Origin of the sequence: uncultured Lacinutrix sp. (assembly GCF_947500605.1) — a bacterium.
In the GTDB taxonomy this organism is placed as follows: domain Bacteria; phylum Bacteroidota; class Bacteroidia; order Flavobacteriales; family Flavobacteriaceae; genus Lacinutrix.
The window spans coordinates 115,343-173,013 of sequence record NZ_CANMSJ010000004.1 but is presented as its reverse complement, the minus strand read 5'-3'; the positions used below and the strand labels follow the sequence as shown (position 1 = coordinate 173,013).

The window sequence follows — 57,671 nt, the reverse complement described above, 5'->3', positions numbered from 1 at the left end:
CAGGAAACAACAGCTTCGCCATATTCTTTTTATGGTATAGGAACTTTAAAATTTAAAGGTTCTGTTGAGAATGTAAGCATGGGAGGATTGAGTATTTATAAAGATAGTATTCATATAAATTTTAGGAACCCTGCAACTTATGGAGGTTCTAACATTACTACCTACAATAACGAAAGCCGTCCTGTAAAATTTACAGTAGGAGGAAGCCACACATCTACAGAGTTAAAAACAGATTCTAGTACAGATCGTGTTACGTCTACTACTTTCGATTATTTAGCATTATCAGTTCCACTTGGAAAACTAGGTTTTGGTTTTGGATTACTTCCATATACATCTGTAGGTTATAGATTAGAATCAAGAAACGATGCAGGAGATATAGATACACGCTTTAGAGGAGAAGGTGGTTTAAATAAAGCCTTTTTGTCTGTAGGTTACCAAATTACAGAAGGATTAAGTGCAGGTGTAGATGCTAATTATAATTTTGGGAACATTCAAAACAGTACAATACAGTATACCTATAATAGTGATGGAGATCCTTTGCAAACAAAATCTAGAGAAACTAATAGGTCAGACTTAAGCGGTCTTAGTTTTAATATTGGATTACATTATAAAGCAATGATTACAGATAAGCTAGAATTACAGTCGGCCGTAACTTATGCGCCATCAAGTGATCTTAGTTCTGCTAATGAGCGATCTTTTTCTACAATTACTATAAATAACTCTACTGGAGAAGAATTTGAATTAGATACAATTGAAGCAGATTTAGCTGCAAACGGGTTAGATGACACAAGTTTAACACTTCCATCTAGATTATCTTTTGGAGGAGGAATTGGAGCGCCAAGAAAATGGTTTGCAGGAATAGAATATACAACACAAAATACGAGTAAGTTTTCTAATGTATTATATCAAAACACAGCTACTACCTTCGAAGATGCTTCAACTTTATCTTTAGGTGGTTTTTTTATTCCAAAGTATAATTCTTTTACAAGTTACTGGAGCCGTGTTGTTTACAGAGGAGGTTTGCGTTTTGAAAATACGGGATTACAAATAGAAAACCAATCGATTAAAGAGTTTGGCATATCTTTTGGAGTAGGATTACCAGCGGGAACAAATAGAGAGCCGTTCTCGAATGCTAATTTTGGTTTTGAAATAGGTAAACGTGGTACAACTAACGCTAATTTAATACAAGAGAATTTTGTGAAATTTAAAATTAGTTTATCGTTAAACGATAGGTGGTTCGAAAAAAGAAAATTCAACTAATAACACAAACATTAAGATTATGAAAATTAACATTACACTAATAATTGCTATACTATTTTTGGGATTAAACTCAGGTTTAGCTCAAACAAGTAATGAAGACTGTACGGTAAACCTGTCTTTATTTGTTGAGACAGTTAAAGCAGATAAGTTTACAGAAGCATTACCATATTATAAAAAAGCAATAAATGATTGCCCTAAATTTAACCAATCTGCTATTTATAAGTATGGTGAGGATATGTTTGAAGGTCTTTTTGACGCTGCTACTACAGATGCAAAGAAGGTTGAATACATAAATGAGTTATCTGCATTATGGGATTCTAGAATGGAAAATTACGCTAGAAAATCTGCAGTAGGTAAGTATGAAACTAAAAAAGTAATGCTTAGATACGATAATAGAGAATTATTAGGTTTAACAGATGAGCAAATTTATAATGAGTTTGATGCTGTTTACAAATCAGATTTAAAAAACTTTGAAAGCCCAAAAGGATTATACGTTTATTTCAAAATGATGGTAAGCTTATATGACAAAGGACAAAAAACACCTCAAGAGTTGTTTAATAAGTATGATGATGTAGTTGATAAAATTGAAACTGAAGTTGAAGAAAATTCAATTAAATTAAACGAATTTATTGCTAAAGGAGAGAACTTATCTAGTAAAGAAGAGTCTCATAAAAGATTTTATACTCAAACTTTAGCCGCTTTCGATAAGATATCAGGTAGTGTAGAGCAAGAATTAGGAGATAGAGCAAATTGCGAAGTTTTAATTCCAATTTACCAAAGAGATTACGAGGCTAACAAAAACGATGGTGTTTGGTTACAAAGAGCAATGAACAAGTTATATGCTAAGGGTTGTAAAACAGATCCAATGTTTGTAAAAGTTGTTAAGCAAAAGTATTCTTTAGAGCCTACAGCAGATGTTGCTAAGTACTTATACGGAATAACTGGAGAGCAAAAATATTTAGATGAAATCTTTAGATTAGAAACAGATCCATTAAAATTAGCTAAACTTAACTATAATTTAGCATTAGAGTTTAAAAGCAAAGGAAGTTATGGTCAAGCTAGAACTTACTTTAACAAGGCTGCTCAACAAAACCCAGCAGATACAAAACCATACCAGCAAATAGCTGCTATGTATGCTGCAAGTGTTAAAAGTTGTGGAACTACTAACTTCGAAAAAAGAGCAATCTTTTGGTTAGCTGCAAACGAAGCTGCAAAATCAAGTAGTTCTCTTGCTGATAAATACAGAGCATTAGCACCATCTAAACAAGATATTTTTTCAGCAGGTATGTCTGGAAAAACAATTAAAATTGGATGTTGGATTGGAAGAAGTATAACAGTGCCTTCTATTTAATGGAACTAGGTAAAATATATAATATTAAAAACGGAGTCATAGCAATAGCTATGACTTTGTTTTTTTCTTGTACAAACAACTTTAAAGAAGTTAATAAAATTGGTGTTAGCGATAACGAACCACAAGGTGTAGGTGTAAACGTAAATGCTAAACGTACAGATTCTGGGCGTGTGGTTGCTAACTTAATAAGTCCAAAATTATTAGATTATGAAAATAGAAAGTTTGGCTATTCTGAATTTCCAGAAGGTGTTAAACTACATATATTCGATGAGTTAAACCAACGTACAACAATAGTAGCAGACTATGCAATTATATACAGTGATACAGATGTAATAGATTTGCAAGATAATGTTATAGTCTCTACTCATGAAGGTGATAGTTTATACGCAGATCAATTATTTTTCGATCAAAAAAAAGAATGGCTATTTACTAATTTGCCAGTAGAATATAAGTCTAAAGACTACCTTACAAAAGGTAAAGGTTTCGATTCTGATCGCGATTTCACTAAAGCCGAAGTTCTTGAAATAAGTGGACTTTTTGCCGTTAGTGAATAATACAAGATTGTATTAATTATAGTACACTTCAAAATTTTACATATCTTTACTACTACAAATTAATTATATTTATAAGCAGCGGTGTTAATACATGTGTTGTTTAATAAAAGGATTTATATAAACAATGAAATACTTAAAATTCTCACAGTACATCTATATTATTGCAGGTGTGTTTTTTTTATACGATTGCATAATGACTTGGAATGAAGATAGAAGTCAAGCTTACTTGTCTTTATTTTTATTTGCATTAGCCATATTTATGTTTTTCTTTAGAAGGCGTTTTCATAAAAAATATGAAGACAGAAATAATAAACAATAAATGTCCACAACACTAATTATCGTTATTATTATAGTGTCGTTATTATTGTCGGCATTTTTCTCTGGAATGGAGATAGCTTATGTTTCTGCCAATAAAATTCATATTGAAATAGAAAAAAAGCAAGACGATTTTTTAGCTAATATTCTTTCAAAGTTAACAGCAAAACCATCTAAGTTTATAGCAACAATGCTTATTGGTAACAATATAGCACTGGTTATTTATGGTTTTTTTATGGGAGACTTACTAGTAAAGTGGTTTGCTTCATTAGTTAGTAATTACGCATTTTTAAGTTATTTACTAACAGATTTAAGTCTGTTTTCTCAAACTATAATATCAACATTGGTAATTTTGTTTACAGCAGAATTCCTTCCTAAGGTTTTTTTTCAAATTTATAGTAATACGTTAATCAAGGTCTTAGCTTTTCCTGCATATTTGTTTTATTTGTTATTCACTTTTATATCAGACTTTGTACTTTGGATCTCAGATTTTGTGCTTAAAAAATTCTTCAAAACCGAAGGAGATCAAGTACAATTGGCATTTACAAAGTTAGAATTAGGAAATTATATAAGTGAGCAAATGGAATCTATAGATGCTCACGACGATGTGGATTCAGAGATTCAAATCTTTCAAAATGCTTTAGAGTTTGCAGAGGTTAAAGCGCGTGAAGTTATGATACCTCGTACAGAGATTATAGCTTTAGAAATCAATGACACTGTTGTAAATTTAAGCGCCCTGTTTATAGAAACAGGAATGTCTAAAATATTAATTTATAAAGAGACTATAGACGATATTGTTGGTTATGCACATGCTTTCGAGTTGTTTAAAAAACCAAAAACTATTAAAGCAATGGTTTTACCTGTTGAGTTTGTTCCAGAAACAATGTTAGCAAACGATATTTTAAATGTGCTTATAAAAAAACGTAAGAGTATTGCAGTCGTTTTAGACGAGTACGGTGGAACTTCTGGTATAATGACGGTTGAAGATATTGTTGAAGAACTTTTAGGTGAAATAGAAGACGAACACGATACAGTAGTATTAAGAGAAGAGAAAATAGACGATTTAAACTTTATATTTTCGGCACGATTAGAAGTCGATTATTTAAACGAAACACATAAGTTAAACCTACCAGAAGGCGAAAACTACGAAACGCTTGGAGGATTAATTGTGGATCACACTGAGAAAATACCACAACAAAACGATATTGTGACTACAGAGAATTTTCAGTTTAAAATCTTAGAAGTCTCAAATACTAAAATAGATTTGGTGTCTTTAAAAGTTAAAACAGACGATTAGTAAGGAAATCGCTATAATACTGCAGGATTTTTCATAAATAAACACTTCATTTCAATAATTCTAAAATTATTGCCAATTTCTGCTTTTATTATTAAATAGAAAATGGTATTTTCGCCCACTATATTTTAACAATAACAGAATACAATCTATTTCAACAGATGGCAATTTTAAATAAGATAAGACAGAAAACAGTTGTACTAATTTTAGTAATCGCATTAGCGCTATTCGCGTTTATATTATCGAGCCTTTTTGATAATAAAGATGCATTATTTAACAAATCTCCAGATGTAGTTGCTACTATTAATGGAAAAGACATTTCTCGTCAAGCATTTATGGCTCAAGTAGAGGCACGTAACAATCCTAATGCTACGCAATCTCAAATCATGAATCAAGTTTTCGATGCAGAAGTAAGACAATCTGTAATGGAATCTCAATTTAACGAGTTAGGTTTAACTGTTGGTAGAGAGCAAATGCGTGATTTGTTAAAGACAACATACGCTAGTAGTCCTCAGTTTTTAAATGCTGATGGTATTTTCGATGAGTCTTTACTTAATCAGTATATTTTAGATTTAAAGAATTCTCCTAATAATGATTTCTATAACAGATGGGTGCTTGGAGAAGAAAGTATTGCTTCAGGTGCATTACAGCAAAATTATATTAATATGATTAAAGCAGCATCTAATGCTACTTTGGCTGAAGGTGAATTAGAGCACAAATTGCAAAATGACTTAGTAGATATTAAATATGTATCTATTCCTTATGCAACTATTCCAGATAGTACTATTTCTGTTTCTAAATCTGAAATAACTACATATATTAATAATAATAAGAATAAATATGAAGCTGAAGCATCAAGAAATTTACAATATGTAAAATTTGAAAATGTTGCTTCTTTAGAAGATGAAACTACTCTTGAAAATGAATTAATTTCATTTATAAAAGGAGGAGATGTTTACAATGAAACAACAAAGCAAACAGAAAAAAATCCTGGCTTTTTAGAAATGAACGAAGAGCAAGCGATTACTTTAGTAAATGCTGAAACTGATGGAGCTGTAAAATTTGAAGATAAATTTGTTTATGCATCTAGCTTTCCAAACGGAGTAAAAGATAGTATTTCTAAATTAACTGTAGGTTCGGTTTACGGTCCTTATAAAGATGGTAAGACTTTTAAAATCACTAAACTTTTAGATAGAAAAGTATTAGCAGATTCTATTCAGTCTAGCCACATACTTATTCCTTTTGTTGGTTCTCAAGCAGCAAATGCTGAAACAACAAAAACTAAAGCGCAAGCAAAAGTATCTGCAGATAGTATTTTTAACTTAGTTAAAAATAATAAAACGAAATACGCAGAAATAGCAAACGAAATTAATACAGACGGTTCTAAAGGAAAAGACGGAAGTATTGGATGGTTCCGTTTATCTAACTATAATCCAGCAGGATTCGATCCTGATTTCGCAAACTTCTTATTCTTTAACAAAGCAGGAAGTATAGATGTTGTTGAAACTAAATTTGGATACCATGTTATTAGAATAGACGATAAGAAAAACGAAGATACAGCATACAAAGTAGCAACTATAGAGAGAGTTATTGAGCCTTCTGTAGATACAGAGAATGCAGTATTTAGAACAGCAACTAACTTTGAAGTTTCATTAGGGAATCAAGATTTTCAAGAAGCTGCAAAAGCAAGTAACTTAAGTGTTAGCCCAGTTAATACTATTAAAGAGTTAGATGAAAACATTCCTGGTGTTGGGCCATTAAGAGAATTAGTACGTTGGACTTTTGAAGATAATACTGAAGTTGGTGATACAAAACGTTTTGAAACAACTACAGGTTATATTGTTGCTCAAGTAACAGGTAAAAACGAGGCAGGTTTAATGAATATTGAAGATGCATCTGTAACAGCTTTACCAGAAATTAGAAAAGAAAAGAAAGCTAAATTAATTAAAGAAAGAGTAAACGCTAATTCACTTACAGATCTTGCAGCAGCAGAGAATCAAACAGTAAAAACAGCATTAGCTATTAATATGAAAAATCCAACAATTGCAGGAGCAGGTTTAGAGCCACTTGTAGTTGGAACTGCTTTTGGTCTTGAAGAAGGACAATCTTCTAAATTAATTACAGGAACAAAAGGTGTTTATATGGTTGAGTTAACAAAAAAGACTCCAGCTGTTAAGTTAGAAAACTACCAGTCTTCTGCTAACCAAGTAGCACTTGCAAAATCAACGGCAATTAATACTAGATTATATAATGCTTTAAAAGAAGCTTCAGAGATTGAAGATTATAGAGCTAAAACAGTACAATAGTATTAAACTGAATATAAAATTAAAAAGCCTCGCATTGCGAGGCTTTTTTTTATGGATTAAAGTTAGAAACTTATATATGTATTGGTTAAGTAGATTTTTGTTTTGTTAGTGAGTTATTACTGTTTTTAAGTAGCTACAGAATCATATCCTTAAAGCTAACTATGGTAGTGTAACCTTTTGATGCAAAATAAGAGTCAATATATTCTTTTTCGCCTGTAGCTAGAACAAAGTCACCATTCCATCCTCCAAGGCTCTTAATTTGATTTTTAAAATCATTAAACAAGCGTTTCTTAATTGGTGTTTGGTTAGTTATTTCTCCTATTAAACGCTCATGTTCTTCAATTAAAGCGTTAAAAGTAATTATAGAATCTGAAGCAATTAATTTAGAAGTTATACTGTTTATTTTTTGAATAATAACTTTAGTATTAGTTTTGTTATCTCTATACATGTTTATAGAATCTCTGCTATTTTGTTTTCTATTTAAATGAACAAAAAATAATCGATCTTGAAATTCTTTATTAAAAGAGATGCTTTTAATTAAAGGCTTAGAGTTTTCTATTTGATAAACAATTGCCGAGTCGTTTTGTGCACAAGCAATATCGTAACCACTACCACCAAAAGTAGCATTAGACAATGCAAAAGCATCAATATTTGCCCATTGTGCAATATTGTTTAGAAGGGTAGAAGAAGAGCCTAATCCCCAATCATTTGGAAATTCTAATTTTGAACTTACTGTATAACCTTTTTCACCTTTAAGAAAATCAGGATTAAGTGTTTTTGCAGCGTTTAATATTTCTATAAGCCTTTTACTAACGTCATTACAAATAGTGTGCGGTATTGTAATCTCTCCATTTAAAAATGTAAATTCGTCCTCAAACCAAATTCGTCCTTCACTATCAATACTTTGCCAAGCCAACTTTGCCTCATCAATAATTTCAACAGTTAGTGTTTGTCCAAATTTTGTAGGTAAAGCTAAGGCTGTTGCGCCATCAAGTACAACATATTCAGCAGTAAGTAGTAATTTCCCGTGACTATAGAAGGTTTGCATTATTGCCTTAGTTTTTCAATTTCAGTAACAACAGCACTATGTGTAACTGTATTGGTCTTAAAATGATTTACTATCACTTCCTTTTCATCATTAGTTGCATTGAATTGGTTTAATATATTCATTAAATGCATTTTCATATGGCCTTCTTGAATTCCGGTTGTAGTTAAAGAACGTAAAGCAGCAAAATTTTGTGCAAGTCCAGCAACGGCTACAATTTGCATGAGTTCTTTAGCGGATGGTTTTCCTAAAATGTCTAAAGCCACTTTTACTAAAGGATGTAATCCTGTTAGCCCACCAACGGTTCCTAATGCTAATGGTATCTCCATCCAAAAGGTGAAAACATCATTTTGAATCTTGGCATGTGTTAAACTAGTGTATTTGCCGTTTTTTATAGCAAAAGCATGTACTCCAGCTTCAACTGCTCTAAAATCGTTTCCTGTAGCTAATACAACAGCGTCAATGCCGTTCATAATGCCTTTATTATGTGTTACTGCTCTATGCGGTTCTACTTCTGCAATATTAACTGCACGAACAAATTTTTCGGCGAAAGCTTTACCACTAATGCCTTTGTCTTTTAAATCTTCTACTTTACAAGAGACTTCTACACGAACAAGACAATCTGGAACGTAATTAGAAAGGATACTCATTACAATCTCTATTGGAGTACTCAGGTGTTTTTCAGCTTCAGCTTTAAACGTTTTTGCAAACTGTTCTAAGCACGAGTTTATAAAATTGGCTCCCATAGCATCCAATGTTTCAAAGGTTGCGTGAAGCTGATAATAGTTGTCTAAATCCTCAGTTTTGTTTCGTAACTCAATATCTAAAATACCACCACCACGCTTTTCCATATTGGCAGTAATAGCTTTAGTGTCTGCTATTAGTTTTGGTTTAATAGTGTCGAAATATTGTTTTAAATCGTCAAAATTACCATCGAACATAAAATGAACTTGTCCAATTTTTGTGGTAGATAATACTTCGGCTTTAAAGCCACCGCGTTTCATCCAAAATTTAGCAGCATTACTAGCAGCAGCAACAACCGAGCTTTCTTCAATTGCCATTGGAATAGCATAAGTTTTACCGTTAATTTCAAAATTAGGTGCAACACCAAGTGGTAAGTAATAATTTGAAATAGTATTTTCTATAAACTCATCGTGAAGCTGTTGTAGCTTACCATCGGCATTAAAATATTGTGTGATAGTTTGTTTTGCTGCCTCAGAATTTGAAAGGTAGTTGTTAACTATCCAATCTATTTTTTCGGATTTTGATAGTTTTGAGAAACCAGAAATTGTTGCGCTCATTAAGTGTTATTTATAGGTGCGAAGATACTAAACGTTCGTTATTTTGTTGCAGAGTTAGATTGATGAAATTATAATCTAAATCTTTTTGCTTTTTTGAAACATGAATTAACTGTTAATAATTAGGGTTTTTTGCTTAATTTTTAGTAAACTTGACATTATTTTATTAATAAATTATTCTTAATGATTTTATCTAAATATTTAGCATTTTTCTGCTTATTAGTAACTACTTTATCTACAGCGCAAAACAAATCTATAGGCCTAGAAGACATATGGTCTAATGGTACTTTTAGAACCGAGAGATTAGACGCTTTACATTCTTTAAAGAATGGTCAAGAATACTCAGTTTTAAATTTTGATAGAGCAAACGGCTCGACAGCAATAGATATTTACGATTATAAAACACTTAAAAAAGTAAAAACTTTAGTAAATTCTTCTAGCTTAGAAGATATAAAGTATTTTACAGATTATACCTTTAGCGACGATGAGTCTCAAGTACTTTTAGCTACTAATCAAGAGTCGATTTTTAGACGTTCTACTTTAGCTAACTATTATGTGTTTAATACTGTAACGAATAGTTTAACTTCAATTTCTGATGATAAAATTCAAGAACCAACGTTTTCTCCAGATGGAAAAAAGGTGGCTTTTGGGTTAAACAATAACCTATACATGAAAGATTTAGTTTCTGGTAAAACGACTCAGTTTACTGCAGATGGTGTAAAAAATAAAATTATTAACGGTATTACCGATTGGGTTTACGAAGAAGAATTTGGCTTTGTTCGTGCTTTCGAATGGAATGCCAATAGTGATAAAATAGCATTTATTCGTTTTGATGAAACAAATGTTCCAGAATTTTCAATGGATGTTTATGGTAAAGACTTATACCAAACACAGACTGTTTTTAAATACCCTAAAGCAGGTGAGGCTAATGCTATAGTTTCATTACATATTCACGATTTAAATAAAGATAAAACTACCGAAGTGAAAGTCGATAAAGCATATAGCGATTTTTATATTCCAAGAATTAAGTGGTCTAACAATGCTAACGTATTAAGTGCTCAGTATATGAATCGTCATCAAGACGAATTAGATTTATGGTTAATTGATGCTATTAAAAATAAAGCCGATTTAGCTGTTGCAGAAAAAGACAAAGCTTATGTAGATGTAACAGATAATTTAACGTTTTTAGAGGATAATAGTTTTATTTGGACTAGTGAAAAGGATGGATATAATCATATCTATCATTATGATAAAAAAGGGAATCTAATAAATCAAGTAACAAAAGGGAATTGGGAAGTCACTAATTATTATGGTTTCGATGCTAAAACAAATAATATTTATTACCAATCTGTAGAGAATGGTTCTATAAATAGAGATGTATATTCAATTAATCTTAAGGGTACAGATAAAAAACGATTAACAAAAACTACAGGAACCAATAATGCCGATTTTAGCGCAGATTTCACATACTTTATTAATACTTTCTCTAGTGCAGCAACACCTCCAAAATACACATTAAATAGTGCTGTAAATGGAGATGTGGTAAAAAACATAAAGGATAACGAAGTTTTAGCTAAGAAGGTTTCAGAGTTTACAACTTCTAAAAAAGAGTTTACTACAATTAATATAAATGGTAACGATTTAAATATGTGGATGATTAAGCCTGCAAATTTTGATGCCACTAAAGAGTATCCGCTTTTTATGTTTCAATATTCTGGACCAGGTTCACAGCAGGTAGCAAATAAATGGAATAGCGCTAACGATTATTGGTACCAAATGTTAGCTCAAAAAGGTTACATTGTTGCTTGTATTGATGGAAGAGGAACAGGATTTAAAGGTGCCGACTTTAAAAAAGTAACACAAAAAGAATTAGGGAAATTTGAGGTTGAAGATCAAATAGAAGCAGCTAAATTATTAGGAAAGCGTAATTACATAGATGCTTCAAGAATGGGTATTTGGGGATGGAGTTATGGAGGCTTTATGTCTAGTAATGCATTGTTTAAAGGAAACGATGTTTTTAAAATGGCAATTGCTGTTGCACCAGTTACAAGCTGGAGATTCTACGATTCTATTTATACAGAACGCTACATGACAACGCCTCAAGAAAATGCAAGCGGTTACGATGATAATTCGCCTATAAACCATGTCGATAAATTAAAAGGAGACTTTTTGTTAATCCATGGAACAGGAGACGATAATGTACATGTGCAAAATACAATGCGTATGGTTGAAGCATTAATTCAAGCTGATAAACAATTTGAATGGATGATTTATCCAGACAAAAATCATGGTATTTACGGAGGTAATACTAGAAAGCATTTATATACAAAAATGACTAATTTTATAGATCGTACTTTAGGAGATAAAAAAGAATAGATTAATTAATAATAAATAATATAATTATATATGGAATTTAAATTTGGAGGTTCAGAAACTAATCAAAGAACCGTATTAGGACATCCATCTGGATTGTTTGTTTTATTTTTTACAGAAATGTGGGAACGCTTTTCTTATTATGGAATGCGAGCTTTATTAGTTTTATTTTTAGTGTCGTCTATACTTGAAGAAGGTGGATGGGGCTGGGAAAGAGCAGAAGCATTGCAGCTTTATGCTTTGTATACAGGTCTGGTTTATATTACCCCTATTTTTGGAGGTTTAATTGCTGATAAAATTATGGGCTATAGAAATGCTGTTGTTTTAGGAGCACTTTTAATGACGTTGGGACATGCTTCCATGGCTTTAGAAGGTGCAACTTCAATGTTTTTCTATGTTGGTTTAATTTTGTTAATTTTAGGAAATGGATTATTCAAACCGAATATCTCTTCTATGGTTGGGCAACTTTATAAAGGACAAGGAAAAGAAAAAGATGCTGGTTATACTATTTTTTATATGGGTATTAATGCTGGTGCATTTTTAGGTATTCTTTTATGTGGCTATATTGGAGAAAAAGTTGGCTGGCATTATGGTTTTGGTTTAGCTGGAATTTTTATGTTTATTGGAATGTTACAGTTTTATTTTGCTCAAAAGATATTTGGTAGAATAGGATTGTCGCCTAAAAACACTTTAGATTTCGATGATGCTATTGAAGATTCATTAGAAGAAACTGTTGAAGTGATAGAAGAAGTTAAAGATGATGCAAATTCTTCAAAAGTAACTAGAGATAGATTAATTGTAATAGGAGTTTTAGCCTTTTTTACTATTTTCTTTTGGTGGGCATTTGAACAAGCGGGTGGTTCTATGACCATTTTTGCTAATGATTATACCGATAGAGTTTTAGAAGGTAATGGAGCATTAATTTTTAAAATATTTAATACATTACTAACTATAATACCAATGGTAATTATTACATGGGTATTGGCAATGTTATTTAAGCAAACATTTTCAAAATATTCTTTATCAAATATACTATTAGGAATAAGTTTTGTTATTATTTGGGCTATAGTAATATGGATGTTATATAGAGAATTTACTTCAGAATCGGCAGAAGTTCCAGCTTCTTGGTTTGGTATTTTAAATTCATTTTTCATTATTGCTTTTGCTCCTTTATTCTCTAAAGTTTGGGAAAGTAAATTAAACCCATCAGGACCGGTTAAATTTGCTATTGGATTAATATTATTAGGTTTTGGTTTTGGAATTTTAGCTTTTGGATCTATGGGAATACCTTTAGGTGCAAAAACAGCTTCTGTTAGTATGATTTTCTTAATTGTTGCTTATTTATTTCACACTCTTGGAGAGTTATGTGTTTCACCAGTAGGTTTATCTTATGTAAGTAAGTTAGCGCCAGCGAAACTCGTTGGATTAATGTTCGGTGTTTGGTTTGTTGCAAACTTTATAGCTAATACCTTAGCAGGAATTACAGGTAGTTATATTGATCCAATCGTGGAAGAATATGGAATGACTACATTCTTTTTATTATTTACATTAATACCTATTGGAGCAGGGATTGTTATGTTAATTTTAAACAGAACTCTAATAAAGATGATGCACGGTATCAGATAAGTTTATAAATATAAAACTTTAACAAAACGCCTCTATTGAGGCGTTTTGTTTTTTTCGTAACTTTGGAACACTATTTGCGACTACAAAGAAAAATAAATTAGTAAAATGAAAAAACACATTATCATAGCATTGTTTACGGTTTTTGCAACTGTAACGATATCGGCTCAAGAAATTAATTGGATAACACTTGAAGAAGCTGTAGAACTTCAAAAGGAAAATCCTAAAAAAATAATGATGGATATGTACACCTCTTGGTGTGGCCCTTGTAAAATGTTAGATAAAAATACATTTGCTAATAAAGACGTAGCTAAATACGTAAGCGATAATTTTTATGCTGTGAAGTTTGATGCCGAAGGTAATGATGTGGTAAAATTTAAAGATAAAACATTTTCTAATCCTGGTTACGATCCTGCTAAAGCAAAACGTAGAAATTCTGGACACGAATTAGCACGTTTTTTTAGTATTCGTTCGTACCCAACTATTTTGTTTTTAGATGAAAATGCAGAATTTATTGCGCCTATTATCGGTTATAAAAAACCACAACAATTAGAATTGTATTTAAAAATGTTTAAGAAAAACGAACATACAGGTATGGATACTCAAGCAAAATTTAATGAGTATTTTAAAAATTTTAAACCAGAATTTAAATAGAGAAAATCTAAAGTTAATCTATTACAAAAGCTCCCTTTTCACCAGTATAGTGAAAAGGGATTTTTTGTTTTGTACAAGTCGCTCTCCATCGTGCAACATAAGATTTGTAATTACTACCATCTGCAATAATTTGTTTAGGTTGTAAAGAGTCAATTAATCTAGACATATTTATTCTGGGTGATTGTATTAATAAAATATGATCTGGTTTTTGTTGCTTCACGTTATAAACTCCCAAACTATCTATAATTAATAAGGTATTGTTTTTAATTTGCATAAAAGCAGGTGTTTTATGTGTGCTAACTTCTGTAATGGCATTACCAATAGTGTAATCTTTTAAATTATGGAATTGAGAAAGACTATCTAAGTCTGAAAACACCTCGAGCTTAAGTTGTTGCTTTTGCCCAATAACAGTTAATCTACTTTTATGAAATATGGTAAGTGTCTCTGTATTGTTATTGTATTTAGTATGGAGATTAACACCTTGAAAAAGTAAAACAGAAACTAAAGTAAGCTTCATCCATTTATAGTTTTTATGGATAGCTAATTGTACAAAAGCAATTGCAAATAGGTAAGCAGTAATAACCTGCCAACCATTAAAAGAAATGTCTTTAAATAAGAAGCGCTCTTGTAGCGATAGCCATTTCATTAAATCATTCATGCTAGAGATAATAAAACCGAATCCATCGACAAGAAATTTAGGTAACGCATTGCATAAGGCAAGAATAATAACTAAGATTCCAATAGCTAAAATGAAACCTAAAAATGGAATTATAATAACATTCGCAACAAAAAACAAACCTGGAAATTGATGAAAATAATATAAGCTAATAGGTACAACTCCAAATTGTGCAGCAATACCAACTGTAAAATAATCCCAAACCTTAGATAGAATGAAGTTTTTAGGTTGCCAAAGCTTTACTAATCTAGGTTGTATTGCAACAATAGCAACAACAGCCAAGTAACTTAGTTGGAAACCAACATCAAATAAAAATAAAGGTTTAAACAGTAGCAATACAAATATTGAAATAGCTAATGTATTATAAATATTTGTAGGGCGTCGTAAATGCATACCAATAGCAATAATACTAAACATAGTAACTGCACGAGTTACCGAAGCAGATAGACCAGCAATAATTGCAAAACTCCACATTAATACCACTAAAATAATAATGGTTATTTCTTTACCATATTTAAAACGTTTTAAAGGCTTTAATGCAAAATTAAGGAGTAACAGTATTAAAGCGACATGAAGACCAGAAACAGCAAGAATATGCACAGCTCCAGCATCTGTGTAGCTATCGTAAATATCTTTGCTAAGATCTTGGCGTTGCCCTAAAATAAGCGCATTAATAATCGCTAAAACATCAGGCTCAAAATCATAAGTTTTTAATTTGGTATTAATAGTTTCTCTAACTAAATCTGCATAACCAAAAATAGTATGTTTGTTTTCGCTTACGCGGAAAAGCCTTCTAGGTTTTACATACAGTTGCTTAAAAACATATTGCTTTTCAAGATAGCTTCTATAATTAAACTGATATGGATTTATAGTTGCTACAATAGGTTGAAAACCTTCCGAAGTAACATATACGTTATCAACTTTTAAAACTTTGTTTAAACTGTCTCTTGATACATTAAGTAGCGCTTTTCCTGAAACAGAAAGATCAGCAATTTTTAAAACATCAACAATATACTTATCATTATAATTACCAGATTTTAAAGTCGATCGAATTCTAAAAGTGATTAACTTTTTATTAGAATCAATATTTGTATAGTTGTTACTATTTAGTTTTTCGTTATGGAAATTGGTTACAAGTAGTCCAATACAAATCATTGTTAGAAAGCTAACAATACCAAACCATACGTTTTTAGTCCTTTTATTTTTAGAAATAAAAAAGAGTAGCGTTAGTAATAGCAGTAGAAAAACTGTGGCATACAAAATAATAGATACTGGAATTGCTATAAAAAAAGCGATTAGAATTCCAATAACTAAGCAAGCCGTTAGTTTAATTATAGAGAAGTTAAGAAGTCTCACGCTTTGAAGATAGTAAATAAAATCTCACAAGTGTAATTTTATTTATCTTAAAATCAAATAGTTGTATTTTTGTTCAGTTTCTAATGGGCTAGTTTGTTAGAAAAAGAGTAATGCTAGTAGTGGAAATTAAAGCACTCTTCTTGCTTGTACAAAAGCAAAATACCAATACTTTTCTTTTAGCATAGAAGTTATTACACCTTTGCTTGTTGTAGCATGAATAAACTCTACATCGTCTCCTTGAGTTCTTGTTACTAAACCAACATGGTTAATACTACGGTTGTTTTTTTTAGTTGCGAAAAACAACAAATCACCTTTACGTACCTTTTTTAAATCTATCCAATCTCCAGTTTTTGCCATTGCTCCAGAAACACGAGGAATTGCAACATTATCTTCTTTAAAAGCAGTGTAAATTAAACCAGAGCAATCCATTCCTTTTTTAGTTGTACCACCATATTTATAACGCGTACCTTCATATTTTTCGGCATTATTAATAATAGAATGTGCTATTTTAGGTACTGCAACCTTAGAGGTGTTGTTACTTTTAGTGGTTTTTCTAACCGTTTTTGTGGTTTGAGACTTTCTTGTAACTACACTTTTATTTTTAGTACTTCCGCAACTAGTTAATGTAATTATAGTAAGTAGGATTAGGATAATTTTTCGCATTTTAGGAAGTAGCGTTTATAGAATTATAAATTAATTTTGCAGTGTTTTTACTAGCGCCTTTACCTCCTAAATCTCTTTCTAAATCGTAATAATCTAAAAAGAACTTAGCACGTTGTTCTTTATCTAGTAAAATATCTAGTTCTTTTTTTAGTCTATTGGTGTTAAAATCGTTTTGAATAAGTTCGGTTACAGATTCTTTATTCAAAATTAAATTCACCAAAGAAATATATTTCAAGTTTACAACACGTTTACCAATTTGGTAAGACACCCAACTACCTTTATAGCAAACAACTTGTGGCACTTTAAATAGTGCTGTTTCTAGTGTTGCAGTACCAGAAGTAACTAATGCAGCTGTAGAAATACTAAGTAAATCGTACGTTTTATTATTTAAAAAATGTACGTTAGATTTTTTTATAAACTGCTGGTAAAATTCAAAATCTTGACCTGGAGCACCAGCAATTACAAACTGGTAGTCTTTATAGTTATCGACTAGGCTAAGCATAACCGAGAGTATTTTTTTAATCTCTTGTTTACGGCTTCCAGGTAATAATGCAATAATAGGTTTTTCGCTTAAACCGTTTTCTTTTCTAAATACAAACTCATCTACTTGGTGTCTGTCTGCAATAGCATCAATTAAAGGATGTCCAACAAAGTGAACAGGGAATTTATGTTTGTCTTCGTAAAATTGTTTTTCGAAAGGTAGAATAACATACATTTCGTCCACATCCTTTTTAATATCTTTAATTCTGCCTTCTTTCCAAGCCCAAATTTGCGGAGAAATATAATAATGGTTTTTAAAACCTTTTGGTTTTGCCCATTTGGCAATTCGTAAATTAAAACCAGGATAATCTATGTAAATAATAACATCAGGATTATAAGCTTCTATATCTTGTTTACAAAAAGATAGGTTTTTTGTAATGGTTCTTAGGTTCATTACTACTTCTGCAAAACCCATAAAAGCAAGCTCACGATAGTGTTTTACTAGCGTACCGCCAACAGCTTCCATAAGGTCGCCTCCCCAAAACCTAAAATCGGCATCGACATCTTCATGTAACAATGCTTTCATAAGATTCGCACCATGCAAATCACCCGAAGCTTCTCCAGAAATAATGTAGTATTTCATGTGTTATAATTTATTCAGAATAAAAATTAAAGCTACTAAAACAATAGCAATTAAAATACCTTTAGCAAAATCTTCTTTTTTCTTATTTAAAAAATAATAGAAAACAGGTAGATTAAGTAAAACACCAATGCTAGCACGTTTACCTAGAACACTTGTAGATAAGATTCTATTAATTATTTCTTGAAAAGATAAATCTAATTTTAAACCAATAAAAAAAGTGTAAATAGAAATACCTATAAAAGTTGTAACTATCCCAATAAGAAATCCGAAAATAATAGCTTTTTTATTCATTTAAATTCCATGTGTTTAACTGCTGCATAGCATGATGAGCGGTAAGATCGAATTGCACTGGGACAACAGAAATATAACCGTTTTCTAAAGCCCATTCGTCTGTATCTTCACCTTTATCGTAATTTACAAATGTTCCCGTTAGCCAATAATAATCTTTGCCTTGCGGTGTTTTTCGTTTATCAAATTTTTCTTTCCAATTGGCTTTCGCTTGTCGGCAAATTTTAATACCTTTTAATTCCTTTTTATCTAAATTAGGAACGTTTACATTAAGTACAATACCTTCTGCTAAACCTTTATTTAAAACGTTTTCTGCAATCGTTTTTATATATTTTTTTGAATGCTCAAAATTTGCATTCCATTTGTAGTCTAAAAGCGAAAAGCCAATAGCAGGAATACCTTCAATACCGGCTTCTATTGCGGCACTCATGGTTCCAGAATAAATTACATTTATAGAGGAGTTACTGCCATGGTTTATGCCAGAAACAACTAAATCTGGACGTCTGTCTAAGATTTCGTTTACCGCAATTTTCACACAATCTGCTGGAGTTCCCGAGCAACTATAGGCATCGTAATCTCCATTTTCTACATGTATTTTTTCAATGTGTAAAGTAGAATCTAGTGTTATAGCGTGTCCCATTCCGCTTTGTGGACTATCCGGTGCAACAACAACAACATCTCCTAAGGTTTTCATTACTTTTACTAAAGTACGAATACCTGGAGCAGTTATGCCATCGTCGTTTGTAACTAAAATTAGTGGTCTGTTTTTCATCTTATTGTTTCCGCGAAAGCGGTAATCTCTTTAATAACGAGCTAAAATACATAATTTCTATAGTATTCCCTTAAATTTCGCGCTTTAACAAAAAATTAGTGTAATTGCAGATACTTGGCACGGTTTTTTCTTTTATTTTAGTGGAAATTTTCTCTTAACAAGAGACTATAAAAAGATTAAGAAAGCATATGCAGCGAGCGTATTAAAAATATTATTACTCACGGTAATGATTAATAACGAGCAGCATGTGACCTTCAAAAAGATAATAAATTTACATACATGAAAAGGAAATATAATATATTAATGCTAGTGCTTTTACTAGCCTTTGGGTCTTGTAGTTTTACCGCCAAAGTAGACGACGATCCAGATAAAGATAAACTCTTAGTTCAGATAATTACTTTAGCTTTAGAACAGTTGCACTTTGAACCTAAAGATTTTAACGATGAATTTTCTAAAGAGGTCTATTCAACATATTTAAAACAAATAGATCCTTTAAAACGTTTCTTTTTAAAGAGTGATATTGAAGAGTTTGAAAAGTTTGAAACTGAAATTGATGACGAACTTAAAGTATACGATATTACGTTTTTTAATGTTACAAACGAACGTTTAATGCAACGTATGGCAGAGTCGAAAGCTTATTACAAAGAAGTGTTAGAAAAGCCTTTCGATTTTGATAGAGACGAGAATTTTGATACAGATTACGAAAATCACGAATACGTAAAGACTAAGAAAAAATTAAAAGAACGTTGGAGACAATTACTAAAATTTAGTACTATTTCAAATTACGATGAGTTAATTAGAACTCAGGAAAGAGATACAGTTGTTGCAGAAGGTGATGAACCAAAAGTAAAGAAAACACTTAAAGAAATTGAGATTGAGGCACGTGCTGAAACTTTGAAAAATTTAGATGTATATTATACGGATTACGTTGAGGATTTAGAACGTAAAGATTGGTTTGCAATGTATATTAATGCAATTGTAGAAGAATTCGATCCACACACATCTTATTTTGCACCTAGAGATAAAGACCGTTTCGACCAGCAAATGTCTGGAAAATTAGAAGGTATTGGAGCAAAACTTTCTAAAAGAATGGATTACACTAAAATTGTAGAAGTTATTTCTGGAGGCCCAGCTTGGAGAGGTAAAGATCTTGAGGTTGGTGACATTATTTTAAAAGTACGCCAAGAAGACGAAGAAAAAGCAGTTAGTATTGTTGGTATGCGTATAGACGATGCTATACAATTAATAAAAGGCCCAAAAGGAACTAATGTTTATTTAACACTTAAAAAAGTAGACGGTTCTATCGAGGATATTACAATTACTAGAGATGTAGTAGAGTTAGAAGAAACTTATGCGAAATCATCTACTGTTATTAAAAATGATAAAAAATATGGAGTAATAAATCTTCCTAAATTTTATATTGATTTTGCAGATTATAACGAGCGTAATGCTGCATCGGATATTAAACAAGAAATTGAGAGATTAAAAGCCGAAGGTATGGAAGGTCTAGTTCTAGATCTTAGAAATAACGGAGGAGGATCTCTTAAAACTGTTGTAGATATTGCTGGTTTATTTATAAAAGATGGTCCAATTGTACAGGTACGTTCTACAAACGAACCAAAAGAAGTTTTAAAGGATACGGACGATTCTATTATTTGGGACGGACCTCTAGTAATTATGGTAAACGAATTATCTGCATCAGCATCAGAGATTTTAGCTGCTGCAATGCAAGATTATAAACGTGCTATTGTTATTGGTAGTAAGCAAACGTATGGAAAAGGTACTGTTCAAAATATATTAGATTTAAACAGAATGGTGCGTAACAGTTCTCATGGAGATTTAGGAGCTATTAAAATCACACGTCAGAAATTTTATAGAATTAATGGAGGATCAACACAGCTAGAAGGTGTTAAGAGTGATGTTGTAGTTCCAGACCGTTATAGTTTTGTAGATATTGGAGAACGCGATCAACATAACCCATTACCTTGGGATAAAATTGAAGCTGTAAAGTACGATTCTTGGAATAGCTATTTCGATTACGATACAACAATAAGTAAAAGCAAGGAACGCATGCAAAACAATGCACAACTAAAGCTTATTGAAGAAAATGCTAAGTGGATTAAAACGCAAATGGATGAGAATATTTATTCTCTAAATTATAAAAAGTATAAAGCTGAATTAAAAGCTGACGAAGAAAAAGCAAAAGAGTTTGATGCTATTTCTAAATATAAAACAAACTTAACATTCGAGTCTTTACCTTATGAAACTGCTCTTTTTGAAAAAGATACTATCTTAAAAGAGAAACGTGTAAGATGGCACGAAAGCTTAAGTCAAGATGTTTATATCGAGGAAGCTTTAAATGTAATTGACGATTTAAAAATGACCTACGAAATTAAAAAAGTAGCAGCCATAAAAGATTAAAAGACATTGAGTAACAAAGCAAACTCATTAAGTAAATTAGCGCTTCAAAAATTTAAAAAGAATTTTTGGGGCGTTTTTAGTTTCTATTTTATCCTATTCGTTGGTGTTGTTTCTGTGTTTGCTTATGTGTTTGCACCAGATAATTCTAGGCACGCCAACCAAATGCATGTTTCTATACATTCTAAAGCACCAGGTTTTAGTGTCGATATGTTAGTGTTGCCTTCTCAAGTTAAAAATGAACAAGGTTTTTTTGATAAATTGTTCTTCGGAAACATTAATACTGTAACCGAAATTCCAATTACACAACATGCTATTTCGGGAAATACTATAAGTTATACCGAATATGCTTCCGATGGATTAAAAGGTGTTGAAAAGACATATACTATTGACGATAATGCGATTAATATAGAAACTTTAATTACTAAAAAAACATTCCACTTAGGTACCGATAAATATGGTAGAGATTTACTTAGTCGTATTTTGGTAGGTGCACGCATTTCCTTTTTTATAGGTTTTGTGGCTGTCTTTATTTCCTTGGTAATTGGAATATTTATGGGAAGTGTAGCAGGTTATTATGGTGGTAAAATAGATGCGTTTATTATGTGGATAATAAATGTAACTTGGTCTATACCAACGCTACTATTAGTTATTGCAATTACTTTGGCTTTAGGAAAAGGTTTCTGGCAAGTGTTTATTGCAGTAGGTTTAACAATGTGGGTAGAAGTTGCTAGAGTAGTGCGAGGACAAATTATTAGTGCAAAAGAAATGCAATACGTTACTGCTGCTCGCGCTTTAGGTTTTAATAATTACCGTATAATTACTAAGCATATTCTACCAAATATAATGGCTCCTGTAATTGTAATTTGTGCCGCTAATTTTGCTGCTGCAATATTAATAGAAAGCGGATTGAGTTTTCTAGGTATTGGTGCGCAGCCTCCAATGGCAAGTTGGGGAGCAATGATAAAAGATCATTACAATTATATTATTCTAGGCAAGCCTTATTTAGCCATTATCCCAGGCTTATGCATTATGTTTTTAGTTATGGCCTTTATGTTAATTGGTAATGCCTTACGCGACGCCTTAGATGTTAAGAATTAATTGTAATAATCTCTTATAGTTTATTTTTAAAAAGTAGGAATTAACAACCGCCTTTTGGTCCAAAAGTAAAAGCGAATTCTTGTTCAATAATTTCACTATTATTGTTTTCTGCAGGTTGCCATTGTCCAGAGATGTTAGTTATTAACTTTGTTAACTTTTTATCTAAACCTGGATAACCTGTGGTTCTATCTATTTTTACATGTTTAATATCACCTTCTTTAGTAATGGTAAAGTAAATTTTAGCAGGACGTACTTTTTTGTTATCTAAGTTTACAGTTTCTTCTTTAGTGTTTATAATTAAATAATTTAATAGAGCATCTTCTCCTTCAACATATACAGCCTCTTTTTCTGGAGTTACGGTGTAATGAGGATTAAATTTCTTTTCTTCTGGTGTTAATGCATCAGTGTCTTTTTCTTGAAACAGTGTTTTTATAGAAAAGTTATTATTGTAATTAAGAGATTTAAAAAGTGCTATTTGAGATTCATTTAATTTTTCCGAAGTTCCATAAGTACGTTTTTCTGTTTGTCTGTCGTTTTCAATAATAATTATTTCTGTAGAATTAACCTTCTCAATTTGCTCGTTTTCATGATCGCGATTAAAAGGAAAGATAGTAGTAATATTTCTTAAATCTGTTTTAGTAATAGCTTCAAATCTTGAACCTATTCCGTAATAGTATTCAGATTCTATTTTTCCAGGTTTCATATTTTGGTCCGCCAATTCAAGTTGTGCGATGTCTTTTAATGCTATAGTGTTTTCATTAGAATTATTGCAGTTAGTAAAAGTTAAAGTTATTAAAATTGAAAGACTTAATATGATGCTTTGATTTTTCATAATTATTATGTTTAAAGATTAATGTCTGTCAAATATATATGCAGGACAAGGCTTAACATGTACAACAAATGTGAAAAAAGTGCAAAATTTGTGTAAAAGACTTCGTTTAATATGGTTGAAATAGAATTGTGCTATGTGTTTAATAAGGAATGTTTCTGTAATAAAAAAGCATAGGTTTATTTTGAAAACACTATTTCTACACGACGATTATCTTTAGAAACACTACTTTTTAGTTGTTCTTCACCCATGCCAGTTGTAGTAATTCTAGAGCTATTAATACCATTAGCAATAAAATAATCTCTAACAGTGTTAGCTCTACTTAACGAAAGTTCTTTATTATAAATATTTGTGCCTACAGCGTCTGTATGACCAATAATATTTATGTTTATTTCTGGTTTGTTTAGTAATGTTTTTGAAATAGCGTCCAATAATAAAAATGAATGCTCTCCTACTATTTTACTCGATGCAGTCTCAAAATTAATTTGAAAATCTAAGGAGATTTCAGTTTCCAAATTATTTATAGTGTCTAATAATCCTGGTTTAGTTCCTGTGCTTTTTAATGAATTTGCTTCTAAGAAGATTGCAGAATCGTATAATTGATCTCCAACATCGCTAATGCCTAATTTAAAGTGATATTTAACATTAGGAACTACTTTAGTTTTAGCCGTTAAAACGGTTGTAAAACCATCATACTGGATACTTTTAGCGAGTTCGAAATGTTTTTCATTATTAAGAAGTGTCTCTATTGTTGAAATATTGTAGCTGTAATTTGCTATATAATATTCTGAATTTACTTCTGGATTAATATGATCTACCGTAATAGGAGTGTTTGAGTCTCCGTTTAATAATGCTATATTTTTTGAAGTATTTGTTTCTGTATTTGTTACTAAAAATATAAAAACATCATTAACATTTTTAAATATGTATTCTGGGTATTCTTCCGAAGCAAAGCAATATTTAAATTCAATCTCATCGGTTGCAGAAATAAGGTCAAATTCGAATAAGCTAGTATCGTAACAGCCTTTATTATCTGCAATAACGTTGATGTCTTTATCGCTTTCAAAATTTATTTTAGAACTTTTTTTGGTGTCATCGTTCGGTCCTTCAGCATGTTCAGCAATTCCAGTACTCATAATAACACCTTCTTTAAAAAAGGTGTTATGAAGTAAGTTTGTTTTAAAAAGCCCAAATGTTTTTTTGCTGCCTTTAATAGTAATATTGCTTACTATTATATTTTCTGAATCTCCCAGTAAGCTATTCATTAATTGATTAGCATTAGAAATAGGGGATACTTTTAACTGTGCAAAACTAAGTTTGCAAAGAACGAGAAGGATAAATAATATGCTTCTAAAAAATAATTTCGATTTATTTTCTTTCATAAGTCATAAACGAAAACGCATGATTATGTTGCTCATCGTTATCGTGTACTTTGCTTGCGGTTTCTTTCCATTCTGCCATATTAATTTCTGGAAAAAAAGTATCTGCAGAAAACGTAGAATGTACTCTAGTTAATTCTATTTTAGAAGCAAAAGGCATGGCTTGTTTGTAAATTTCGCCACCTCCAATAATAAATGGTTGGGTATCGCTACGAGCCGCATCTATTGCATCTTCTATAGAGTTTACGACTAAAACGCCTTCTGGAACTTGATAGTCTTTTTGTCTAGAAATTACAACGTGAGTTCGGTTTGGTAATGGTTTTGGGAAGCTTTCAAACGTTTTACGACCCATAATAATATGATGACCAGAAGTTAATGATTTAAAACGTTTAAGGTCGTCACGTAAGTGCCAGATAAGATCGTTGTCTTTTCCTATTTCATTGTTTTCACCAGCGGCAACAATCATTGTTAAGTTTTTAATAGGCTTAATAGTGGTTGATACTTTAGTTTCTACCTTTGGAGTAATTAAAGTGCTTTTTAGCGATTCAATTTTATCTTGTTGTTTGGCTACTAGTTTTTCAATTTGTGCCTTCTCCCAGTCTTTACCCATAAATTTCTTCGTAATAAAAACATTAAAAGCATGATACAAAAAGAAGAATAACCAAGCAGAAATAGCAATTACAAACCAATCTAATCCAAGAATTTTAAATTCTTTTCCAATACCTAAAACGGTATTTGCAAGAATTAGAAATACTGCGCCTATTAAGAAGATTACAAAGTGTATGTATAATCCCTTTTTCTGTTTTATTCTACGTTGTGCGTTTTCAATTAATGCTAATTGATCTAAGTCTATTTGTGGCTTTTGTTTCTTTTTTCCGAACATAATTTCTAATAAGGATGTAAAGTTAAAGTATTAATGCTAATTTTTGTTTTTTATTTAAAATGAAAACGTTTGTGTTTGACTATCAGTGTTTTGAGTATAAATAAGGTCTGCTGAATTAATAAAAAAAGTATATTTTAATTATTGTATTCTAACAATATAACATTTCATTTTACTAATTTAATAATTCTTTATTAAATGTGTGTCAAAGAGTTTGTTCTTAAGCTATTGTTCTATAATTTTATAAATCATAAAACATTAATAATATGGCTATTACAAAACAATTTTTAAAATCTAAACCAGTGTGTAAAGTAACATTTACTGTGCCTGCAGCAGATGCTAATGAAGTTAAAGTTGTTGGTAACTTTAACGCATGGAATCCTAAAGCAACTGTATTGAAAAAGTTAAAAAACGGAACTTTTAAAGGAACTGTTAATTTAGAAAAAGATAAATCTTACGAGTTTAGATACTTAGTAGACGGACAATGGAAAAACGACGAGAAGCCCGATGCTTTTGCTTGGAATGATTATGCCGCAGATGAGAATGGTGTAATTAACTTATAGTTTAAATCATTATATAAACAAAAAAGAGCTTTCGTTAGAAAGCTCTTTTTTGCTAATAAAGCTTACTTTTTTAGCAACTTTAAGTTTAATAGGAAGGAAATAGAATACCTGTTTTTTTTCATTTTCTGTTCTATGTGTATTTGTTATACAGCAACAACTCCTTTAATATGTGGATGTGGATTATAGTCTTCCAAAGTGAAATCTTCAAATTTAAAATCGAAAATATCCGTAATTTCAGGATTCAGTTTCATTTTTGGTAATGGTCTGCAATCACGAGATAATTGTAATTCTAATTGCTCTTTATGGTTGTTATAAATATGAGCATCTCCAAAAGTATGAATAAATTCTCCTGCTTGGTAACCGCAAACTTGAGCCATCATCATAGTAAATAAAGCATAAGAGGCAATATTGAAAGGTACACCTAGGAAGATGTCTGCACTACGTTGGTATAATTGACAAGATAATTTTCCGTCTGCAACATAAAACTGAAAGAATGCGTGGCAAGGTGGTAAAGCTGCTTTTCCATTAGCAACATTTTCATCAAAAGATTTTGAAGTATCTGGTAAAACCGAAGGGTTCCATGCAGAGACTAACATTCTACGACTATTTGGATTGTTTTTTAGTGTTTCTATAACTTCTGCTATTTGATCGACTTCATCGCTATTCCAATTACGCCATTGGTGACCATAAACAGGGCCTAAGTCGCCATTTTTGTCTGCCCAAGAGTTCCATATTTTAACACCGTTTTCAGTTAGGTAATGAATATTAGTGTCGCCTTTTAAAAACCACAGCAATTCGTAAATAATAGATTTTAGATGTAATTTTTTGGTGGTAACCATTGGGAAACCTTCACTTAAATCGAAACGTAATTGGTATCCAAAAACACTTTTTGTTCCTGTTCCTGTTCTATCTCCTTTTTCGTTTCCGTTTTCTAAAACGTGTTTTACTAGCTCGTGGTATTGTTTCATAGTGCACACATTCCTGCGAAGGCAGGAATCTCTTAATGATTAATAATGTTGTCGTAATTTAAACAAAAATAACTAAAACAAATTTACTTAGAACTTCATTTTAAGGATTAAAAATATGTTCAAAAAACAAGAAGGCTCTTAATATTTTATTAAGAGCCTTCTGTTAATTATGTTTTGTTTCTCTTGCGTTAAGAGATCCCTACCTTCGAAGGAATATGTTTACCCAATTATCATTCCTGCAATAGTAGCAGAAATTAAAGAAGCAATAGTTCCACCAATTAAGGCTTTCATTCCAAATTTAGACAGTTGTTTGCGTTGTCCAGGAGCTAAAGAACCAATACCACCAATTTGAATACCTATTGAGGCAAAGTTTGCAAAGCCACATAACATATATGTAGCCATTATTACAGATTTTTCATAAGTTAAATGTGTAGTATTAGCCACATTTTTAAGCTCTGCTAATTGTATGTATCCTATAAATTCACTTGCTGCTAATTTTATACCTAAAAGTTGACCCATTAAAGCCATATCTTCTCTAGCAACACCTATTAACCACATAAGTGGAGCAAAAATGTATCCTAATAGAAATTCTAATGATAAACTATCATATGGTGTGTTGGCTTCAATAACTTCGTTTAGAGAAGTAAATTCCCACTTAAGATCTAATGCGTCTATTGTAAAACCATTAAATCCTGCAATACCTCCCATAATTCCATTAACCATAGCAATAAAAGCTACAAAAACTAAAAGCATTGCACCAACATTTACTGCTAGTCTTAATCCTTCTGTTGTTCCGTTTGCAATAGCCTCTAGTATGTTAGAGCCTATTTTCTCTTGAGAAACTTCTACATCGGTATTTACTTCTTCAGTTTGAGGAAATAATATTTTTGAAATTACAATAGCTCCTGGTGCAGCCATTACAGATGCAGCTAATAAATGCTTAGCATAAAAAAGTTGTAATGCTTCGTCTTCACCTCCTAAAAAGCCAATGTATGCTGCTAATACTGCACCGGCAACGGTTGCCATACCACCAATCATAACTAGGAGTATTTCGGACTTATTCATTTTTTCTAAATAAGCTTTTATTAAAAGAGGTGCTTCTGTTTGGCCTAAGAAAATGTTTCCTGCAACACTTAAACTTTCTGCTCCTGAAATACCTAGTACTTTAGTTAGTAATAGTCCCATTAGTTTTACAACTTTTTGGATAATACCTAAGTAGAATAGTACAGATGTTAAAGCAGAGAAAAAGATAATAGTCGGTAGTACTTGAAAGGCGAAAATAAACCCGAAAGAAGTAACATCTAGCATGCCACCAAATAAGAATTCACTTCCTGCTTGTGTATAGCTTAAAATCTCTATAAAACCTTTTCCAATAAATTCGAAAACAGTTTTTACAAAACCTACTTTTAAAACACCTATGGCTATTATTAGTTGCAATGCTAAACCTAAACCAACAGTTTTCCAATTAATACCTTTACGGTTACTACTAAATAAAAAGGCTACGAATATTAATGTAACCATTCCTAAGACACCTCTCCATAAACTACTTAAAGAGAAACCTTGACTTGGAATCATAGTGTCCATTTCTGGTTTTGTAGTATCTACAGTTACAATGTTTTCTTTTGCAAGAGTAATTGGTGATGTGTAATTATAGGTAGTATTCTTGTTTTTAATTACTAAAGTAGAATCGGTAAGTTCTGTTATTTTATAATGCCTAATAGAATTAGAAGTATCGTTATGATAAAATACCAGTAAATTGTTTTGATATATATAGTCACCTTTTACAGCTTGAATAGAATCTCCTGTAAAAGCAAATTCACCTTCATTAAGTTCTAAGCTTTTAAAATTACTTGTTGGAGATTCAGAAACCCATTTTTTTTCTAAGTCTTGTCCAAAAGTGGTAGTTATTCCAAAAAAAATAGCTGCGACAGCTAGTATTAAATTTTTAATCATAAGGTTATCGTTTAGAAATTTCGTCACGAATTTTAGCAGCAGCTTCATAGTCTTCATTTTCTACAGCTTCGCTAAGTAGGTTGTTTAATTCTTCTAAAGAATGTGAGTTGTAATCGTCCGAATCGACAAATTCTAGTTCTTCATTTATAATATCTTCAATTAAAATGTTGTCTTCATCCTCTTCGTTTTCATTTTTATTTGGGTCTACTTTTAAATAGATTCCAGCTTTGTCTAAGATGTTTTTGTAAGTAAATATTGGTGCCTTAAAACGTAAAGCTAATGCTATAGCATCACTTGTTCGTGCATCAATTATTTCTTCAATTTTATCACGTTCGCAAATAAGGCTTGAATAGAAAACACCGTCTACAAGTTTGTGTATAATAACTTGTTTAACAACGATATCAAATCTATCGGCGAAATTTTTAAATAAATCGTGAGTGAGTGGACGTGGAGGACGAATTTCTTTTTCAAGAGCAATTGCAATAGATTGTGCTTCAAAAGCACCAATTACTATTGGTAATTTGCGTTCACCATCTACCTCATTTAATATTAAAGCGTATGCACCATTTTGTGTTTGGCTGTACGATATACCTTTTATTTTTAGTCTAACTAAACTCATAAATATTTTAATCAAAAAAAAAGCGGTTAAATGTAAAATGGAATAGTCCCAATTAGCATTAACCGCTTTTTTACGAGCACAATTTATAAAAAATTAAGCGTTTGCCGCTTTAAATGCTTTTAATTTTTCTATAAGTGCCGGTACAACTTCAAAAGCATCACCTATAACACCGTAATCTGCGGCCTTAAAGAAAGGTGCTTCTGGATCTGTATTAATAACAACTTTTACTTTACTAGCGTTAATTCCTGCTAAGTGTTGAATGGCTCCAGAGATACCAATTGCAATATATAAATTTGCAGCTACAGGTTTCCCTGTTTGTCCAACATGTTCGCTGTGTGGTCTCCATCCTAAATCACTTACTGGCTTAGAACAAGCTGTAGCAGCTCCAAGAACTCCTGCTAATTCTTCTACCATTCCCCAGTTTTCTGGTCCTTTTAATCCACGACCTGCAGAAACTACTATTTCAGCATCTGCGATAGTTACTGTATCTATAGCTTTATCTACAGATTGTACTGTAACTCCAGATTCTGGAAGTGTAGGTGCAAAGTCTTCAGTAGATGCGCTTGCGCTACTTTCAACTAATCCAAAAGAATTGTTAGAAAGACCTACTATTTTTACATCTGTATTAATAGTGGTAATATTAAAGGCTTTGTTTGTAAAAGCGGTGCGTTTTACTGTAAAAGGAGCAGTATTTGAAGGTGCTTCCATAACATTAGAAGCGTAACCTGCATTTAAACCTACTGCTAATAAAGGAGCTAAATATTTACTATCTGCACTTTGGCTAACTACAATTACTTTCGCGTCTTCTTTTTCTGCTGCTTGTTTTAAAACAGCTGCATAAGATTTTGCGCTAAATTTGTCTAAAGCCGAATTTGTAACATTTAATATTTTATCTACTCCGTAGTTTGCTAATTCACTTGTATCTGCTGCATTAACTGTAACAGCTGTTACAGTAGTTCCTAATTGAGTAGCTACTGCTTTGGCATAAGAAGCAACCTCTAAGGCTGTTTTCTTAAATTTTCCATTTTCTGATTCTGTATATACTAAAACTGACATGTTTTTCTTTTTTTAAGGTGATTAAATAACTTTTGCTTCGTTATGAAGTAAGTTTACTAACTCATCTAAGTTTCCTGCGTCTACTAAAGTAACTGCGCCTTTAGGAGCTGGTTTTTCAAATTTAATAGAAGCTGTTTCTGGTTCAGCATTAGCTGCATCAACAACATTTAACGGCTTTTTACGAGCCATCATAATTCCTCTCATATTAGGAATACGTAAATCGCTCTCTTCTACTAATCCTTTTTGTCCAGCAATTACTAAAGGTAAACTTGTAGCAACGGTTTCTTTTCCTCCATCAATTTCTCTAGTAGCAGTAGCATTTGTACCTTCAACTTCTAAATTAATACAGTTAGTAACAAAGTTTGCATCTGTTAATTCAGCCAACATTCCTGGAACCATTCCTCCATTATAATCAATAGATTCACGACCAGCAATTACTAAATCGTAACCGCCATCTTTTACCACTTTAGCTAATTCTTTAGCTACTTGAAAACCATCTTTAGCTTCTGTGTTAACTCTAATTGCAGAATCTGCACCAATAGCTAGAGCTTTACGTAAAGTAGGTTCTGTTTCTGCACCACCAACATTTACAACATCTACACTTGCACCTTGCTTTTCTTTAAACCACATTGCACGTGTTAAACCAAACTCATCGTTAGGGTTTATTACATATTGAACACCGTTTGTGTCAAATTTTGAATCTCCATCAGTAAAATTAATTTTCGATGTAGTGTCAGGGACGTGACTTATACACACTAATATTTTCATATTTATTATAATTAAATTAAGACTATTTTGTTTGTGAAGCCCTTTACTCAATCGTTATCGTTAAATGCTTCAGTTTTTCAGGATACGAAGATAATTATTTTATTTTGGAAAAGTACTATGCATGCATAATAAATTTTAAATAAAAACTGTATTATTAGTTTATAGTTATCCTTATTTTTGTTTTTCAATTTTATAAAGTAATATGAAAACAATTCAATTTAGAGAAGCTATATGTGAGGCCATGAGTGAAGAAATGCGCAGAGATGAAAGCATTTACTTAATGGGAGAAGAAGTAGCAGAATATAATGGTGCTTACAAGGCATCTAAAGGTATGTTAGACGAATTTGGTGCAAAACGTGTTATAGATACACCAATTGCAGAGCTTGGTTTTGCAGGTATTGCTATTGGCTCTACTATGACTGGTAATAGACCAATTGTAGAATATATGACCTTTAACTTCTCTTTAGTTGGGATAGATCAAATTATAAACAATGCTGCTAAAATTAGACAAATGTCTGGTGGACAGCTTAAATGTCCAATTGTTTTTAGAGGCCCAACAGGATCTGCAGGACAATTAGGTGCAACGCATTCTCAAGCTTTCGAGAGCTGGTTTGCTAATACTCCAGGATTAAAAGTTGTTGTACCATCTAATCCTTATGATGCAAAAGGATTATTAAAAGCTGCCATTCGTGATGACGATCCAGTAATTTTTATGGAAAGTGAGCAAATGTATGGTGATAAAGGAGAAGTTCCAGAAGGAGAATATACAATCCCATTAGGTGTTGCCGATATTAAAAGAGAAGGTACAGATGTCACTATTGTTTCTTTTGGTAAAATTATAAAAGAAGCATACAAAGCAGCAGACGAATTAGCAAAGGAAGGTATCTCTTGCGAAATTATAGATTTACGTACAGTAAGACCTTTAGATAAGGAAGCTGTATTAAAATCTGTAAAGAAAACAAACCGTTTAGTTGTTTTAGAAGAGGCTTGGCCTTTTGGAAACGTTTCTACAGAGTTAACATATATTGTACAGTCTGAAGCTTTCGATTATTTAGATGCTCCAGTTGTAAAAATAAATACTGCAGATACACCTGCACCATATTCACCAGTATTATTAGCAGAATGGTTACCAGATTATACAGAGGTAATTAAGGCTGTTAAAAAGGTGATGTACAAATAGAAAAACAAAAAATAGTTTTATATCAAACTTCATTAGCACAATTGTTGATGAAGTTTGTTTGTTTATATTCTATACTTATAAAACATATGTTTCTATAATTCGTTCATATAGATGTGTTTGTAAGAATACTAGATGCTACTATTAAAAAAATAATAAAAAGGAACACATGAAATTGAAATTTTTATTCTTGCTATTATGCTTTGTAAGTCTTACTGCTTTAGCGCAAACTAAAGTTAGTGGGCATGTTTATGATGATACTAATTCTCCAGTTCCTTATGTTAATATTTATTTTGAAGGCACAAGCATTGGTACAATTACAGACGAAAACGGAACCTATTATTTAGAAGCCGATGATACACAGGAATCTATTGTGTATTCTTTTATTGGTTTCCAAACACAAACAGTAAAACTAACCAAAAAAGTTAATTATAAGTTTGATGTTACTTTGCAAGAAGATGCTGCAACGTTACAAGAGGTCGTACTTGTTTCAGGTAAGCAACCTAAAAAAAATAATCCTGCAATAGATATTTTGCGTAAAATTTGGGCTAACAAAAGAAGTAACGGATTAAAACAATACAAGCAATACCAATACGATAAATACGAAAAAGTAGAGTTCGATTTAAATACAATTGATAGTGCGACTATAAAAAGTAAGTTATTTCGCGGTATGGAATTTGTTTTCGAGCAAGTAGATACTTCTAAGGTTACCGGTAAAACATATTTACCAATGTTTATTAATGAGTCTTCGGCAGAGGTTTATGGAGATAATATTATAAATGAAAAGCGCGAGATTTTAAAGGGAAATAAAAATTCTGGATTTAGTAATAATCAAATTATTATAGACTTTGTGGACGATTTATATAGCGACTACGATGTGTACGATAATTATTTAAAATTCTTCGATAAGAGTTTTACTAGTCCTATTTCTAGAACAGGAATACAAACTTATAACTATGTTTTAGCCGATAGTTCTTTTATAGATAATAAATGGTGTTATAATATTATTTACTATCCAAGACGTAAAAACGAATTGACCTTTAAAGGTGATTTTTGGGTAGCAGATACCACGTTTGCTATTAAAAACATTAATATGCAAGCGTCTAAAAGTGCAAATATTAACTGGGTAAAAGAAATATATATAGAGCAAGAGTTTGATGTTTTAAACGATTCTACTTTCCTTATTAAGCGCGATTATTTTATGTCTGATTTTGCTTTTAATAAAAAGGAAAAATCTCAAGGTATTTATGGTAAACGTACAACCTTGTATGATAACTATAAGTTTGATGAGAAGAAAGAGCCTAAATTCTATAAAGAGAAAATTTATAGTTTTGATGAAGATTTATACAATCAAGATGAAGCCTTTTGGGATAAAAACAGAATGGAGTCTTTAAGCAAAGATGAAAAAGGTGTTTATGTAATGCTCGATTCTTTAAAGAATACCAAAAAGTTTAAAAGACTATATAATTTAGGAAGCATATTGGCTTCAGGCTACATTGAGTTCGATGAGTTAAATTTGGATTACGGACCAATTTTTTCAACTTTTGGGTATAATGAAGTTGAAGGTGTTAGGTTACGTGGAGGAGGAAGAACGTATTTTGGACAGAACGATTTATGGCGTTTAGAAGGGTTTTTAGCTTATGGGTTTAGAGATGATAAATTTAAATACGGTATTTCAGGAAAATGGTTAATGGATAAAAAAAGCCGATTGATTATTTCTGGTGGGAATAGAAGGGATGTAGAGCAAATAGGAGCGAATTTAACGAGCTCTACAGATGTTTTAGGAAGAAGTTTAGCATCATCATCTGTTGTTGGAACTGGGACTAACGATAAGTTAACTAATGTTAATCTAACTACTGTTGCAATAGAGGCAGAGCCACTTCGAAATTTTGTAACACGCTTAAGCGGAACTTATAAAACGTTAGAATCTGCTTCATCAACTTTTAGTTTAGATTATTATACTGATGCTACCCAAACAGAAACAGAATCTGAAATTAAACAATACGAATCAGCTTTATCTCTGTCTTATTTTCCAAAAAGAGAAATGACAGGATTTGGTGTAGAGCGAAGAAATAAAAACGATGACTTTGCAAGACTTTTTGCGCAAGTTACAGTTGGAGATCCAAGTTTATTTAATAGTGATTTCGATTATAAAAAATTACAATTTTCTTACTACCAACCATGGGCTTTAGGTGGTTTTGGTCGTCTAACTACAAGTATAGAGGTTGGTAAAACGTATGGAGATATTCCATTAGGATTAATGAGTGTAGTGCCTGGTAATCAAAGTTACTTTTCTATTTACAATACATTCTCTAATTTAGACTTTTACGAGTTTGTAACAGACGAATATGCAACACTACATGTAGAGCATAATTTTAACGGCCGATTATTTTCAAGAATTCCGCTTCTTAAAAAATACAACCTTAGAGCAATTATTGGTTTTAGAGGTGTTATGGGTAACGTATCTCAAGATAATAGAAATATAAATGCTTCAGGACTTACTTATGTTGCTCCAAATAAGGAAGCGTATTACGAGTATAGCGTTGGTGTAGGAAATATTTTTAAAGTCTTTAGAATAGACTTTAATTTTAGAGGTAATTATCTAGATCCAGTGCTTAATCCAGAAGCTAGAAAGTTTGGTGTTACTGGAAGTTTTGGATTCTATTTTTAAATTAAATAAACTAAAAGTAAGTTTTTTCCGTATATAAATTTAACTGCTACCATTTGGTGGCAGTTTTTTTAATCAAAAATGTATAAAAATGAAAAAACAAATAATTGTATTAGCGGCTTTTCTTATGGCTTCTATAGCATTAAATGCTCAAGTAAGTAATACAGAATCATCAACAGAAAGTAAATCTAGTTTTGGTCTTAAAGGAGGTTATAATTTAGCTTCTGTAAAGTTTGATAGAGACTCAGAAACAGGACAACGTCATGGTTTTAATGTTGGTTTTTATGGAGAATCTTTTGTAGGTAATGCAGTAGCTTTGCAAATTGAGTTTCAGTATTCGCAACAAGGTTATGAAATTAAAAATGACAATTCAACATTTACTCAAAAGGTAAATTATATAAATATGCCATTGTCGATTAATTTGTATCCTACTAAAAATTTCTTTTTACAAGTAGGAGGACAAGTAGGTTTGGCTATCTCTCATAAAGAAGAATTTGATAGTAGTTTTAATTTGTTTGATGTCTCTCAGGAGTTTGATCCTAATAAATTCGATTATGGAGCAAACGTTGGAGCTGGTTTTAAAACTGATTCAGGTGTAAGACTGTCAGCAAGATATCATTTTGGTTTAGGAGATATTTACGACGATGGAAAACCAAGAAATAGAGTATTACAATTTACTTTAGGGTTCGATTTGTAATAAGGATAAAAAACTTCAATTGGAGCCTTTTTTTATTTCATCTTTCATAACATAATATTAAAAGTCTAAAACTAAAAAAACCCAAAGCGTTTGCTTTGGGTTTTTTTCATAAATAAACAGAAGTTACTATTCTCCTAAGAAAGGATATCTGTAATCTGTTGGTGTTACAAATGTTTCTTTAATCATTCTAGGTGATACCCAACGTTGTAAGTTTAATATACTTCCAGCCTTGTCATTAGTTCCAGAACCTCTAGCACCTCCAAAAGGTTGTTGTCCTACAACAGCACCAGTTGGCTTATCGTTAATATAGAAGTTACCTGCACAGTTTTGTAATGCTTTAGTTGCTTCTACTACAGCATATCTATCTTGTGCTAAAATAGCACCAGTTAATGCATAGTCACTAGTTTCGTCTACTATTTTTAATGTTTTAGAATAATCTTCGTCTTCAAAAACATAAATAGTCATTACTGGTCCAAATAACTCTTCACACATTGTTGTGTATTTTGGGTCGTTTGTTACAATAACCGTAGGCTCAATAAAGTAACCTTTACTTTTATCATGACCACCACCAACAATAATTTCGGCGTTTTCATCAGCTTTTGCTTGATCGATATATTTTGCTAATTTATCAAAAGAACCTTCGTGAATTACTGCAGTGATAAAGTTTTCCATATCGGCAGGAGAGCCCATTTTAAAAGATTTTACATCTCTTACTAATTGTTCTTTAACATCTTTCCAGATGCTTTTAGAAACGTAAGCACGAGAAGCAGCACTACATTTTTGTCCTTGAAACTCAAAAGAGCCACGTGCAATAGCTGTTGCTACTTGTGCAGGATTGGCTGTTTTATGGGCAACAATAAAATCTTTACCACCAGTTTCTCCAACAATTTTTGGATATGTTTTGTAGTTATGGATATTGTTTCCAATTTGTTTCCAAAGCTCTTTAAATATATAAGTAGAACCTGTAAAGTGTAATCCAGAAAAATCTGGGCTTGCTAATACAGTTTCAGTAATCATTACTGGATCACCAAAAACAACATTTATTACGCCTGGAGGTACACCAGCTTCTTCAAAAACATCCATAATTACTTTTGCAGAATATATTTGAGAATCACTAGGTTTCCAAACTACAACATTACCCATCATTGCCATACAAGCAGGAAGGTTTCCAGCAATAGCTGTAAAGTTAAATGGTGTTACAGCATATACAAAACCTTCAAGAGGTCTGTATTCTATGCGGTTCCAAGCGCCACTTGTGCTTTCTGGTTGTTCATGGTACATTTCTGTCATGAACTGTACATTAAAACGTAAGAAATCTATAAATTCACATGCAGCATCAATTTCTGCTTGGTGTATTGTTTTAGATTGTGCCATCATTGTTGCAGCATTAATTCTAGCTCTATATGGACCAGCAATTAATTCTGCAGCTTTTAAAAATATTCCAGCTCTATGTTCCCAAGGCATTTCTGCCCAGTTTGTTCTTGCTTCTAAAGCTGTAGAAATAGCTTCGTCAACGTGAGATTTTTCAGATAAATGGTAGTGTCCAACAACATGTTTGTGGTCGTGTGGAGGAGACATTGGTTTAGTGTTTCCAGTCTTTACATCCTTTCCATTAATATACATTGGCACATCTAAAGTGCTGTTGTACATTTCTTTGTAAGCTTTAGAAATAGCTTCACGATACTCGCAACCAGGAGCATAAGCTCTTACAGGTTCGTTTACTGCGATTGGTACGTTAAAAAATCCTTTTCCCATTTTATATTAAGTTTTAGTTGTCAAATTTATAGAGCAAAGTTACAAAATTTTTAAGCATTTCTTTCTGGAGTAAATGCCAAAGAAATCTTATTTTTTTGTAAGTTGCCGTTCTATTTTTGGACTATTAACTTTATGTGTACAGTAAGTATTTTTTACAAAGGAAATAATGATTTTGTGTTAACCTCGAATAGAGATGAAGCACCAAATAGAAAAGCTTTGTCTCCAGATTTTTATACTATTAATAATACAGATTTATTAATGCCTAAAGATGAGCAGTCTGGCGGGAGTTGGATTGGAGCAAGTGATAAAAACAGAATAATTTGTTTATTAAATGGTGGTTTTACACTTCATGAAAGAAAACCAATATACAGACAAAGTAGAGGTGTTGTGGTTACAGATTTGTTAACCGCTAAGGATATTGAAGCAACTGTAGAGTCTTATAATTTTAATGATATAGAGCCATTTACTATTGTAATTGCCGACTGGAATACCGATTTAAAATTCTATGAATTGGTTTGGGATTCTAAGCAAAAACACTTTCAGCAATTGCCATTAGAGACTAAAATATGGTCGTCTTCTACTTTATATACTGAAGAAAATAAACAAGCAAGACGCGATTGGTTTGATACTTTTAAATCTGAAAAAGAACTGTCTTCAAGATCGCTTTTAGAGTTTCATAAAACAGCAGGTAAAGATAATAAAGACTTTGGTGTTGTTATGGATCGTGGTGTTGTAAAAACAACAAGTATTACTCAAATTGAAAAAACAAATGCTACTTTAGAAATGCGTTTTTTAAATTTGAATACTTCAGAAAAAACGAATAAAATGTTTAATCTTGTTGAAACAGTAGATGAATAATCAAGACGAAAACACAGGTATAATATTAACACTAGCCTATCCTGATACTATTGTTTCTCATGCCGAAGAATGGTACTCTCCTTATTTAAGATACCTTGGAGTAGGAAGCAAAACTAGCGTTCGTGCTGGACATGCGGCTTTGGTATTAATAAATAAAGCAACCGGAGTTTTGGAGTATCACGATTTTGGACGTTATATAACATCAGAGCCTAATGGTCGTGTTCGTGGTGTTCATACTGATAACGAATTACATATTCCGATTAAAGCAGAAATAAAAGAGGACGAGATTCTAAATCTAGACGCTATTTTAAAATTCCTAGCTACAAATCCAAAATTAACACATGGAGATGGCAGGTTGGTAGCTTCTGTATGTAATGCTATAAATTATAAAAAAGCTAGAACTCATATTACTAGTATGCAAGAACGAGGGTTTATATATTACGCTGCTTTTAAAAAAGAAGCTTGTAATTGTGCGCGTTTTGTAACTGATGCTTTAATTGAATCGCTAACAAATATAAAAGCAAAAAAAGCTTTAGAGAGTTCTAAATGGTTTACACCAAGTACTGTTGGTAATGTTTTATTGGCGAATACTAGTGCTTATCCTTTTGAGGTTTCAGATCAAGGTGAGATAGTAGAATATAAAGGTTCTCAAAAAAGTGAAAATTTAAAATGTTTTTTAGACAGGTTAAAAGATTATACACCTAACAAAGTTGGGACGCTTATTCCTAAAGAGGTTGATGGGTTGCATGAAAATGCACAGTGGCTTTCTGGGATTGCTGCAGGTGCTTGGTATGAAATTCATAAAACAGAAATGCTAAATGAATATCGTTATAAACGTATTTCTCCTCATGGAAATGTAGATTGCGATGCAATATATATTACTGAAGATTCAAGTTTTAATTATGAAGACGATTACCAAATTGTTCATTATTCAAACTGTCATTTCTTTCATTTAGAACAGAATGATAAAGTTATTAGGTTTAATAGAAAAGAAGCTTAATTAATAGCAAAAGGAGCGCTTAGTTTAAAAGAAGGAATAGCAACATCAAACTTTTTAGTTGTTGTAAAGTTTACCATACTGTAATGACCTCGCATTGCTCCAAAAGGAGAGGTTAGTAAGCATCCTGAAGTATAGGTGTGAGATTCGCCAGGCTTTAATACTGGTTTTTTTCCAATAACGCCTTCTCCGGAAACGGTCTCGACATTATTTAGCGCATCAAGAATTATCCAATGCCTTGCATTGAGTTGCACAGAGTCTTTGCTCTGGTTTTCTATAGTAACCTTGTATCCAAAGGCGTAGTGTATTTTATAGTTTTTATAAAATGTGCCTTCAAAATTGGTTATTACCGAAATTTTTATGCCTCTTGTTACTTGTTGAACCATTTTTCTTTTTAATCTACTGAGCTAAAGTACTAATATAACATTAATTATCCCAATAACAGCAGTCAATTGCAAGTGATTATTAACTATCTATTAACGTTTAGTTCGTAATATTAACCGAATTACCTTCTCCTAAACCAATTATTCTATCGTATCTAGCGCCTAAATCTCTATAGTAAACTAGTACTTTGTAGCTGTTTTCGGTTTGATGAAAATTACCACTTATAGCATTTTCGTCTATACTACCATCCTTATTTTTAATAACGTATTTATAGCTGTAAAAACCTTGTTTTAAAAGTAGTTTGCCTTCGTAGGTACTACCTTCTTCGTTATAAGTTAATTGAGTTGTTTCGTCTACAGCGTAATTGTTAAAATTACCGTAAACATGTACGGTTTGCCCTTTTTGTAATTTGTTTAATTCTAACATAAAATGAACTTGAGCGTAGTCTGCTTCTGTAGTTGGGTTAGTGGTGTCTAACGCAGTAATTAAAAAATTTCCATTAATATCTGGATTGTACGTGTAAGCTCTATTTGCTCGCATAACATCTTTGTATAGGTAGCTATTATATAGGTCTTTTAGTTCTATAAATTGAACACCGGTATTAGCACCTCTTAAATCTTTGTTCTCAAAATAACGGTATTCGTTTCCGGCATAAAAACTAGTTCCTTTTACATAGCGATATTGTAATTCGTTACCTAAAATGTATTGCGGTTTAATATTTTTAATAGCGGTTCTTAAATTGTTATTTTGAATTATTACTGTTTTTACAGTTTCTAATGGGTTGTTGAATCTTAAGGTTGAAGAACTAATTGCAATATCAACAGTGTGTTTTTCTTTTATATCTGAAACATCTCGAGAGCGCTTAATGGCCACGCCAACTGAAGCAATATCTTCGTAAACCATAAATTTTCTTGTAAACTCTATATCATCATCTTCGTTGTAAACTGTAATAAGATAGTTGCCAGATTTTGTTATTGCACGCGTTTGCTCGTTTGGTATGGTTAGGGTAAAGTGAGAGTAAATTTGATAGGTGTTAAAAGAGTTGTTCCAGGTCCTAATGCGTTGCTCGTTAAAACCTTGTAAGTATTCAGATTGTACTAAGACCGAAGGTGTCCAATCGTAATTATAATGTTTAATCTCGTAATAGTAATCGTCTTCATTACCGTTTAAAACATCAAATTCTAAAACTAAATATTCGCCAATTTTTAAAATAGGCAGTTGACTTTCGGGCGTGTCTCCTTTAAAGGTTATAGTTTTTATTTCTTCGGTAGGATTTATTTCTTCCACTTGACTGAAAACAGAAGTTGAAATGAATAAAAAAAATAAAAAATATTTAATGTTTAGTGTCATTAATAAGGGTTTTCTTAGTGTAAAGATAAACAAAATCTATGCCTAATTTTAAAGCTTTATTTAGAATAATTATAAATAAGTTATCTGTGTGTGTAATAAGAAAGAGTTTTTATTATTAATTCGTATTTTTGCACCGATTTTTGACCATCAAAAAATCAGTTAGCTAAACTATTAACAAATAGATTTATACATATGTCAAACGACATTAAGATTAAAAAAGGTCTAGATATAAAACTTAAAGGAGCTGCAGAAAAGGCAATTGAAAATGCCATAATAAGCAACACTTGTACAGTTAGACCAGAAGACTTTCACAGTGTAATTCCAAAACTAACGGTAAAAGTTGGAGAAAAAGTAAAGGCTGGACAGGCTTTGTTTTTCAATAAAACCAACGAAAACGTAAAATTTGCTTCACCAGTTTCTGGAGAAGTTGTTGAAATTGCTCGTGGTGAAAAACGAAAAATTCTTTCAGTAAAAATTCAAGCAGACAAAGAGCAATCTTTTGAAGATTTTGGAGCTTTAAACGTAGACTCAGCAAAAGCTGAAGATATTAAAGCGAAATTATTAGCTTCAGGTTGTTGGGCATTTGTAAAACAACGTCCTTACGATGTTATTGCAAATCCAGAAGTTGCTCCAAAAGCAATTTTTGTTTCTGGTTATGCAAGTGCGCCTTTAGCTGCAGATTTAGACTATACGTTAGCTGGTAAAGAAGCAGAGTTGCAAGCAGCAGTTTCAGCTTTAGCTAAGTTAACAAAAGGTCAAGTACATGTAGGAGTTAATAAAAAAGGAAATTCGCCATTGGCAGGATTGTCTAATGTTAGCATTCATAACGTGTCTGGACCACATCCAGCAGGAAATGTAGGGACACTTATAAATAAAATAGATCCAGTTAACAAAGGCGAATCAGTTTGGACTGTTGCCGCTCAAGACTTGGTTATTATTGGTGAGTTATTATTAACTGGTAAGTTTAATGCAGAGCGTTTAGTAGCTTTAGCAGGATCATCAGTTAAAAAACCACGTTATTTTAGAACTAAAATAGGAAGCGAAATCGCAACTATGGTTTACGATAATGGTGTAGATAAAGATGGAAACGACAGAATTATTTCTGGAAACGTTTTATCTGGAAAGCAAGTAAAACCAGATGGTGCTTTAGATTATTACAGTAATGTAATATCTGTAATTCCAGAAGGTGATGATTACGAATTTTTTGGATGGAATAAGCCAATCTTTAATAAAGTATCTACTTCTAGAGCATTAACTTTTTCTTGGTTAACACCTAAAAAGGAATTTGCTTTAAATACAAATACAAACGGAGAACATAGAAACTTTGTAACAACAGGAACTTACGAAGCAGTTTTTCCTTTAGATATTTTTCCAATGCAGATTCTAAAAGCTTGTATGTATCAAGATTTAGATGAAATGGAAGCTTTAGGAATGTACGAAGTTGCACCAGAAGATTTCGCCTTAACAGAATTTGTTTGTGTGTCTAAGCAACCACATCAAGAAATAATTAGAAAAGGTTTAGACTTAATGCTTAAAGAAATAGGATAATGGGTTTAAAAAGTAATTTACATAATTTAAAAGAAAAGTATAAAGGAACTAAAATGGCTCCTGCATTTAATGCAATCCATACCTTTTTATACTTGCCAAATGAGACGACGCATAACGGAACTCATATTAAGGCTGCCGATGATTTAAAGCGTACCATGAACATAGTTATTATGGCTATGATACCATGTTTAATCTTCGGAATGTTTAACGCAGGTTATCAACATTATTCTGCAATAGATGCTTTAGCAGGTGTTGCAAGAGAGGTTTCTTTATTTGGAAACTTTTTAACTTGGGATAATTTTGTTATTGGAGCATGGCAAGTATTGCCATTAGTAATTGTTTCTTATGGTGTTGGTTTATTAGTAGAATTTATTTTTGCTGTAATAAAAGGACATGAAGTAGAAGAGGGTTACTTAGTAACAGGAATGTTAGTGCCATTAATTGTACCAATCGATATTCCATTATGGATGTTAGCAGTTGCAGTTATTTTTGGTGTAGTAATAGGAAAAGAAGTGTTTGGTGGCACAGGAATGAATATTCTTAATCCAGCATTAACAATACGTGCCTTTTTATTCTTCGCATATCCAACTTGGATGTCTGGAGATAAAGTATGGGTACATGGAGCAGATCCTAGAGTTCAAGATCTTGCCGTTGGAGCAACACCAGATGCATTATCTGGAGAAACTATTTTAGGTGGTTTAGCACAAAACAATTCTAGTATGTTAGATTCAGCAGGAGATATATGGAATGCCTTTTTTGGTTTTATTCCTGGTTCTGTTGGAGAAACATCAACGTTATTAATAATATTAGGAGGTTTATTTTTAGTGTTTGCTAAAGTAGGAAGCTGGAGAATAATGTTATCATCTGTTGCAGGTGCTATTGTTATGGGATTAATATTTAACGGTATTGTTTCTGCAGAATGGGTTACAGAATCTAGTAAGTTTTACGGCTTAATGAGTACAGATTTCTGGATGCATTTATTAATTGGTGGTTTTGCTTTTGGTACAGTGTACATGGCAACAGATCCTGTTACTGCATCTCAAACAAACAAAGGGAAAGTAGTTTATGGATTCTTAATTGGTATACTTTCAATTATGATTCGTGTATTCAATCCAGCATATCCAGAAGGAGTAATGTTAGCCATTTTATTAATGAATGTCTTTGCTCCAACTATCGACCACTATGTGGTACAAGGAAATGTAAAGCGTAGAATGAAACGTTTAAAAGTTAAAACAGCATAATTATGGCAGTTAATACAGATAAAAACTCATACACTATAATCTTTGCAGTTGCAATGGTTGTAATAGTAGGTTCATTATTAGCCTTTACAGCTTCGTCTTTAAAGCCTAATATTGAAGAGAATAAAAGAATGGAAAAGCAGCAGAATATTCTGTATGCTATGGGAGTTAATGATAACGAAAGCACTGGAGATATTGCATTTGTTTCTACAGATAAAGTAGCAGACGAGTTTTCAACTTACATTAAACAACAATTAGTAATAGAAAATGGTGTTTCTAAAGAAGATAGCCAAGCTTACTTAATCGATATTAAGAAAGAGCAGGCTAAAGCTAAAAATGGAGGAACAAGACGTTTGCCTTTATTTATTGGAGAGAAAGATGGTCAAACATTTTATATCGTTCCAATTAGAGGAAAAGGACTTTGGGATGCTATTTGGGGATTTGTAGCTTTAGATAAAGACATGGTTGTTAAAGGCGCGTTTTTCGATCACGCTGGTGAAACTCCTGGTTTAGGAGCTAACATTAAACAACGTTACTTTATGGATGATTTTAATGGTGAAAAACTATTAAATGATGCAGGTGTTTTTAAAGGTATTACAGTTGCAAAAGGAAACAATGATCCAGTTAACAAGATAAAAGATGATAACGAAGTTGATGCTCTAGCAGGAGCAACAATTACAGGAGATGGTGTATCTGCAATGATAAAAAAAGATTTAAAATTGTATTTACCTTACTTTAAAAACTTAAAATAATATGGGACTACTTTCAAAAAAAGACGCAAAGTTAATCACAGATCCATTAGCAGATAATAACCCAATTACTATTCAAGTATTAGGTATTTGTTCTGCATTAGCAATTACAGCAGAGCTTAAAGCTTCGTTAGTAATGGGAATAGCTGTATTGTTTGTATTAAGTGTAGGTAATGTAGTAATCTCTTTAATGAGAAACATCATTCCTTCAAAAATTAGAATTATTGTTCAATTAATAGTAGTTGCAGCTTTAGTAATTATTGTAGATCAAGTACTAAAAGCTTTTGCTTACGATTTAAGTAAAACACTTTCTGTATTTATTGGATTAATTATTACCAACTGTATTATTATGGGACGTTTTGAAGCTTTTGCTTTAGCAAACAAACCATGGCAATCATTTTTAGATGGTATTGGTAATGCTTTAGGATATGCAGTTATTTTAGTAATTGTTGGTTTCTTTAGAGAACTTTTAGGTTCTGGTACACTTTTCGGAATTCCTGTTTTAGGAGATCCTATCGAAATGACTGGAGTTTATGCTTTAGGTTACGAAAACAATGGTTTTATGTTAATGCCTCCAATGGCTTTAATAATTGTTGGTTTAATTATCTGGGTACAGCGTAGTAGAAATAAAGATTTAATAGAAGACTAACACGAAGTGTTATTCTGAATTTTAAAGAATAAAAAAATGATAGAACATTTAGAATTATTTTTCAAGTCAATTTTTGTTGACAATATGGTGTTTGCGGTTTTCTTAGGTATGTGTTCATACTTAGCCGTTTCTAAAAAAGTTGCAACAGCAGTTGGACTTGGAGCAGCCGTAATATTTGTATTAGCGATCACGGTACCATTAAACTGGTTATTAGATCAATATTTACTACAACCAGGAGCATTAGCTTGGGCAGATGGAAGTGCAAACGGAGAAGGTTTCTCTGGGATGGATTTAGGTTTCCTTTCTTTCATTATGTTTATTGCAACCATTGCAACAATGGTACAATTAGTAGAGATAGTGGTAGAGAAATTCTCACCATCATTATATAATTCACTTGGTATTTTCTTACCATTAATTGCAGTAAACTGTGCCATTTTAGGTGGTTCATTATTTATGCAGTCTCGTGAAATTGAAACGTTTGGTTTAGCAGTAAACTACGGAGTATCTTCTGGAATAGGATGGTTTTTAGCAATTCTTGCAATTGCAGCTATTCGTGAAAAAATTAGATATTCTAACGTGCCTGCACCTTTAAGAGGATTAGGAATTACATTTATCATTACTGGTTTAATGGGAATAGGTTTCTTAAGCTTTGGTGGTATGTTAACAGGTGGTGAAGACGAAGCAGCTTCTCCAGAGCCAACAGCACAAGTAGAACAAACACAAACTGAAGACGCTAAGGAATTAGCTGAAAACACTAAAATAGCAGAATAGTATGATTTTAGCAGCAGGAACAGGAGCAACAGTAATAACAACAGTAGTAGCGTTTTTAATTATCGCTCTAATACTAATTAGTTTATTATTATTTGTAAAGCAAAAACTATCACCATCAGGTCCAGTAAAGATCTTAATTAATGGTGAACGTGAAATAGAAGTAGCATCTGGAGATACATTACTATCTACTTTAGGTAGTAATAAAATTTTCTTACCATCAGCATGTGGTGGAGGTGGAACATGTATTCAGTGCGAATGTCACGTATTATCTGGAGGTGGTGAAGCATTACCTACAGAAACACCTCACTTTTCTAGAAAAGAATTAGCTCATGGAGCACGTTTATCTTGCCAAGTTAAAGTAAAGGCAGATATGGAAATTACAATTCCAGAAGAGGTTTTCGGAATTAAAAAATGGGAAGCAACAGTAGTTTCAAACTATAATGTAGCAACCTTTATTAAAGAATTTGTAGTAGAAATCCCTGAGGACATGAACTACAAAGCAGGAGGATATATTCAAATTGAAATACCTAACTGTGAAATTAAATATTCAGAAATGGATGTTACGGCTCACCCAGAAGATCATCCAGGTGAACCAAATAAATTTGAAGCAGATTGGGACAAGTTTGGTTTAAGACCATTAGTTATGAAAAATGACGAATTGGTAGAACGTGCTTACTCTATGGCTTCTTATCCTGCAGAGGGAAGAAAGATTATGCTTAATGTACGTGTAGCAACACCTCCTTTCGATCGCGCTAAAGGCGGATGGATGGATGTAAATCCTGGTGTAGCTTCTTCTTATATTTTCAACCAAAAAGTAGGAGATAAAGTAACTATCTCTGGACCTTACGGTGAATTCTTTATTAATGAGTCTGATGCCGAAATGTTATATGTAGGTGGTGGAGCAGGTATGGCACCAATGCGTTCTCATTTATACGAATTGTTTAGAACATTAAAAACAGGAAGAAAAGTAACATATTGGTATGGTGGACGTTCTAAAGCAGAATTATTCTACATCCATTACTTTAGAGCTTTAGAAAAAGATTTTCCAAATTTTAAATTCTTTATTGCATTATCAGATCCTACTGAAGCAGATAACTGGCAACTTAAAAAGGATGTCGAAGATCCTAATGGAGATGGATTCACTGGGTTTATACACCAAGTAGTAATCGATCAATATCTATCTAAGCACGAAGCACCAGAAGATATAGAATTATATTTCTGTGGACCACCATTAATGAACCAAGCAGTTCAGAAAATGGGTGAAGATTTTGGTCTTGACGATGAAAATATCCGTTTTGATGATTTTGGAGGATAGATTGCTAAAAGTCATTTAGTTTTAAATGTCATTGAGTGAGAAACAAAGAATCTCAAAAAGAGTTAGAAATAATAAAAACCCAATACGAAAGTATTGGGTTTTTACGTTGGTGTTAATATGAAGAAAATACTACTTGTTCTTATATTACTGATTGTTTTTGGTTTAGCATTTCAATTTAAACCGATAAAGGAAACTGTTAACTATGTTTCTAAGTCTGTTGTTTCTAAAACAAGCCTCATTTCTAAAGACAATTTAACTATAAGTTCTAGAGTTAAAATACCTATAGGTTATAAACGTATAGTGTACCCAAAAGGATCATTTCAGGAGTATTTACGTAATTATAGTTTAAAGCCATTTGGTAGTAAAATTATTAATTACGATAATAGCGTGTACTATTGGCAACAAGGCCATATAGGTATATTAGATATCCCTGTACCTAAAAACGGATTGCAGCAATGTGCAGACGCTTTAATTAGAATAAGAAGTGAATACCTTTGGGATTCTAATAGAAAGAGTGAGATAGGCTTTAATTTCACCTCAGGACATTATTGTTCATGGACTAAATATGCTCAAGGTTATAGGCCTATTATTAAAGGCAATAAAGTAACGTTTAGCAAATCGGCTTCAGCAAATGCTTCAAAAGAGAATTTCTATAAATATCTTAATCTTATTTATATGTATTCTGGCACTTTGTCTTTGTCTCAAGAGCTAAAGGGAGTCAATTCTGTAAAAGACTTAGAAGTTGGAGATATGCTTATAAAAGGCGGAAGTCCTGGACATATTGTTATGCTGGGTGATGCCGTTATAAACGAAAAAGGAGAAAAGCTATTTTTAATATTTCAAGGTAATACTCCAGCACAAAGTGTACATTTAGTTAAAAATCTAGAAGACAGTGAAATTTCACCTTGGTACAATTTAAAAATGAAGGCTGTAATTCCAGTATCTAACTACACGTTTTACTCTTCTAAATTTGCTAGGTTTAAATAACTTATGTGATTCCTCACTTGAATCAGAATCCACTTTCTATTGATAATGCTTTATTGTATTTTTGTTTTTAATTAATGAGATTATCGCTAGAGTTTATCTTTAGTGCAGTTGAAAGACGGAAATAAATATGAGTAAAGCTTTAACACCACAAGAACTTCACAATTTGGCTATGAATCATGTAGGTAAAGACCTAGAGAAACGTGGCTTCGAATTTATTGCTATAAATAGTAAACTAAAAAGACATCCGCAATTTGTTTGTATGGACGCCAATAAGCAACACTTTTTTGTAATTGTTAAAGCAGTATTATTGCCAGATAATGCTAATAATTACGATGTGGTTTGGATGGAGTCTTTTAAGGAACATGCTAGAGAGCATAATGCAAAAGTATTATATGCAGGAGTTGGTTTAGGAAATCCGAATGGAGAGTCTTTACCAGTATTTTTAAACGAAGAGTACTTAATTGAGTACAATGGTATTCAAGTATTAGAAACAAATTTAAACTAATAGGTCATTATGAGGACGAAGGATGTGTCAATCTCATAAAAATAAATGGATTTAATGTAAATATGAAAAAAGTTATAATTCTACTGTTTGTGCTTTCAATTTTTTCTTGTGAGCAAGAACTTAAAAACAAGAAAGTTTCAGGTCCCGTTTTTGGAACATTTTACGAGGTTACTTTTGCTTCGCAAAGTATTGAGAACTATCAAAAACAGTTTGATAGTTTGTTTTTTATAATGAATAAATCGATGTCTAATTATCAATCAGATTCAGATATTTCTAAGTTGAATAGAAATGAAGCTGTTAACGTTGATGCCCATTTTATTAAAGTTTTTAATGCTTCAAAAAAGCTATATCGAGAAACAGAAGGTGTTTTCGATCCTACAATAGGTAAGTTGGTTAATGCATGGGATTTTGGTTCGGAGAAGCCTAAAGCAAAAATAGATAGTATAAAAATTGACAGCTTAAAACGTTATGTTGGTTTTAATAGAATTGGATTAGTAGGTAATACTATAAAAAAAGTAGATGGTGCGTTTTTAGATTTTAATGCTATTGCCAAAGGCTATGCTGTGGACGTAATTGGAGCGTTTTTAGAGTCTAAAGCTATTGAAAATTACATGGTAAATATTGGTGGAGAATTAAGAACAAAAGGAATAAATATAGATAAGCACAGTCCTTGGACTGTAGGTGTTGAAAATCCTAATTTCGATGATACCCAAAGTACTAACATTGTTTTAGGTCTTAAGGATAAAGCAATGGCAACTTCTGGAACTTATAGAAAATTTAAGCTAGACGCTAACGGAAATCGTTATGCGCACATTATTAATACTAAAACAGGCTTTCCAAGTAAAACAAGTATTTTAAGTGTTTCTATAATTGCAGATACTTGTATGTTAGCAGATGGTTATGCTACTGCTATACAAGCTATGGGAATTGAAGATGCTAAAGACTTTCTCTTTAGACACCCAGAATTAAAAGCTTATATTATTTTTGAAAATGAAGCTCAAGAGTTTGAAGTATTAAACTTAAATGGTTTTATAGAATAATAAAATTAGTAGAAGAGTATCTTAAATTTAAAAAGCCTTTCCATAAATTATGAAAAGGCTTTTTTGGTTATTGATTAATTGCTATTTAAAAATATCTTTTATTTGAGAGAAGAAACGTTCTACAAGGCGTAAATCCTCAGTGATGATTTCTGCACTTCCTCTCATTTCTTGTTTAAATTCTATTGATTTTTTATAAGATGTAATTAAGTCTTTAGGTAATTCTGCAAGAATAAGGTAAAAACCTTCCTCATCAGGAACTAATGTTATGTGACTTACTTTGGCTTGTAAGGCCCCAAATTCTGCTTCAGGATAATTTTCTAATTTAATATTAACGCTTTGTCCTATTTTTAATTTCCCAGAATTGGTAGCTGGTGTTTTAAGTTTTGCTATAAAAGTTGAACTTTCAATAGGTATGATAGAGAAAATTAAATCGCCTAGATTTACGGTTTCGTTAGCTCTCCAATAATTTGAAAATGCTACTTTTCCATCAATATTAGATTTTAAAACATATTGTGTCTCCCAATCTTTAATAGCATTTTTAAGTTGGTTGAAAGACTGAATAACGCTTTTTAATTGCATCATTTCTTCTTTAGTTTTATTAATTTCTATGCCTTTAGAAGATTTGTTAGCATTACCAATAGATTCTCTTATTTGAGAGATTGAAGATTCAAAGCTTTTTAAGTTTTGTTCTCCTTGAAGAAACTCTACTTGCTTATTTTCATATTCTAAGCGAGCAATGGTTCCGTTTTCAAATAAAGTTTTATATCTATTTAATTTTTTTTTCTTTAGCGCTAATTGAGATTGATTTAAATCCAATTGATCTTTAGAGCTTTTAAGTCGTCTATGTAATTCTGATATAGAGTTTTTATTTGCTAATGCTTCATAGGAAAACGGTTGTAAGTCTTTGTTTAAATTATATTGAATGTAGTTGTTTTCAAATAATGCATATTGTGTATCAATGTCACCTAAAAATAAAACAGGTAATTGATCTATTGGAAAAGTAAAGGATTTAGTATTCACTTTTATAGTATCAATAATGGCTTTTAACGTATAAACGTCTTTATAGTTTGATGTGTTTTCTATAATAGCTAAAGGCGTGTTTTTAGTTGTTATGTCATTGTCTTTCACTAAAATAGTTTCTAATTTCCCTGTACTTTGTGCAATTAACTTTTCTGATGGCATTTTTGTGGTCAATAATGCTTCAGTAGTTATTACATCTGGATACTTTATAAGCCAACTTAAGCTAAAAAACAATACTATTAAGCCTAAAAACAATAGGTTACCATAACGTATCATCCAATGTGGTACATAAGATAATATATCTTGTACTTGCTCGCTACGTAATTCTATTTCTTCTAATTTTTTTGACATATTTATTGAGATTCTTCGCTATGCTCTGAATGACAAGTGAGTGTCTTCTTAAGCACAGTCGAAAGGTCTTTAGTTTCCGAGTTCTAATTGGTTTTTAACCAAATTATAATAGTTGCCTTTTTTAGCTACTAACTCTTTATGATTTCCTATTTCTGTTATTTTTCCGTTATCTAAAACAACAATTTGATGTGCGTTTTTTACTGTGCTTAATCTGTGAGCAATAACTACTACAGTTTTGTCTTCAAAGAAAGTGTCTAAATTTTCCATTATTACTTTTTCATTATTCGCATCTAAAGCAGAAGTTGCTTCATCAAAAAACAGGTAGTCTGGGTTTTTATAGACCGCTCTAGCAATAAATAAACGTTGTTTTTGTCCTGTACTTAAACCAGTGCCTTCGGCTCCAATTTTTGTATTGTAGGCTAGAGGTAGTGACTCAATATAGTCTCTTATATTTGCAACATCAATTGCATGTGCTAATCTTTTTTTATCGATAGTGCCTTCACCTATCGCTATATTGTTTGCAATAGTGTCATTAAAAATATAACCTTCTTGCATCACCACACCATAATGATCTCTCCAAGATTTTTGAGAGATGTTTTGTAGTGACGATTTGTTTAACAATATTTCTCCATCGTTAGGTTTATAATAGCCTAACAGTAATTTCATTAATGTTGTTTTTCCACTTCCACTTGTACCTACTATAGCAGTAGTTTTGTTTGCAGGAATAGTTAAGTTTAAATCTTTTAAAACTTCAATATCTGATCCTGTATATTTAAATGTTAAGTCTTTAATAGCAATTTTTCCGCTTTTTGGAATATCTTTTATTTTATTCTGTGGATCAATTTCTTCATTTTCCATATTATGGATTTCACTTAAGCGATCTAAGGATATTTTGGCATCTTGTAATTCTCTTACAAAACCTATAAGTTGCATAACCGGAGAATTTAATTGTCCAACGATGTAAGATATAGCTAACATCATACCTAAAGTAATGTCTCCATCTATAACCAGTTTTGCAGATAAAATAGTAATAAATATGTTTTTAAGTTCGTTTATAAAAGAAGAGCCAACACTTTGTGTTTGTTCTAGTGCTAAACTTTTTATAGATACTTTAAACAATCTTGCTTGTGTGTGTTCCCAAGCCCAACGTTTTTGTTTTTCGGCATTATGTAGCTTAATATCCTGCATGCCATTTATAAGCTCGATAACTGTACTTTGTTCTTGACTCATTGCAGAGAAACGCTTGTAATCTAATGTAGCTCGCTTTTTTAGAAAAATTTTAATCCATAAAAAATATAAGAGACTACCAATTACAAAAATGATAAATATTTGAAGGCTATAGTAACACAGTACAAAACTGAAGACTATAAAGTTTACCATAGAAAACAAGACGTTTAGTGATGAGGTTGTTAATATTTGTTCAATACGTTTGTGGTCGTGAATACGTTGCATTAAATCTCCTGTCATTTTTATATCAAAATAGGAGATAGGAAGTAGCATTAATTTAATAAAGAAATCTGAAATTAATGAGATGTTTATTCTGGTGCTAACGTGTAGTAAAATCCAGCTTCTAATAATTTCTATTCCTGTTCTACCAATAAATAAAGCGATTTGTGCAAATAAAATAAGGTAGATAAAGTTGAGGTCACTATTTTCTATACCTACATCTACAACACTTTGGGTTAAAAACGGTACTACTAATTGTAATAAACTTGCTGCTAGTAAGCCAATGCAAAGCTGTATAATAAAGCTTTTGTATTTGTATAAGTATTTAGAAAGATACGTGAAGTTGAATTTTTGCTCTTCGTCTTCAGCAAATTCATTATTATAAAATTTAGGTGTTGGGTCTAGTAGTAATGCAATACCTTCTAGTGTTTTTTCTGTAGCATTATTACCAATCCAGAATTTTAAAAATTCTTGTTTAGTATAACTTATTAAGCCATGTCCAGGATCTGAAATGTAATAGATGTTCTTTTTTATTTTATAAAGCACCACATAATGATCCTTATTCCAATGTAGAATACAAGGTAGTGGTGCTTTTTGTAACTCTTCTAAAGTTAATTTAACTCCTAAACTTCTAAAACCAACAGTTTCTGCTGCATCACTTAAATTAAGTAAACTGCTACCTTCTCTGGTAGTTTCGCTAATATTTCTAAGCTGATTTACGGAGAGTGTTTTACCATAATGTTTAGCTATAATTTTTAAACATGTTGGTCCACAATCTTTAGATTCTGCCTGTTTGTATGTTGGGAAGTTTTTCAAAATTTTACTTTAAAATAAATTAATTATCAAAACAGTCCCAACCGCCTGTTCTACATGCTTCTACGTGCATTCCGATTGGGCAATTAATATTCGAAAATGCAGAGCAAGTGCTATGCGGCGGTCTTCCTCCATTTACAGTTTGTTGCTCCGCTTTAGATAAAGGTTTTCCTAAGTTTTGTAAATTTTTCATAATAAAAATATTTAATAAATTATATTAGTTGTTAACATTAAAGACACTCACAGTTTGTGTCTAAATTTAAAAACCTCAACATATAGTCTTTAGACTGTACTTGTTTATCTGTTGGGTGTTTTTTAATGATTAGATTTGGCCTACAAATTCACATTTACCAGTTGTACGGTCACACACCCATCCTCTATCACATTTTTGGCACCCAAGTAATGGTGGAGTTCCACCATTAATAGTTTTTTGTTCTGATTTAGATAAAGCTTTTCCTAAGTTTTGTAAATTTTTCATAATTAAAAATATTTATAAATTAAATTTGCTGTGAACATTAAAGACACTCACAGTTTGTGTCTATTCTTCGCGAGAGAAATATTGTTCAAAACGCAAAACCCTTTTCATTAAGGGTTTTGCTGTTTTATAGTGTTTTTTGTAATTGCGTTGCCTGCTCATTTGTAGCGCAAAACTCATTTAAATTTTCAATAAAAAAGGCTAAATCAGTTCTGTTATAGGCTTGTGGAAATGATTTTCCGTTTACTAATATTTCTGGTGTAAAGTTGATATTGTTATCTAAACACCAAGTGTATTCTGCTTCAAGGATGTTTTTGTACATGTCTGCATTGTCAGATTTTTTCCATGTAGCCAGCCAAGATGTTGCATCTGCATTATTGTAAATGTCATGCATAGCTTCTAAGCATTTTAGTTCCCCTTCTGTATGAAATAACTCTAGCAATCTGCTAGAAACTAATACACCATCGCTTTCTGCATTACTGGTGTTTATATTAAAGCGTATAGTGACATTGATTTCATTATGGTGTGTTTTTAAAATAGATGTAACCAAACTGTGCACGCTTTTGCAATGTCCGCAAAAAGGATTCGTAATTACTGTAATATTTAATGGCGCATTTTTGTTGCCAAATATTATTTCCGAAGTTTCAGAAATGGGTGTATTTATTGTTTCTTGTTTTTGCAGTAGCGTATTGAATAATTCAAAGTTTCGTTTAAACTTTGTAGATTCTATTTTTAGAGTATTTAATTCTTGTTGTTGTTTTAGTTTAGAACTAATAAATAACCAAATGGAGGTGATAGTAATAAAAGAGAAGCCAATTAGTAAAACAGATTGAAAGCTTAGACTGGTGATAGTAGCACCTGTGATAAAGAAAACAGTAGCTTGTAATACTAAAATGGAAGCAATACCCAAACATAAAGCACACCAGTTTTTAGAGATTTTCAATTGATAATAAATGGAATATGCAACTATAGGTGAAGCAGATAAACTTATAAAGTATAGTATATTTAATGATGTGTTTGTGATGTTTAATAATAGACAAGAAATACTAATGGCTATAAAATAAATAAGGCTTACATCGCTTAGTTTTATGTTTTTGTAAAGTGTAGCTCCTTTGGAGTTTAAAACCGCATTACAATTAGTTATTTTGCTTTCTTGAGAGCAAATACTTTCTACTATTTTGGAGCTTAATCCTAAATCATGCTGAATGATCAAAAAGCTTATTCCAGCACCTATTAATGATAAAATAAAATAAATGGAGGTGCTTAAGCTTGGGTTTGAAATGAAAAATAATAGAGTGAATAATGCTAGTGAAATAGCAACTAATGGTTTTTGAATGTTGCTCGTGTTTTCTTGGCCTGTAGTTTTTGTTTCGTCCTTTTCAACAGCAGCTATAATTCCTGTAAACTGCTCTAAAAATGCTGCTTCAGAAATAGTTTCGTTTTCTTTATTATTATATATGGTTTTATAGTTTTTTCCTTTTTTTACTACTAAAGCAAAATCGGTAACCTCATTACGTTTAATTTGTGCTATAAAACTAGGAGGTAGTTGTTCTAGAGTTTCTTTATCTACTGGAACTCTAATAGCCGTATTTTCAATATCAAAATGACTTAATACTCCTGTTATTGCATGTAAACTAGGATATGAAGGATGGCTTTGGATTTGAAAATCTAATTCTTCTCCATCAATTTTGATTTTGTTTTTTTGAAGAAGCGATTGTACTAAAAAGGATAAAGAGTCTTTCAAAATAATTAAGAATTAGTTGTTTTCTTAATTGTTCTAGAAGTTTAAGATTTGTTACCCACGATTTTTGTTTTTTTTAAAAATAAAAAATAGAATCAATAATATTATTGTACTTAAAACTGTGTAAAAGAGTAGATTGCTTTCAAATTTAATTACAGAGTCATCACCAATTAAAATTAAAGAAGACCAGTAATAAGGAGATGCTTCACTTAAACTATGTGTATTTAAGTAATCTAGTTTTGCTTGTCTTAACGCTTCGCTTTTTGTTTTTCCTTCTTTTATGTATTTATAAAATGAAGTTGTAATCTCTTGTGTAGATTTATCGTTTACATCCCAAAGCGAAGAAATGACACTGTTTGCTCCAGAATAGAAAAAACCTCTTGCTAAACTATATACACCTTCTCCAGATTTAATCTCTCCTAAGGAGCTATTGCATGAGTTTAAGAAAACTAAATCTGCTTGGTTTTTATAAGTGTATAATTCATGAAGTAATAGTTTGTTGTTTTTAAAGCCAATCCAAGGATTGTTTAATTGATTAGAGTGCGTTGCAAGATGTATAATTTTACTAGAGTTACTATTTTTTAGAAAAGACTCTTTTGTTGCTAAATTATTAATATAATTTTTACCACCAATTTCTTTTTTAATATCTACTACCTCTTTTTTTGTTTTAGGTAGAAGACTTAAATTGTCATAACTAAAACTTAGTGGAGCATAACCTACAAAATTTTTTTCAGCCTCTCTTTTAGCCTTAGAATTTTCTATAAGATAAGACATGGAATAAGCGTAATGTATACTATTAGACTCTATTAAATATTTTTTTGATTCACTTTCTGATACTAAAGATTCGAATGGAATATTTTGAAGATCACTGTCTGGGAAAATAACAAGATTGTGATTGTTATTAATAATTGTTTTTATAGTTTTATCTGGAAATAAAGTGTTAAATAAAATAGAAGAATTAATTTGAAAATTTTTCAAATCGCCTTTTTGTTTAAATGGTTTTTTTAAATAAGATTTGTAGGTGTTTACTAATGTATCTACTTTACGTAAACCTTCTATTTTATAAATATAAGTAGTGTCTTTAGTGGTGGCCATGCCAAATAAAGCGTCAAATTGATTTTCTTCTTTATCCCAAATAAAAGAGAGGTAAACAGTTTGTGGCTTTATATGCTTTTTAATTTCTGTTAAAGAATATGTTTTTTTACTCTGTTTTACTTTATAAACTTCTGGGAATTCTTTTTTTAAAGAATCGGTAAAAACAATTAGTTTTAATTGAGTTTTTAAATATAAGTCCTGAATATATTCTTTATTAGAAATTATTTTTAAATTTAATAGAGAATCCTTTTCTTTTTTTAATTTTAATTCCTTTTTAAGTAAGTACTCTGGTAGAGTTTTTTTTAAGTTATTTTCGATTGTATATTCTAGTAAAAGAAGAGATTTGTTTTTTTCTATAAAATAAGAAGCTTTATCACTTAAATTTAAATTAAAACATATTGTTGCACCCAAGTTGTAAAAATAAGATGCTTCTTCTCTCCAATGTAATTTTGAGTCTTTATCAGAAACCTGATTAACTAATTTATCTAATAATTGGTCAGCCAAATTTATAGTTTGAAGACCATAATTTAAATTTTCAATTTTATTAGATTGTTTAG

At 31.5% G+C, this 57,671-nt stretch carries 50 protein-coding genes (2 of these 50 running past the window's edge); 26 read left to right on the top strand and 24 right to left on the bottom strand.

Features of this window, described 5'->3' with window-relative positions; genetic code table 11:
* The 6 genes from Q0935_RS07895 to Q0935_RS07870 form a co-directional block, all read left to right on the top strand.
* Positions 1 to 1,260, top strand: the 3' portion of a protein-coding gene (locus Q0935_RS07895; protein ID WP_299250853.1) for a hypothetical protein. Its footprint begins 57 nt before the window's first position; 1,260 of the gene's 1,317 nt are visible here — the last part of the coding sequence; the start codon falls outside the window, past its left edge; it ends in the stop codon at positions 1,258 to 1,260.
* A gap of 19 nt (positions 1,261 to 1,279) precedes the next feature.
* Positions 1,280 to 2,611 carry a hypothetical protein gene (locus Q0935_RS07890; protein WP_299384263.1) on the top strand — a complete coding sequence of 444 codons (1,332 nt, stop codon included), beginning with the start codon at positions 1,280 to 1,282 and terminating at the stop codon, positions 2,609 to 2,611.
* Complete coding sequence (gene lptC / locus Q0935_RS07885) at positions 2,611 to 3,165, top strand: LPS export ABC transporter periplasmic protein LptC (protein WP_299384260.1); 555 nt, start codon at positions 2,611 to 2,613, stop codon at positions 3,163 to 3,165. The genes Q0935_RS07890 and lptC overlap by 1 nt, the downstream gene beginning before the upstream one ends.
* A gap of 124 nt (positions 3,166 to 3,289) precedes the next feature.
* Complete coding sequence (locus Q0935_RS07880) at positions 3,290 to 3,484, top strand: hypothetical protein (protein ID WP_299250878.1); 195 nt, start codon at positions 3,290 to 3,292, stop codon at positions 3,482 to 3,484.
* Positions 3,485 to 4,777, top strand: coding sequence for a hemolysin family protein (locus tag Q0935_RS07875; RefSeq protein WP_299384256.1), 1,293 nt, complete (start codon positions 3,485 to 3,487; stop codon positions 4,775 to 4,777).
* Positions 4,778 to 4,935: 158 nt separating this feature from the next.
* Entirely contained in the window at positions 4,936 to 7,080 is a 2,145-nt protein-coding gene (locus Q0935_RS07870; RefSeq protein WP_299384228.1) for a peptidylprolyl isomerase, read from the top strand.
* 133 nt (positions 7,081 to 7,213) lie between these two features.
* Here Q0935_RS07870 and Q0935_RS07865 read toward each other — a convergent pair whose 3' ends face one another.
* Both Q0935_RS07865 and Q0935_RS07860 read right to left on the bottom strand, forming a co-directional pair.
* The gene (locus Q0935_RS07865) at positions 7,214 to 8,128 is read right to left on the bottom strand and encodes a GYDIA family GHMP kinase (protein WP_299384225.1); all 915 of its coding nucleotides are present in this window, start codon (positions 8,126 to 8,128) and stop codon (positions 7,214 to 7,216) included.
* The gene (locus Q0935_RS07860) at positions 8,128 to 9,426 is read right to left on the bottom strand and encodes a hydroxymethylglutaryl-CoA reductase, degradative (RefSeq protein WP_299384222.1); all 1,299 of its coding nucleotides are present in this window, start codon (positions 9,424 to 9,426) and stop codon (positions 8,128 to 8,130) included. The genes Q0935_RS07865 and Q0935_RS07860 overlap by 1 nt, the downstream gene beginning before the upstream one ends.
* 180 nt (positions 9,427 to 9,606) lie before the next feature.
* Here Q0935_RS07860 and Q0935_RS07855 point away from each other — a divergent pair, with 180 nt between their 5' ends.
* The 3 genes from Q0935_RS07855 to Q0935_RS07845 all read left to right on the top strand — a co-directional run bounded on the left by Q0935_RS07855 (position 9,607) and on the right by Q0935_RS07845 (position 14,073).
* The gene (locus Q0935_RS07855; protein WP_299384219.1) at positions 9,607 to 11,799 is read left to right on the top strand and encodes a S9 family peptidase; all 2,193 of its coding nucleotides are present in this window, start codon (positions 9,607 to 9,609) and stop codon (positions 11,797 to 11,799) included.
* Positions 11,800 to 11,829: 30 nt separating this feature from the next.
* On the top strand, positions 11,830 to 13,422 hold the full coding sequence (locus tag Q0935_RS07850; RefSeq protein WP_299384217.1) for a peptide MFS transporter: 1,593 nt from the start codon (positions 11,830 to 11,832) through the stop codon (positions 13,420 to 13,422).
* 105 nt (positions 13,423 to 13,527) lie between these two features.
* On the top strand, positions 13,528 to 14,073 hold the full coding sequence (locus tag Q0935_RS07845) for a thioredoxin fold domain-containing protein (protein WP_299250894.1): 546 nt from the start codon (positions 13,528 to 13,530) through the stop codon (positions 14,071 to 14,073).
* A gap of 13 nt (positions 14,074 to 14,086) precedes the next feature.
* On the opposite strand, the gene Q0935_RS07840 is transcribed toward Q0935_RS07845, so the two are convergent.
* From Q0935_RS07840 to surE, 5 genes are all read right to left on the bottom strand, one after another.
* Positions 14,087 to 16,009 (bottom strand): ComEC/Rec2 family competence protein, encoded by a 1,923-nt coding sequence (locus Q0935_RS07840; protein WP_299384657.1) that lies wholly within the window; start codon positions 16,007 to 16,009, stop codon positions 14,087 to 14,089.
* A 222-nt stretch (positions 16,010 to 16,231) separates the two neighbouring features.
* Positions 16,232 to 16,768 carry a C40 family peptidase gene (locus Q0935_RS07835; RefSeq protein WP_299384213.1) on the bottom strand — a complete coding sequence of 179 codons (537 nt, stop codon included), beginning with the start codon at positions 16,766 to 16,768 and terminating at the stop codon, positions 16,232 to 16,234.
* A 1-nt stretch (position 16,769) separates the two neighbouring features.
* Positions 16,770 to 17,891: a lipid-A-disaccharide synthase gene (gene lpxB, locus Q0935_RS07830; protein ID WP_299384210.1), complete on the bottom strand. Its 1,122-nt coding sequence runs from the start codon at positions 17,889 to 17,891 to the stop codon at positions 16,770 to 16,772.
* Between the two features lie 3 nt (positions 17,892 to 17,894).
* Positions 17,895 to 18,182, bottom strand: a complete 288-nt coding sequence (locus Q0935_RS07825) for a hypothetical protein (RefSeq protein WP_299250902.1) — start codon at positions 18,180 to 18,182, stop codon at positions 17,895 to 17,897.
* Positions 18,175 to 18,951: a 5'/3'-nucleotidase SurE gene (surE, locus tag Q0935_RS07820; RefSeq protein ID WP_299384207.1), complete on the bottom strand. Its 777-nt coding sequence runs from the start codon at positions 18,949 to 18,951 to the stop codon at positions 18,175 to 18,177. Before surE ends, Q0935_RS07825 begins: the two co-directional genes overlap by 8 nt.
* A 279-nt stretch (positions 18,952 to 19,230) precedes the next feature.
* Between surE and Q0935_RS07815 the strand changes: the two genes are divergently transcribed.
* Complete coding sequence (locus Q0935_RS07815; RefSeq protein WP_299384204.1) at positions 19,231 to 21,372, top strand: carboxy terminal-processing peptidase; 2,142 nt, start codon at positions 19,231 to 19,233, stop codon at positions 21,370 to 21,372.
* A gap of 6 nt (positions 21,373 to 21,378) precedes the next feature.
* Positions 21,379 to 22,470, top strand: coding sequence for an ABC transporter permease (locus Q0935_RS07810; RefSeq protein WP_299384202.1), 1,092 nt, complete (start codon positions 21,379 to 21,381; stop codon positions 22,468 to 22,470).
* A gap of 40 nt (positions 22,471 to 22,510) precedes the next feature.
* Here Q0935_RS07810 and Q0935_RS07805 read toward each other — a convergent pair whose 3' ends face one another.
* The 3 genes from Q0935_RS07805 to Q0935_RS07795 form a co-directional block, all read right to left on the bottom strand.
* Complete coding sequence (locus tag Q0935_RS07805) at positions 22,511 to 23,302, bottom strand: hypothetical protein (RefSeq protein ID WP_299384199.1); 792 nt, start codon at positions 23,300 to 23,302, stop codon at positions 22,511 to 22,513.
* Between the two features lie 176 nt (positions 23,303 to 23,478).
* Complete coding sequence (locus tag Q0935_RS07800; RefSeq protein WP_299384197.1) at positions 23,479 to 24,564, bottom strand: OmpA family protein; 1,086 nt, start codon at positions 24,562 to 24,564, stop codon at positions 23,479 to 23,481.
* A 103-nt stretch (positions 24,565 to 24,667) separates the two neighbouring features.
* A complete protein-coding gene (locus tag Q0935_RS07795) occupies positions 24,668 to 25,561 on the bottom strand; it encodes a dihydrofolate reductase (protein WP_299384195.1) in 894 nt (297 codons plus the stop codon).
* Positions 25,562 to 25,824: 263 nt separating this feature from the next.
* Here Q0935_RS07795 and Q0935_RS07790 point away from each other — a divergent pair, with 263 nt between their 5' ends.
* Positions 25,825 to 26,121, top strand: coding sequence for an isoamylase early set domain-containing protein (locus Q0935_RS07790; protein WP_299384191.1), 297 nt, complete (start codon positions 25,825 to 25,827; stop codon positions 26,119 to 26,121).
* Between the two features lie 143 nt (positions 26,122 to 26,264).
* Here Q0935_RS07790 and Q0935_RS07785 read toward each other — a convergent pair whose 3' ends face one another.
* From Q0935_RS07785 to Q0935_RS07765, 5 genes are all read right to left on the bottom strand, one after another.
* Entirely contained in the window at positions 26,265 to 27,089 is an 825-nt protein-coding gene (locus tag Q0935_RS07785) for a thymidylate synthase (RefSeq protein ID WP_299384188.1), read from the bottom strand.
* A 219-nt stretch (positions 27,090 to 27,308) separates the two neighbouring features.
* Complete coding sequence (locus Q0935_RS07780; protein WP_299384183.1) at positions 27,309 to 29,042, bottom strand: nucleoside transporter C-terminal domain-containing protein; 1,734 nt, start codon at positions 29,040 to 29,042, stop codon at positions 27,309 to 27,311.
* 4 nt (positions 29,043 to 29,046) lie between these two features.
* A complete protein-coding gene (locus Q0935_RS07775) occupies positions 29,047 to 29,661 on the bottom strand; it encodes a bifunctional nuclease family protein (protein ID WP_299384179.1) in 615 nt (204 codons plus the stop codon).
* Between the two features lie 93 nt (positions 29,662 to 29,754).
* Positions 29,755 to 30,717 carry an electron transfer flavoprotein subunit alpha/FixB family protein gene (locus Q0935_RS07770; protein ID WP_299384175.1) on the bottom strand — a complete coding sequence of 321 codons (963 nt, stop codon included), beginning with the start codon at positions 30,715 to 30,717 and terminating at the stop codon, positions 29,755 to 29,757.
* 21 nt (positions 30,718 to 30,738) lie between these two features.
* A complete protein-coding gene (locus tag Q0935_RS07765; RefSeq protein WP_299250928.1) occupies positions 30,739 to 31,485 on the bottom strand; it encodes an electron transfer flavoprotein subunit beta/FixA family protein in 747 nt (248 codons plus the stop codon).
* Between the two features lie 202 nt (positions 31,486 to 31,687).
* On the opposite strand from Q0935_RS07765, the gene Q0935_RS07760 reads away from it, so the two are divergent.
* The 3 genes from Q0935_RS07760 to Q0935_RS07750 all read left to right on the top strand — a co-directional run bounded on the left by Q0935_RS07760 (position 31,688) and on the right by Q0935_RS07750 (position 36,027).
* The gene (locus Q0935_RS07760) at positions 31,688 to 32,665 is read left to right on the top strand and encodes a pyruvate dehydrogenase complex E1 component subunit beta (protein WP_055434954.1); all 978 of its coding nucleotides are present in this window, start codon (positions 31,688 to 31,690) and stop codon (positions 32,663 to 32,665) included.
* 166 nt (positions 32,666 to 32,831) lie between these two features.
* Positions 32,832 to 35,333: a DUF5686 and carboxypeptidase-like regulatory domain-containing protein gene (locus Q0935_RS07755; protein WP_299250930.1), complete on the top strand. Its 2,502-nt coding sequence runs from the start codon at positions 32,832 to 32,834 to the stop codon at positions 35,331 to 35,333.
* An 88-nt stretch (positions 35,334 to 35,421) separates the two neighbouring features.
* Entirely contained in the window at positions 35,422 to 36,027 is a 606-nt protein-coding gene (locus tag Q0935_RS07750; RefSeq protein WP_299384172.1) for a porin family protein, read from the top strand.
* 126 nt (positions 36,028 to 36,153) lie between these two features.
* On the opposite strand, the gene pruA is transcribed toward Q0935_RS07750, so the two are convergent.
* Entirely contained in the window at positions 36,154 to 37,782 is a 1,629-nt protein-coding gene (gene pruA, locus Q0935_RS07745) for an L-glutamate gamma-semialdehyde dehydrogenase (RefSeq protein WP_299384169.1), read from the bottom strand.
* A 132-nt stretch (positions 37,783 to 37,914) separates the two neighbouring features.
* Here pruA and Q0935_RS07740 point away from each other — a divergent pair, with 132 nt between their 5' ends.
* Positions 37,915 to 38,640 carry an NRDE family protein gene (locus Q0935_RS07740; protein ID WP_299384165.1) on the top strand — a complete coding sequence of 242 codons (726 nt, stop codon included), beginning with the start codon at positions 37,915 to 37,917 and terminating at the stop codon, positions 38,638 to 38,640.
* Positions 38,633 to 39,640, top strand: coding sequence for a DUF6695 family protein (locus Q0935_RS07735; RefSeq protein ID WP_299384162.1), 1,008 nt, complete (start codon positions 38,633 to 38,635; stop codon positions 39,638 to 39,640). Before Q0935_RS07740 ends, Q0935_RS07735 begins: the two co-directional genes overlap by 8 nt.
* Here Q0935_RS07735 and apaG read toward each other — a convergent pair.
* Both apaG and Q0935_RS07725 read right to left on the bottom strand, forming a co-directional pair.
* Positions 39,637 to 40,023, bottom strand: coding sequence for a Co2+/Mg2+ efflux protein ApaG (apaG, locus tag Q0935_RS07730; RefSeq protein ID WP_299250950.1), 387 nt, complete (start codon positions 40,021 to 40,023; stop codon positions 39,637 to 39,639). The genes Q0935_RS07735 and apaG overlap by 4 nt on opposite strands.
* A gap of 97 nt (positions 40,024 to 40,120) precedes the next feature.
* Positions 40,121 to 41,371: a type IX secretion system plug protein domain-containing protein gene (locus Q0935_RS07725; RefSeq protein ID WP_299384160.1), complete on the bottom strand. Its 1,251-nt coding sequence runs from the start codon at positions 41,369 to 41,371 to the stop codon at positions 40,121 to 40,123.
* Between the two features lie 192 nt (positions 41,372 to 41,563).
* On the opposite strand from Q0935_RS07725, the gene Q0935_RS07720 reads away from it, so the two are divergent.
* The 9 genes from Q0935_RS07720 (at position 41,564) to Q0935_RS07680 (ending at position 50,173) form a co-directional block, all read left to right on the top strand.
* On the top strand, positions 41,564 to 42,919 hold the full coding sequence (locus tag Q0935_RS07720; protein ID WP_299384158.1) for a Na(+)-translocating NADH-quinone reductase subunit A: 1,356 nt from the start codon (positions 41,564 to 41,566) through the stop codon (positions 42,917 to 42,919).
* Complete coding sequence (locus tag Q0935_RS07715; RefSeq protein WP_299384155.1) at positions 42,919 to 44,160, top strand: NADH:ubiquinone reductase (Na(+)-transporting) subunit B; 1,242 nt, start codon at positions 42,919 to 42,921, stop codon at positions 44,158 to 44,160. The genes Q0935_RS07720 and Q0935_RS07715 overlap by 1 nt, the downstream gene beginning before the upstream one ends.
* A gap of 2 nt (positions 44,161 to 44,162) precedes the next feature.
* On the top strand, positions 44,163 to 44,909 hold the full coding sequence (locus Q0935_RS07710) for a Na(+)-translocating NADH-quinone reductase subunit C (RefSeq protein ID WP_299384153.1): 747 nt from the start codon (positions 44,163 to 44,165) through the stop codon (positions 44,907 to 44,909).
* Position 44,910: 1 nt separating this feature from the next.
* The gene (locus Q0935_RS07705; protein WP_299250960.1) at positions 44,911 to 45,555 is read left to right on the top strand and encodes an NADH:ubiquinone reductase (Na(+)-transporting) subunit D; all 645 of its coding nucleotides are present in this window, start codon (positions 44,911 to 44,913) and stop codon (positions 45,553 to 45,555) included.
* A gap of 36 nt (positions 45,556 to 45,591) precedes the next feature.
* Positions 45,592 to 46,326: an NADH:ubiquinone reductase (Na(+)-transporting) subunit E gene (gene nqrE, locus Q0935_RS07700; RefSeq protein WP_299384149.1), complete on the top strand. Its 735-nt coding sequence runs from the start codon at positions 45,592 to 45,594 to the stop codon at positions 46,324 to 46,326.
* Position 46,327: 1 nt separating this feature from the next.
* Positions 46,328 to 47,641 (top strand): NADH:ubiquinone reductase (Na(+)-transporting) subunit F, encoded by a 1,314-nt coding sequence (gene nqrF / locus Q0935_RS07695; protein ID WP_299384146.1) that lies wholly within the window; start codon positions 46,328 to 46,330, stop codon positions 47,639 to 47,641.
* A gap of 117 nt (positions 47,642 to 47,758) precedes the next feature.
* A complete protein-coding gene (locus Q0935_RS07690) occupies positions 47,759 to 48,628 on the top strand; it encodes a DUF4846 domain-containing protein (protein ID WP_299384142.1) in 870 nt (289 codons plus the stop codon).
* Positions 48,629 to 48,755: 127 nt separating this feature from the next.
* The gene (locus Q0935_RS07685) at positions 48,756 to 49,133 is read left to right on the top strand and encodes a Na(+)-translocating NADH-quinone reductase subunit F (protein WP_299250967.1); all 378 of its coding nucleotides are present in this window, start codon (positions 48,756 to 48,758) and stop codon (positions 49,131 to 49,133) included.
* Positions 49,134 to 49,195: 62 nt separating this feature from the next.
* Positions 49,196 to 50,173 (top strand): FAD:protein FMN transferase, encoded by a 978-nt coding sequence (locus tag Q0935_RS07680; protein ID WP_299384139.1) that lies wholly within the window; start codon positions 49,196 to 49,198, stop codon positions 50,171 to 50,173.
* An 81-nt stretch (positions 50,174 to 50,254) separates the two neighbouring features.
* On the opposite strand, the gene Q0935_RS07675 is transcribed toward Q0935_RS07680, so the two are convergent.
* The 6 genes from Q0935_RS07675 to Q0935_RS07650 form a co-directional block, all read right to left on the bottom strand.
* Positions 50,255 to 51,544 carry an HlyD family efflux transporter periplasmic adaptor subunit gene (locus tag Q0935_RS07675; protein WP_299384137.1) on the bottom strand — a complete coding sequence of 430 codons (1,290 nt, stop codon included), beginning with the start codon at positions 51,542 to 51,544 and terminating at the stop codon, positions 50,255 to 50,257.
* Positions 51,545 to 51,613: 69 nt separating this feature from the next.
* Positions 51,614 to 53,806 (bottom strand): peptidase domain-containing ABC transporter, encoded by a 2,193-nt coding sequence (locus Q0935_RS07670; protein ID WP_299384132.1) that lies wholly within the window; start codon positions 53,804 to 53,806, stop codon positions 51,614 to 51,616.
* 19 nt (positions 53,807 to 53,825) lie between these two features.
* Entirely contained in the window at positions 53,826 to 53,996 is a 171-nt protein-coding gene (locus tag Q0935_RS07665; protein WP_299384130.1) for a hypothetical protein, read from the bottom strand.
* A 129-nt stretch (positions 53,997 to 54,125) separates the two neighbouring features.
* Positions 54,126 to 54,281 (bottom strand): hypothetical protein, encoded by a 156-nt coding sequence (locus tag Q0935_RS07660; protein WP_299384129.1) that lies wholly within the window; start codon positions 54,279 to 54,281, stop codon positions 54,126 to 54,128.
* A 124-nt stretch (positions 54,282 to 54,405) separates the two neighbouring features.
* On the bottom strand, positions 54,406 to 56,022 hold the full coding sequence (locus Q0935_RS07655; RefSeq protein WP_299384125.1) for a vitamin K epoxide reductase family protein: 1,617 nt from the start codon (positions 56,020 to 56,022) through the stop codon (positions 54,406 to 54,408).
* A gap of 51 nt (positions 56,023 to 56,073) precedes the next feature.
* A protein-coding gene (locus Q0935_RS07650; protein ID WP_299384654.1) for a CHAT domain-containing protein crosses the window boundary here: on the bottom strand, positions 56,074 to 57,671 show its 3' portion. 757 nt of this gene lie beyond the right edge of the window; the window shows 1,598 of its 2,355 coding nt (coding positions 758-2,355); its start codon lies off the right edge, out of view — the gene reads right to left on this strand; it ends in the stop codon at positions 56,074 to 56,076.

Coding starts and splice junctions, on each gene's coding strand:
- Q0935_RS07890 (WP_299384263.1), top strand. CDS start 1,280: ATGAAAATTAACATTACACTAATAATTGCTATACTATTTTTGGGATTA.
- lptC (WP_299384260.1), top strand. CDS start 2,611: ATGGAACTAGGTAAAATATATAATATTAAAAACGGAGTCATAGCAATA.
- Q0935_RS07880 (WP_299250878.1), top strand. CDS start 3,290: ATGAAATACTTAAAATTCTCACAGTACATCTATATTATTGCAGGTGTG.
- Q0935_RS07875 (WP_299384256.1), top strand. CDS start 3,485: ATGTCCACAACACTAATTATCGTTATTATTATAGTGTCGTTATTATTG.
- Q0935_RS07870 (WP_299384228.1), top strand. CDS start 4,936: ATGGCAATTTTAAATAAGATAAGACAGAAAACAGTTGTACTAATTTTA.
- Q0935_RS07865 (WP_299384225.1), bottom strand. CDS start 8,128: ATGCAAACCTTCTATAGTCACGGGAAATTACTACTTACTGCTGAATAT.
- Q0935_RS07860 (WP_299384222.1), bottom strand. CDS start 9,426: ATGAGCGCAACAATTTCTGGTTTCTCAAAACTATCAAAATCCGAAAAA.
- Q0935_RS07855 (WP_299384219.1), top strand. CDS start 9,607: ATGATTTTATCTAAATATTTAGCATTTTTCTGCTTATTAGTAACTACT.
- Q0935_RS07850 (WP_299384217.1), top strand. CDS start 11,830: ATGGAATTTAAATTTGGAGGTTCAGAAACTAATCAAAGAACCGTATTA.
- Q0935_RS07845 (WP_299250894.1), top strand. CDS start 13,528: ATGAAAAAACACATTATCATAGCATTGTTTACGGTTTTTGCAACTGTA.
- Q0935_RS07835 (WP_299384213.1), bottom strand. CDS start 16,768: ATGCGAAAAATTATCCTAATCCTACTTACTATAATTACATTAACTAGT.
- lpxB (WP_299384210.1), bottom strand. CDS start 17,891: ATGAAATACTACATTATTTCTGGAGAAGCTTCGGGTGATTTGCATGGT.
- Q0935_RS07825 (WP_299250902.1), bottom strand. CDS start 18,182: ATGAATAAAAAAGCTATTATTTTCGGATTTCTTATTGGGATAGTTACA.
- surE (WP_299384207.1), bottom strand. CDS start 18,951: ATGAAAAACAGACCACTAATTTTAGTTACAAACGACGATGGCATAACT.
- Q0935_RS07815 (WP_299384204.1), top strand. CDS start 19,231: ATGAAAAGGAAATATAATATATTAATGCTAGTGCTTTTACTAGCCTTT.
- Q0935_RS07805 (WP_299384199.1), bottom strand. CDS start 23,302: ATGAAAAATCAAAGCATCATATTAAGTCTTTCAATTTTAATAACTTTA.
- Q0935_RS07800 (WP_299384197.1), bottom strand. CDS start 24,564: ATGAATAGCTTACTGGGAGATTCAGAAAATATAATAGTAAGCAATATT.
- Q0935_RS07795 (WP_299384195.1), bottom strand. CDS start 25,561: ATGTTCGGAAAAAAGAAACAAAAGCCACAAATAGACTTAGATCAATTA.
- Q0935_RS07790 (WP_299384191.1), top strand. CDS start 25,825: ATGGCTATTACAAAACAATTTTTAAAATCTAAACCAGTGTGTAAAGTA.
- Q0935_RS07785 (WP_299384188.1), bottom strand. CDS start 27,089: ATGAAACAATACCACGAGCTAGTAAAACACGTTTTAGAAAACGGAAAC.
- Q0935_RS07780 (WP_299384183.1), bottom strand. CDS start 29,042: ATGATTAAAAATTTAATACTAGCTGTCGCAGCTATTTTTTTTGGAATA.
- Q0935_RS07775 (WP_299384179.1), bottom strand. CDS start 29,661: ATGAGTTTAGTTAGACTAAAAATAAAAGGTATATCGTACAGCCAAACA.
- Q0935_RS07770 (WP_299384175.1), bottom strand. CDS start 30,717: ATGTCAGTTTTAGTATATACAGAATCAGAAAATGGAAAATTTAAGAAA.
- Q0935_RS07765 (WP_299250928.1), bottom strand. CDS start 31,485: ATGAAAATATTAGTGTGTATAAGTCACGTCCCTGACACTACATCGAAA.
- Q0935_RS07760 (WP_055434954.1), top strand. CDS start 31,688: ATGAAAACAATTCAATTTAGAGAAGCTATATGTGAGGCCATGAGTGAA.
- Q0935_RS07755 (WP_299250930.1), top strand. CDS start 32,832: ATGAAATTGAAATTTTTATTCTTGCTATTATGCTTTGTAAGTCTTACT.
- Q0935_RS07750 (WP_299384172.1), top strand. CDS start 35,422: ATGAAAAAACAAATAATTGTATTAGCGGCTTTTCTTATGGCTTCTATA.
- pruA (WP_299384169.1), bottom strand. CDS start 37,782: ATGGGAAAAGGATTTTTTAACGTACCAATCGCAGTAAACGAACCTGTA.
- Q0935_RS07740 (WP_299384165.1), top strand. CDS start 37,915: ATGTGTACAGTAAGTATTTTTTACAAAGGAAATAATGATTTTGTGTTA.
- Q0935_RS07735 (WP_299384162.1), top strand. CDS start 38,633: ATGAATAATCAAGACGAAAACACAGGTATAATATTAACACTAGCCTAT.
- apaG (WP_299250950.1), bottom strand. CDS start 40,023: ATGGTTCAACAAGTAACAAGAGGCATAAAAATTTCGGTAATAACCAAT.
- Q0935_RS07725 (WP_299384160.1), bottom strand. CDS start 41,371: ATGACACTAAACATTAAATATTTTTTATTTTTTTTATTCATTTCAACT.
- Q0935_RS07720 (WP_299384158.1), top strand. CDS start 41,564: ATGTCAAACGACATTAAGATTAAAAAAGGTCTAGATATAAAACTTAAA.
- Q0935_RS07715 (WP_299384155.1), top strand. CDS start 42,919: ATGGGTTTAAAAAGTAATTTACATAATTTAAAAGAAAAGTATAAAGGA.
- Q0935_RS07710 (WP_299384153.1), top strand. CDS start 44,163: ATGGCAGTTAATACAGATAAAAACTCATACACTATAATCTTTGCAGTT.
- Q0935_RS07705 (WP_299250960.1), top strand. CDS start 44,911: ATGGGACTACTTTCAAAAAAAGACGCAAAGTTAATCACAGATCCATTA.
- nqrE (WP_299384149.1), top strand. CDS start 45,592: ATGATAGAACATTTAGAATTATTTTTCAAGTCAATTTTTGTTGACAAT.
- nqrF (WP_299384146.1), top strand. CDS start 46,328: ATGATTTTAGCAGCAGGAACAGGAGCAACAGTAATAACAACAGTAGTA.
- Q0935_RS07690 (WP_299384142.1), top strand. CDS start 47,759: ATGAAGAAAATACTACTTGTTCTTATATTACTGATTGTTTTTGGTTTA.
- Q0935_RS07685 (WP_299250967.1), top strand. CDS start 48,756: ATGAGTAAAGCTTTAACACCACAAGAACTTCACAATTTGGCTATGAAT.
- Q0935_RS07680 (WP_299384139.1), top strand. CDS start 49,196: ATGAAAAAAGTTATAATTCTACTGTTTGTGCTTTCAATTTTTTCTTGT.
- Q0935_RS07675 (WP_299384137.1), bottom strand. CDS start 51,544: ATGTCAAAAAAATTAGAAGAAATAGAATTACGTAGCGAGCAAGTACAA.
- Q0935_RS07665 (WP_299384130.1), bottom strand. CDS start 53,996: ATGAAAAATTTACAAAACTTAGGAAAACCTTTATCTAAAGCGGAGCAA.
- Q0935_RS07660 (WP_299384129.1), bottom strand. CDS start 54,281: ATGAAAAATTTACAAAACTTAGGAAAAGCTTTATCTAAATCAGAACAA.